Genomic DNA, 54,883 nt, shown 5'->3' on the forward strand with positions numbered 1-54,883 from the left:
GCGTAATATGTGGCGCGGGTCCATCTGAATGGATGGACCCTACACGGAGCCTTGAACACAGAAATTCAGACAACCCCTCAGACGTTGGGCCCTGCGCGAGCAGATGTCCATCCGCGAGATAGCTAGGCGTACAGGCCTGTCTCGCAACACAGTAAAGAAGTACCTGCGAGCCGGCGAAGAAATGCCGCGCTATGCCAAGCGGACGAGCTCAAGCAAGCTCGATCCCTATGCCGAGAAGCTCGCGACCTGGCTCGCGATCGAGGCCACCAAATCGCGGAAACAGCGGCGCAATCTGCGGCAGATCCACACAAGGAGAACATCAAGCACTTATCCACACCGTGACGCCTTCAGGCTCACAAAGCGGGTGGGTCAGTATTCAATGGAAATTCAGGGTCAGAGGTCGATGGAATTCAACAACAACGCCCTTCCGACACCACTTGCTCCGCCTGCCGCTTCCTCTGCCATCGGTAAGAAGGCTGCTGCGGCCATCAGCACCCTAGCTGAAGGGCGGCGAAGCTGCTGATGCGACGCTGGACGAGGCCTGATGCCGGAAATCTTGCCGAATTTCTGGAATCCAGAAACTTTCAGACCTATATGACTGAGGTGAGCACGTAGGAGAACTCAGCTCTTTCGTGTTGGCTTGCGTGCATGGCCAATGGGTTTGTCCATGTCCTTGAAAAACTCTGATGGTTGGACGCCGAGGCCTTCAATGATTTTGAGGATATTGATGAGCGCGAGATTGTGCTCGCCGCGCTCAATGCCGCCCATATAGCTGCGATCTATCCCGCAAGCATCCCCAAACGCCTCTTGCGAGTAGCCAAGGTCTTTCCTACGGCGGCGAACGGCTTCTCCGAAAGCCACTAACTCCGAGGCTTTCTGTTTGTCCGATGAACCAGTTTTGACCATCCGCCAATGGTCTTGCCCTCCTGCATAAAGCTCCACGGGATAAGATTGCGCGGGATATGGTTACCATTTGAGCAGAAGAGTTTCAAGGAGCGTCGGGGCGCCTTGGGAGCGTGCTGTCGCTTTGTGATCCCCAGAGGCACGTGAGGCTCCACGTCCGGCGTTCACTCGCACCTTCCGCGACCTTTCAGTTCAATCAATACCTAAGGAGAACCTAATGACCAACTTCGTCCACTGCCGCGGCTGCGGCCACCAGATCCACGAAACAGCCCCGACGTGCCCCAAATGCGGCGCGCCTCAAGCTGTCGCATCGCAGCTTGCATCCACCACCCATGCGCCATTGGCTGGAGCTCCTGGCCCCTACGGCTCCATCCCTTGGTTCCGCCAGCGCTGGGCCTTGGTCTGCATGTTCCTGGTCTTCGCTCCAGCGGCCGTGGTCGTCGCCTGGAGCGGCGAGATCTACTACTTGGCGGGCACCACCATCAAGACCTTCCCGAAGAGCGCCAAGATCATCATGACGGTGATCACCGCACTGCTGCTGATCGCCTTGGCGGGCGATGACGAGGCCTTCCAAGGCTTCGCCGGCATGACGCTCATCGGCGGCGCCATCGGCTTGTCGATCCGTAAGTGAGCCGAGCGGTCAACCACTTCTTTCCTTTCCACACCCCATGAAAACCATCATCAAGGCGCTTCTCGCGCCGTGCATGTTCGTGGCCGCCGCATTCCTGCTGGCCGGCTGCGGCCCCTCGACCCTGGACTTCCGCAACGCCGAGGTCGTCAACGGCAAGATCTTCCGGGCTGGTGCCGACAAGCCGTACTCTGGGCACCTCACGAACGTGCCCGCCCGTACAGCGATCATGGGCCGCAAGGACTATGCGGCGTACCACCAGACCCTCTCCAACGTCTACACGTCGCTGGGCATCCAGGCGGACATCTACACCGGTGCTGCTCTCTGCGAAGTTGACGCCGAGCAAGGTTTTCTGGATGGCAAGGCAGTCTGCCGCGCCACTGTGGACCAACTGCTGTCCGACGAGATGAGTTTTGACAAGGGAGCTTTGGATGGACGCATCAAGACCTACTTTCCTCGCAACGGCGGCAAGCTCGCAGCAGAAGCGCAGTTCGACAACGGCGTCCTGGATGGCGACATGACGATGTACGGGCCCGAGTCGGGGCGCAAGATCCTGCAGGTGAGCTTCAAGCAGGGGAGGGTGGACGGCAAACAGGAAATCGTCGACGACGAGACCGGCAAGCTGGTCTTCCGCGCCACGTACTCCAAGGGCTTGGTCGACGGCGAGCTCGTACGCTATTCACGCGGAACCGACCGGCTGGAATATCGCGTCAGGATGGTCGACGGGATCAAGGACGGCATCGAGGAAAACTACGACGCCTTCTCCGGCAAGCTCAGGGATCGCAGCGGATGGAAGATGGGCAAGCTGCACGGTGACGTTGTCGCTGCGACCCAGGACAGCGACAGGAACACGACGGACGAGCTCAAGGTCGTGGCCAGGTACGACAACGGCGTGGAGGTGCCGTTGGCGCCGACAGCGACGTCGACAGTGACGGTGCCGCCGCCAGGCGCTGCATCCAATGCGCAGGGCTGCGTGGATACGCAGATCGTCGCCTTCCGCGTTCAGCACGGTGAGGATGAAGTGATTACCGCCGATCAACTCGGTGAATGGGAGGCCGAATGCCGCGGCGGTAAGCGCCCGGGCTGAAGCAGCCTTTTCTCCTCGATCCTCCAACCCTCCTCAAGCCGCCTTCGGGCGGCTTTTTCGTTTCCGGGCCCCGTATCGCCCGGCCGTTTGGCCGGGCGCTATGCCGCCTGCTCATCTGAGCAGTGTGGCCAGACCCTTCCCATACACCAGATTGCCCGCACCGCTCGGGCAAAGACTTGGAGTCTTCCATGGAACTCATCACCCCTGAGCTGCGCCAACGGTTGTTGGCCAACGGCGAAGTCTCGCGCGACAACCCTCGCTTCGATCCGCATCCCGTGGTCAAGTGGTTCAACCCCTGCGGTGCCGCCACCTGGCTCATCACCGAGCTGGACCCCAATGATGAAGACACCGCCTATGGGCTCGGCGATCTTGGCACGGGCACCCCTGAACTTGGCCACGTGTCGGTGCACGAACTGATGTCGATCCGGTTGATGCGCGGCACCCTGGGCATCGAGCGTGACCTGCATTGGAAGGCGAACAAGCCTCTGAGCGCGTACGCGCGCCTGGCGCGGCTCGCAGGCCGCATCGTCGACTGAGATTTCCCTGCCCCAGAACAGCCCGGTACGACCTCGCGGTCGGCCGGGCTTTTTGCCGTCTGTGTTGCGGCTTCACTTCCACCCACTTGCTTCAAAGGATCTTTCCCCTTGTCTTACGTTCAATGTCCCCAATGCGGCTCGGACCGCATCGAAACCCGAGACGTCGCCCAGCGCACCGGCGGCACCCTGGGCGGTCTCGCCGGCGCGGCCGGCGGCATTGCGGGTGCGCTGCGCGGCGGCCGCGCCGGCTTCACCCTCGGCATGGCCGCAGGTCCCATCGGCGGAAGCGTCGGCACGGTGATTGGTGTCGTCCTCGGCGGCCTGGGCGGCGGTGCCCTCGGCACCGAGGTCGGCGCTATCTTCGGCCGTGTTGTCGACGACCGTGTCCTGAACAACTGCCGCTGCATGAGCTGTGGTCACAGCTTCAGCGGCCGACGCGGTGCGTCCGAGCCTTCGTTCTCGCCATCGCCCCCGATGTCTTCGGGACCGTCCGGATCAGCGGCCGGCATGGGACCCGAGCATGCGGGCGTCGATGACGATCACGATCCGGACTTCGATCCCCTCTGATCCGCTGCGCCCCGCGCATCCATGCCGTCTTCACCGCAGCATTGGCCATTGCCTTCTTCTTGAGCCTTCGGCTCGCGTTCTCTTCTCCCGCACACACGCACGTGCCCCGGCGACGCTCATGCGACTGCATCCGCAGAGGCCTCGTCGCGCGCGTCTTCCACCCAAGCAATCCCTATGGCACATCTCATCGAAACAATGGCCTTCACCGGCGACACTCCCTGGCACCTGCTCGGCCACCGGCTCCCGCCCAAGCAACCGATCGACGTCTGGGCCCGCAGCGCCGGCATGGACTGGACCATCCGAGAAACCCCCGTGCGCTACATGAGCGAAGATCCGGAGGCAGTCCCGTCGCTCCAGACCCTGGAGTCCTTCCAGGAGCACAAGGTGCTCTACCGCAGCGACACCCACGCCCCCTTGTCCGTCGTGAGCAGCCGCTACCAGGTCGTGCAGCCCCGGGCGGTGCTCGAGTTCTATCGCGACCTCACCGAGATCGGCGGCTACGAGATGGAAACCGCCGGTGTGCTCAAGGCCGGACGCAAGTTCTGGGCACTGGCGCGCACCGGCAAGCAGGCCGTCCTCAAGGGCTCGGACGTCGTCGACGGCTACCTGCTGCTTGCCACCTCCTGCGACGGCACCCTCGCCACTACCGTCACCCCGACCACCGTCCGGGTGGTCTGCAACAACACCCTGTCCATCGCGCTGGACGGCACCAGCCATGCCATCCGCGTGCCTCATAACACCCGCTTCGATGCCGACGCCATCAAGCAGAAGCTGGGAATCGCCGTCTCCCAGTGGGAGCACTTCATGCACCGCATGAAGCAGCTGTCCGAATGCAAGGTCAAGGGGAAGGAATCGCTGGACTACTTCCTGCACGTGCTGTGCGGGCCGAACGCCAAGGAGTCCATCCGCAAGCAGGGCAACACCGGACAGCCAGGCCTGCCGCATGACCGTGCCCTGAAGACAGTGCAAGCCCTCTACGAGGGCAGGGGACGAGGCGCCGAACTCGCAGCCGCCAAGGGCACGGCCTGGGGCCTGCTCAGCGCAGTGACCGAGTTCGTCGACCACGAACGTCGGGCTCGCAGCCGTGAATACCGGCTCGACAGCGCCTGGTTCGGCCAAGGCGCGGCAATCAAGCAACGCGCCCTTGACCACGCACTTCAGCTCACGTCCTGAAGCCCTCTAGCAGGGGCCGTTTTTACCCCCCCGTCCCCCCAAAAAGAAGCCTCTCTCCTTCGCAGGAGAGGGGCTTTTTGCTGGACGGACATCAGAACCTTCCAAGGAGAAAAACATGGTGAATACACGTGCGGAACGTCTGAGAACACCGCGTTCGACGGTGCGACCTGTGCTCCAGGTGGTCGAGCTTCAGGGGACGCAGGAGTCGACCGGTGATCGTGGGCTCGGCCTCCATGAGGCCGGGCTCGGCAACCTCGAAGCCGCTGCGGCCCTCGGCCAGGATCCCTTCAAATCCCAGGTCCGCCTCTGGATGGAGAAGACCGGCCGGCGGGACCTGCTGCACCCCGTGCGACTGGATAACGACAGCAGCGCGTACTGGAGCCGGTTGCTCGAGCCGATCGTGGCGGCCCACTACACGATGCGGACCGGGCGCAAGGTCCGGTGCGTCAACACCACGCGGCGACATCCAGAATATCCCTGGATGTGCGCCACCGTCGTTCGCGAAGTCGTCGCATCCTCCGAGGTCCAACTGCTCGAGTGTTTGTCGGTCGGCATGCAGATGGCCCCGCTGTGGGCCCTGGGTGTTCCCGAGTACATCCGGCTTCGGGTCCTGCATCAACTCGCCGTTACGGGCGAGCAGGCCGCCGACGTGGTTGTGCTGCTGGGCGGTCAGGACCTGCAGGTCTACCGCATCGAACGCAACGAGTTCGAGATCGCGCGGCTCATCCGGCAAGAGCGGGCTTTCTGGCGACATGTGGAGCGCGACCAGGCGCCGCCCGCATCGGAAGGCGACGGATGAGCGCTGCGAGCGCCCTGCGACGTCAGCGTGCCTGCCCGAACGGCCACCAGCGCCGGCGCCGCAGGGTTCTCGCCTCGAGCGGCCGCAGGTCCAGGTTGTCGTAGTTCGTGAGCGGCGCACCGGCGCGTCGGCGCAACTCCGTCTCGAGCTCGTGGGCGATACCGCGTGCGTGGATGTCTCCCTCTAGAGCCTTCCTGCGCCACTCGATGGCCATCGTGCTCAGCACCTCGTCGGGCAGCTCCTGCTGTGTCGTCATGCAGAGATTGTGCCGTCTCGATTCACTTCTAAAGATAGAGCTGCGCGTGCCGGAGGGCACTGTGGCTCTTTCTTCTCTTTCCCGCTCCTTTTCTTCTTCAACAGCCCGCCCCGCGCGGGCTTTTTGACGTCCAACCGATGCATCACCTTCTCTCTCACCCCATCTTCCCGCTCCAGGGCGTCTTCCCTCGACCTCGCGATCTGAACGGCACTGATTTCGCGCTGGTGCCTGTGTCTGACGCGAAAGCCTGACGTGGGCACCATCGTCTACCGCGCTACCAAGGAGCAGGCCATCCATGACGAACTGGCCAGCGTCAGCGCTTCGTCCACGGTGCTGGCGCACCGCGTGATCGGCAACCGGTTGTGGTTCCTGGCCCAGACCCGCACCGGCGGCAACGCCGGACGCAAGTGGATCGGCCTGACGCTCATCGACTGCCGGCATGGTGAGGCGGCCGTCAAAAGCATGGACGAGACCGTCGGGCCTTGCTACTACGACTGCCCGCTCGCTTTCCTCGAGCATGCGGATGCGCCCATGGGTACGTATGCCGGCGCCTGGCGCGAGAAAGTGCGTGCCTTCCACGCGAACCGTATGGCCAGGCGGGCGGCGATCCGGCCAGGTCTGCGCGTCGCGTACGGCGACCACACCTATGTGCTGCGCCGCAGCCTCGGACGGCGGGGCTGGGACGTCGCGCGTGAGAGCGACGGTCTCGGCTTTCGCCTCAAATCCCGACAACTCGGCCGCGCCACGGTGCTGCCATCTCTGGAGTTTCGACCATGAACAACGATTTCCAGCGGCACGAGGCGGTGCCGCCCTACACCCGTAACCTCGCGGCGACCGACCAGCTCAAATGGTCGGCCGAGTTCGAGGTGCCCGCGATCGGCGCCGACATTCTGATTCGCGTCAACAACATCGGCCGTGCCAAGGTTGTGGGCTACGCCACGCTGGACGGCTACCTCGGCGTGATGTCCGTGCCCCACGAACCACCGCCCTGGTGGGTGCGCCAGAACGGACCGCCCAGCCTCGAGAATTCAGCGCTAGCCTTTGGCGCCGAGATCTCTCCCGTCACGTCGAAGGAGAAGGCGCCATGAGCGGCCTGTCCCTGGTGTTCACGGCGAGCATCGATGTCTTCGAAGAAGAAGCCTTGCGTCGTGCGGCCCGCGCGCAGGCTTCCAAGGAAGGGCTCATCGAAGAGGGCTGGGCGTCCCTGCGCCAAGGTATCGCGAGCGATCTGATCATGCTGCTGGACCCGGGCCCGATCCCGGGCTTCGAGGTCCGGCACTCGGCGTGCGAAGCGAGCGGAGACGGCGCATGAAGCGATCGCTACCTCCGACCAATGTCGAGTTCGTGGTGGACCTGATGGAGTTCAGCGCGCATGGGGCGTTGATCCAGGCCTTCGTACTGCAAGCATTGACGTACTACGCGCAGAAGGTGACTGCAGCGGATCCCGAAGCGCTGGATACCGGAATGGTCAGCGGCCATGCCTGGCACGGCTGTGCCCTCGAGATCAAACGAAAGCTCAAGCAGCGCTTCGATAGCTAGGCCCTTCTGCTCTTTATCGGGCTCCACGAGCCCGAGCCATCCCTTCCATCCCGCAGGCCCGGACTTCTTCTCGAGCCCATGCAGTGGGCAGGCGAGGGCTGTGCGCCGCGGCCTTGACTCTCAAAGGAGAACACCTTGGTCACCACGATCTCACGAGGTGGTCTGGCGCTGCGCGCTGCGCCGACTACACCTGCCGAATCATTTATCTATCACTTCACCCGCATCAGCCGCAATACGAAGACGGGACCGATGGCCGTCACGACGACTAGCGCGAATACATGTCCCCCGAATTGTGGCCTGCGGCGCAACGGCTGCTATGCCGAGGGCGGGCCCTTAGCGATTCACTGGAGAGCCGTCTCGGAAGGCTTGCGCGGCTCGAACTTCGACGAATTGCTGCGAGAGATCGGCACGCTGCGTCGTTGTTCGCTGTGGCGCCACAACCAGGCAGGGGACCTGACACCATCGTCGCCCGGCGTGATTGATGCAGGGTTGCTCCTCAGGCTCGCGAGGGCGAACAGGGGGCTGCGCGGGTTCACCTACACCCACTACCTGCCCACGCCGGCGAACGGCACAGCCATTCGGCAGGCGAATCAACTTGGCTTCACGGTCAACTTGAGTGCACAGACGCTGGCTCAGGCCGACAGCCATGCCAGCCTGGGGATTGCACCTGTCGTCGTCATTCTGCCGCAGGGCACCACCAAGCCAGTGCGCACGCCCGCAGGCCGCCAGGTCGTTGTGTGCCCAGCAAGCCTGGGCAACACTGACTGCCTGAATTGCGGCATCTGTCAGCAGCGTGATCGCGCCGTCATCATGGGCTTCCCAGCCCATGGAGTAGGGGCCAAGCGCGTGGAGGCGATCTTCCTCAAGGAGACGCCCCGGTGAGGAAAGTCGATGAGACGAGAGCCTCAAGCGCACAGTCTCTAGCAGCGGAGGTCTTGTTCGACGAAGAATTCCTCAGCCAGGTGGACCGTGCAATGCTTGCACGCAAGCAAGCTGATCCCTCTCGCTTGGAAGAGGTGCGGCGGGCTGTGGAAGCTGAGAGTCAGCTAGCCAACTTGACGGACGCTTACGGGATTGATCGGCGAAGCGATCATGGGCGCAAAGAAAGAAGTTGAAAGAAAGTCTGGGCACTCCTTCACGAATTCGTTTTGTGAAGGAGTGCCCAGACCGTCAGTTAAGACTTCTTTTTTGGCAGTTCTAGTGTCGTCTTAGAGCGGAAGGACCCATGGCTCAGAAGGCGTTCGAAGTTGCCAGCTTGGCCAAACTTTCGTTAGCAACTACAAAACGGCACAATGCGCTCATGCCAAATATCGCCTCGATTCTCAAAGCCGAAATTTCCCGCGTAGCTCGCAAAGAAGTGCGTGCCGAGATCGAAACGCTGAAGAAAGCATCGGTTGTACATCGGTCGTCCATAGCCGACCTCCGCCGTCAAGTGAGTGCGCTCGAAAAGGAGCTACGCCGCGTCGCGAAGGGCGCGGTACGTCCTTCCGCGGCTCCGGGTTCGGGTGGTGATGCAGGCGAGGTGATGAAGCGCCGCTTCAGTGCTTCCAGGTTGGCAGCACATCGTGCAAAGTTGGGACTATCTGCTGCGATCTACGGACAGTTGGTTGGTGTGTCCGGACAGACGATCTACCACTGGGAGCAAGGCAAGGCGCGTCCGAGGGCCGTGCAACTCCAGGGCCTTGCGGCAGTGCGAGGGCTCGGTGCACGCGAAATTGCGGAACGCCTCACCGCTCAATAGCGCGGCACTTCTGAGGGCGCGGTGGCAGTCTGCGCGGCCAACGCATTCCTCGGCAGATCGCATAGACCGACGTGCCAACATCAATCGCGATCTTCGTGGTAGCGGCGGTACTGCTCGTGCTCCCATTGCCGGTGGCGCCATTCACGGCGTTCCGCGCGACGCTCTTCCCAGCGTTGCGCACGGCGTTCCTCCCAACGCGATCCAGGCTCGTAGTAGACAGGCGCCGGGGCGGAGTAGACCGGCTGTACGGGCTGGTAGTAGGTCGGGGCCGGCCGCGAGTAAACGGGCGCGGGCTCGTAGTACACCGGAGCGGGAGCGGACACCACCACGCCGGGTACGCTGACACCGATGGACCAGCTTGTGCCCGCATTGGCTGATGCGGCGGCAAGAAGGGAGCCCGCAGCAACGAGGTACGAAACACCTAGCTTGATAGCGGGTCGGGGAAAAGTCACTTCATCTCCTGGAGGGCGAGAAATAGCCCTATGTGTACCCAAAGCCGGGTCGCGTGGTGTCGCATACATCGCTGCGGTGAAGAACGCTCCAAGATGTCACACTGCTAACACTGGCTGTATCGGAAGCTCGGCGAAAAGCTCAGCATCACATGTCCCTTCGCGTTGATCGGTGCGTCCGACTTCTTCGAACTGGCGGTGGCCGACGCCATCAGTCTGTTCGGCTTCATTCGTGCGCGGTGCTGGCCACTGTGGTCGGCGTGCTGATCGAGGTTTCGATGTTGCCGAGCGTAAATCCCGCGCTGTTCGTAAGCCCGATGCAGCCTAGTTGTGCCGACGAAGTGCTCTGAAACGGCGCATTGGACTTTCGCGCCTCTCGTGCTGAATCCTTCAAAACCGAGGTCGTATTCCTATAGAAGTTCTTCTCCCAGGATTGGCAGCAGAAACCAGTTCTTAATTCGCAGCCACAGGAAGTTGCCGGGGACATCCTCATGCACGATGTGCTCACCATCCGCATCGTGACTCAGCCACTGCGTGCGGCCGTTTGTGGAAGAGCGCAGCCGATACGCGAACTCGATATGCTCTGCGGCGATCAGGCTGTTGAATTCCTTGACCATCGCAGGACTTTCGACGACGAGCCCAAGTTCTGTATTGATGGAAGCGGATCTGTAATCGAGATTCATCGATCCAACGAAAATTCGCTCGTCGTCCATCAGCGCGACCTTGGCGTGCAGGCGGCTGAGTGATTTGCCGAAGTCGCCGAAGCGTTTGGGTCGTACGGGGCCTTCGGGTGCAATCTCGTAGACCGTCACGCCGATCTTCAATAGATCGGGCCGGTAGCGCTCATAGCCTGCATACGTGAGCGGCTCGTCCGTGGATCCGAGCGAGTTGGTGATGACCACGGCGCGACCACCGCTGGCAACGAAATTCTCCAAAACAGCCATCCCCCGAGGGCCTGGGATGAAATAGGGTGAAAGAATTCTTACGCTGGCTCGCGAGGACGCAACCTCGTTCAACGCGCCCTCCGAGACGCTGCCGCGGTACGCTGCTTCGTGATCCAGCGAGAGCTTTTCGGGACTGTCGGCATACAGGCGCGCCGATGCCTGGTGGAGCTCGAGTTTGCCGGTGATCAACTGTTCACCGACAGGCGAATGGCCGAGGATGTCGGAAGGTCGCAAGGCGACCTCCGGTGCTGCAGTACGGGCTCTTTCGTCGAATCGGCGTTGCGCAACGCTGACAGAGAGCGAAAGCGGCGCGAGGTGAGCGATGGACCATACCTGTGTGCTGTTCCAGAATGCATCGAAGGACTTGGACAGTTCCCGCACGATCGGACCACATGAGAGCAAGTCGACGTCGATGAAGTTGGCCGACGTGTCGCGCATGAAGTATTCGTTGCCGATATTGCGCCCGCCAGAGATCGCAAAACTGTTGTCGGCCACCAGGAGCTTGTTGTGCATGCGATGGTTAACTCGCAACAAGGAAAAAAAGGAGAGCGCCAGTCGCGCTGGAAGCGCCGCTGCACGCGAAGGAAGTGGGTTGAAATGACGCACCTCGACGTTCGGGAACGTCGCCAGTGTGGCAAACAGTTCCTCCTCGCCGCCCGTGTAGAGGTCATCTACGAGCAGGCGAACGCGCACACCCCTCAACGCAGCGTCGCGAAGCTCTCTGAGAAATTGCAGCCCAGCATCGTCGCTACGAATCAGGTAGTACTGCACATCGAGTGATCGCTCGGCACTGCGCACGAGAGCAACACGTGCGTCAAAGGCGAAAGCCGCCTCGGGAAGCAACCGAAAACCCGAAGTCACCGCTGAGCCATTCACATGACGTTCCGCGAGCCTTCCCAGCGTCGTATCGGCGTATTCGGCGATGGCGTGGGAGGCCTGACGATTGCCTGATGGCAAGGGTAGTCCGGCGCAGCCCACGAGAAACGCGGTGGTGAGCATTGCGAGCAGAACGCCCAACCTGCGAAATGCGAAGTACGCGAAAAACTGAATCCAAACGTCTGGGAACATGGGCTCGCAATATAGCCGCCCTGCTCATTCCAGACGCGGATGCGCCGGTAGATTAAACATTTGTAATCCGCCCGAGCGGCGACTGACGGATTGGATTTCTAGACTGATGACAGGGAGATCAACCGACGGCCTACCGAGAGCATCCGGGCCGTCACGGCTTTCTGGCCCGGCATGCACTCACTTGGTCAAAGGAGAGCATCATGTCGCCAAAACGTAGAGGTCCAGCACTCGCCATCGCCATCTGCGCAGTTGTTTTCGCGCCCGCGGCGTACGCGGAACCATCTCACTTCGCACCCACGGAAGCTGGCGTGGTCTACCATCCCGAGCACGCGGGGCCGGCCAGACCACGAGCCCACGTGACCGCTGAACTAGAGGCTGCTCAAAAGCATCCGTTCTGGACATGGTCGAGCCGGTACGGCGCGCCGTGGCCTGTCGCCAAAAGCGGTCCTGGCAAGACGCGCGATGAAGTTCGCAAAGAGACCCTTCCGGCGATGCGAGAAGGCACCATTCCGTCCGGCGAGAGATAGTCAAAGTCGGACGCTCTGAGCAGCGATCGCCAAGGAAGTTTTTCTCGGCAGGCGCATTTCTCCGCTTGTCGCGAGGCGGAGCCTTGACGGTCGCTGTGCAACCGCCTCAAGCAAGACTCACCCTCGTCGGCTCAACCTTTCCCGGCGGGTCGGTATGCCAACTGGGTCTGGTCAACGCGGGCCGAGTCGATCAACTCAGCGCCAGGGAAACGCATGAGACAGCCCGGTTAAATCCCGGGGAAGCGTCAGACCCCAGAGGCGGCGACGACCTTAACCTTGCCCACCATGCCGGCCTGGTAATGACCGGCGATGAGGCACGCGAAATCGAAATCCCCTGACCGATTGAAGGTCCAGGTGATCTCGCCGGTCTTGCCGGGAGCCACATGCGCCATGTAGGGCTCGGAATGCTCCATGCCCGGGAACTTCATCATCAGCGCTGCATGGTTGTCGAGTTCCTTCTTCGTGCCGAGGACGAACTCGTGCATGACCTGTCCCTGGTTCCGAATGGCAATCTTCACGGTCTCGCCCTGCTTGACTTGGATACGGTCGGGCGTGAAGCGCATGTTGTCGGTCATCCTGAATTCCAGCGTTCGCTTAGCCGCACTCGCATCGCCGGCGATGCCCCAGTCTTTCTGCTTCTTGCGCACAGGTCCGCTCGGTGCGCCGTGATCCTCGTCGCCATGAGCGAGGGCGAGACCTGAAAATACCAGAGTGCTTGCGAGCATCAATGTCGTGATCGGTTTCATGAGGTTCCTTGGACTGTGGTTGGGTTTGTCTGGAAAAGGGGCGAGATCCAGCAACATCAATGCGCCAGAATCTTGGAGAGAAAGTCCTGAGCCCGCGGTGTCCGGCTCTCGGGTCGGTCGAAGAATTCGTCGCGCGGGCAGTCTTCGACGATGCGGCCCTGATCCATGAAGATCACCCGATCGCTGACCTGGCGGGCAAAGCCCATCTCGTGGGTGACCACCATCATCGTCATGCCCTCACGCGCCAGCTGCACCATCACGTCGAGCACCTCGCCCACCATCTCGGGGTCCAGTGCCGAAGTCGGCTCGTCGAACAACATGACGATCGGGTCCATCGACAGCGCCCGCGCAATCGCGACACGCTGCTGCTGGCCACCGGAGAGCTGGCCCGGGAACTTGTCCTTGTGGGCCGCAAGGCCCACGCGGTCGAGCATGCGCAGTCCGCGCTCGACCGCTTCGGCACGCGATCGCCCGAGCACCTGAACCTGCGCCAGCGCGAGGTTGTCGGTCACGCTCAGGTGCGGGAACAGTTCGAAATGCTGAAACACCATGCCGACGCGGCTGCGCAGCTTGGGCAAATCGGTCTTCGGATCGGTCACCGCGATGCCGTTGACCATGATGCCGCCGCGCTGGATCGGCTCGAGCGCATTCACCGTCTTGATGAGCGTCGACTTGCCCGAGCCCGAGGGGCCGCAGACCACGACCACCTCGCCCTCTCCGATGCGCGTGCTGCAGTCGGTGAGCACCGCAAACTTGCCGTACCACTTGGAGACGTTGTCAATATCGATCATCGTTTTCATTTTCTGGTTCGTCATCCATTCAGACGGTCGACGCGGTCTTGCGCCGCTGCAACCAGGTGACACACCATGCACCCGCTGTGCACAAGACCAGGTAGACGACCGCGACAAGGATGTAGACCTCGACCACGCGCCCGTCGCGTTGGCCCACCTTGCTCGCCGCGCCGAGAAAGTCGTTCAGGCTGATCACGTAGACGAGCGACGTGTCTTTGAGCAAGGCGATCGTCTGGTTGATCAATGACGGGGTCATGTTGCGGAACGCCTGCGGCAGGATCACATGGCGCAAGGCCTGCCAAGGTGCCATGCCGAGCGACTGCGCCGCCTGCATCTGCCCCGCACGCACGCTGCCGATGCCAGCGCGGATGATCTCGCAGTAGTAGGCCGATTCTGCGAGAACGAAAGCCACCAGCGCGGCGTAGATCGGCCCGACGGAAAGGTTCGGATCGCCCGTGACGGAGCGCAGCACCACGGGCATCAGGAAATAGATCCACAGGATCGTGAGGATCAGGGGAATCGAGCGGAACAGATTCACATACCCTGCCACGAGGGCCGCCACCGGGCGCGGCGCGAAGATCCGCGTGATTGCCAGCAGCGTTCCAAGGCCGATGCCTGCGGCCATTGCGGTGATCACCAGGAACGCCGTCATCTGCAGGCCCTGCATCAGGTAGGGCCAGGCACGCTGCAGGGCCGCCCAATCGAAGTCGTAGCCCATCAAGCAGCTCCCAACAGGCCGGGCACGCGCGCCCGAATCTCGATGCGGCGCATCAGTACGATCACGCCGTAGGTGATCGCCATGTAGATGACCGTTGCGGCAATGAAGGCCTCGAACGGGTGGGCGCTGAATTCACTGAGCTGGCGCGTTTGGCCCGTCAGCTCCATCAGCCCGATGGTAAGCGCCACGGCCGAGTTCTTGAACACGTTCAGGAAATCCGAGGTCAGCGGCGGGATGACGATGCGCAGGGCCTGCGGCAGGATCACGTGCCGGTAGGCCGCCACGGCCCCCAGCCCGAGCGCCATCGCCGCCTGCTTCTGGCTGCGCGGCACCGACTCGATGCCTGCACGCGCCTGCTCGGCGGCCTTCGCCGCCGTGTAGAGCGTGAGCGCCACCAGCACAGTGAGGAACTGGTTCGTGGTCGGGTTCATCTGCTTGAGCGCATTGCCCCAGTCAACCGGCAGCAGCTCCGGCACCACGAAATACCAGAGGAACAGCTGGACCAGCAGCGGTGTGTTGCGAAAGCAGTGGATGTACACCGTGGACAGGTAGCGCGCGGCCCGGTTGGGTAAGGTCCGTGCAACGCCGGCGATCAGGCCGAGGCCCAGCGCCAGCGTCCAGGCCAGCAACGACAACACAACCGTCCACAGCAGCCCGCGCAGCAGCATCAGACCGTACAGGCCCTCGCCCGTGACCGAGGGCTTGAAGAAGATCAACCAATCCCAGGAGTAGTGCATCGTTCAGGACGTTCGGAGAGACGAATCGTGAGGCGGCGTCAGGGCATTCACAGCGGCTGGTCGTTCGGATGGCGCATGAGTTCCTGCATGTCGGGCGACATCGGAAAGTTCACCGTCACATTGCCCTTCACGGCGATGGGCTTGAGGAAGTACTTTTCATACAGCGACGCGAATTCGCCGGAGCGCATCATTCCGGTGATCACACCGTCGACGAGCTTTTTGAAGGCGACGTCGCCCTTGCGCAGCATGCAGCCGTAGGCCTCCTTCTGCTGGGGCACGCCGACCACCTCCCAGTCCGCGGGATTGCGGGCCCGCGCGATGTTGCTGAAGAGAATGATGTCGTCCTGCGTGGCCGCCACGGCCCGCCCGGTCTCGACGGTCAGGAAGTTTTCGTTGATGTCCTTGGCCAGGATGATGTTGATGCCCCACTTGTTCTTCTCGTTGAGCTGCCGCAGCATGCGCTCGGCCGTGGTGCCCGCGCTCACGACGACGTTCTTGCCCACGAGATCAGACCAGTGCTTGATGTTTGAGTTCTTGCGCACCAGCAGCCGCGCGCCCACGACGAAGAAGGTCGTCGAAAACGACACCTGGTTCTGCCGCTCCGCGTTGTTCGTGGTGGAGCTGCACTCCAGATCGACGGTCTGGTTGGCCACCAGCGGAATACGCGTCTGCGGCGTGACTTCCAGGGTCTTGACCTCCAGCTTCGCGAGCTTGAGGTCCTTCTTCACCTGGTCGACCACGCGTTGCGAGATTTCCCATGCGAAGCCCGTCTGCTTGTTGTTGTCATCCAGGTAGTTGAACGGGATGGAGGCGCCACGCGTGGCCACAGTGATGGTGCCGGTGTCCTTGATCTTCTTGAGCGTGCCATCCAGCGGTTGCGCGGTCTGCGCTGCAACGCTGGCGCATAGCGCGATGCTCACGGCTGCGAACAAGGATCGGGGCAGTGCTGAGTGAATGACTGGCTTGAGGTTCATCGCGGGCTCCAGATATCGTGAATCAGAGGTTGAAACTCGTCTCATGGGCGCTCAAGGCGTCCAGCAACTCGTCGAGCAGCGCTTGGGGATCATCCAAGCCAATCGACAAGCGGATGACCGGACCTTCGACGTCGCAGAAATTGCGCTTGGCGATCTCATCCGCAGGGTAGAAGGCCGCGATGCTGCGCACGCCGCCCCAACTCGCGCCGATGGAAAAGAGCTTCAGCTTTGCGAACAGTGCCCGGTAAGCGTCGTAGGAGCTGTCTACGAACTGCAGCGACATCACGCAGCCGGATTGCTTGAAATCGCGCGCCCAGAGCGCATGGTCCGGCGCGCCGGGCAGCGCCGGAAAGAGCATCCGGCGCACCAGGGGATGCACCGCGAGTCGCTCGGCAATCAGCTGCGCGCTGGTGGCCTGGCGCTCCATGCGCACCTGCATCGTGTCCAGGCCCCGGGCGACCAGGAAGCAATCCTCCGGGCTCACCGCCAACCCCATCTGCGATTGGAGCCCGCGCAAGGACCTGTACAGGCCTTCGTCATTGATTGCGACACTGCCCATGAGCACGTCGGAATGACCACCCATGTACTTGGTACAGGCGTGAACGCACAGGTCCACGCCGTGCGCCAAGGCCGCGAAGCCCAGCGGGCTGGCCCAGGTGTTGTCGATGGCAGTCAGCACACCGCGAGCGCGCGCGACGGCAGTGATCGCCGGCACGTCTTCCACCTCCATGGTCACCGTTCCGGGGGACTCCAGCCAGATGAGCCGCGTGTTGGGGCGCACGAGGCGCTCGATGTCCGCGCCAATGCGCGGCGGATAGAACTCGACCTCGATGCCGAGCGCCTGCAGGCGTTCGACGGCGAAGGATTTGGCCAGGCCGTAGGCGGCGTCGGTCATCAGCAGGTGGTCGCCCTTCTTGAGCAGCGCCAGCAGCGCACTGCAGATGGCCGCCTGTCCGGAGGGAAAGACGACGCAATGCGCGGCGCCATCCAGCCCGGCGATGCGCGTCTCGAGGGCGCGCTGTGTCGGCGTGCCCGTGGTGCCATAGCTGAAGCCATCCGGCAGGCGGGTGCGGCGGTTGACGAAATCGTCGAGCGAATCGAAGACGACCGTGGAAGCACGCCACACCGGTGGGACCAGGCTGGCGAACGCGTTGCGCTGGGGAGTGTCGAGGTTGGTAATGGGAGAGTTCACGATAGAGGACGAAGCTGTTCGTCGGAGTTGCGATCAGTTGGCGGGTGCGGATTCGATGAGCTGCAGTGCCTGCTTCATCTGGTCGACGGCCATGTTCTCGAGATCGGTATAGACCTTCATCTCCACCGTCAGGCGAGCGAAGGTTTCTTTGGCCGCGGCAATCTTGGCCGGGTCATTGGTCTTGGGGTTGGCCAGTGCCGCCTCCAGGCGCTTGTACTCGCTGGTGAGAAAAGCCGGCTGTTCACCGACGGCGCGCAGGCCCGCGTTGGTCATCGAGCGGATGCGCAACACCATCTTCACGTCCGACTGCTCCATCTCGCCCTGCGCGCGCTCCAGTGCGAGCCTCGCGGCAAGCGCCTGTTGGCTGTCGGGCTTCTTGGTCGCAGCGATGGATTGAAACTTGGCGATGTCGCCGGAAAAGTCGTGCGCCCACACAGGCGCGGCGCATGCCAGGACGGTCACTGCAAGAGCTGTTTGAAGTTTCATGTCGCTTCTCCGGAAGGTGGCTGAAGACGCCAACTTTAGGACGACGGGGATAATCCGGATCGTGCTCGAAATTCTTTCTCCATAAGTGGTTGTTATATGTTGCTCCGAGAGATCGAGGTGTTCCGTTCCGTGATGTCCGTGGGCTCAGCGAGCAAGGCGGCTGCGCTCCTGGGCGTCACGCAGCCCGCCATCAGCCAGTCGCTGCGCAGGCTTGAAGAAGCGGCTGGATTCCCGCTGTTTCGCCGGCTCCGGGGGCGTCTGCATCCGACGCCTGAAGCGCAAGCCTTGTTGGTCGAGGTCGAACGGGTCTTCGTGGGCCTGAGCAGCATCGAGCACCGCATGCGCAGCCTGAAACGCTTCGGGGTGAACACCCTGCGCATGGCGGTCTATCCGGCCTTCGGCCTGACCTTCGTTCCGCGGGTGCTGTCGCGGTTGGTGGCCGAGCACCGCGACGCCGATGCCCGGCCTCAGATTTCGCTGCAGGTGCTCAGTTCGCGGGAGGTGCACGAGGCCGTGCTGGGACGTCAGGTCGATTTCGGGCTGATGGCCGACGAGATGCCGACGACGGGCCTGGAGCACTCCGAGTTCGCGCGCTTCCCGGGCGTGGTGGTGATGCATGCGAAGCACCGCCTGACCAAGGCCAGGACCATCCAGCCGCATCAACTTGCGGAAGAGCCATTTCTCGCACTCAACCCCGAGGATGCATCACGGCGCCGCCTTGAACGGGCATTGGCGGAGTGCAACGTCGGCTTGAGCGTGCTGGTCGAAACGCCTTACGCGGCGAGCGTGTGCGAGATGGCTTTGAGCGGTATGGGCATCGGCGTCGTTAATCCGGTCACCGCGCTGGAGTACGCCCAGCGCGGCCTGGTCGTTCGCCCGCTGTCCCTGGAGGTCTCCTTCGCGGGCGTGTTGGTGCTGCCTCCGGGACAGCCGCTGTCCGGCCTCGCCTCGCGAGTGCTTCAGCTCATGCGCATCCAGTTGGCCGAAGACCAGAAGGCCCTTGCAAACCTCCTCAAACCCCGCGCCAAAGGCTGACCGCCAGCCTCAGTGACGCTTCGTGCGTGTCCCGCAGCAATGAGGTTTTTGCGCCTCAGCGGCCAAGCCGCTGTAGGCCTTGGCCACGGTCTCGCTGATCGGTGCATCGGCAGGGGCGCACGCCTCGATGGCGCACAACAAGTGCTCCGCGACCGCCCAATTGCGCTGTCGAAGGGCCTCTTGGTAGATGTCCAGCAAACGCTGCTCGAAAAGCTCCGATTTCATAGGGACTCCTTCGCACCAAGCGGCCCCCTCGCTCAACACTGCTAGGTCGATTTTCCTCCGACGTGCGATGCATGAGCGTCGCTTCTGGCATTTCTCAAACGCAAGGCATTGGTGATGACCGACGCCGAGCTCAGGCTCATGGCCAGCGCCGCGATCATCGGCGACAGCAGCCAGCCCGTGAACGGGAACAGCACGCCAGCGGCCAGCGGCACGCCCAGGGCGTTGTAGAGGAAGGCGAAGCCGAGGTTCTGCTTCATGTTGGCGATGGTCTGCTCGGAGATGACGCGCGCTTGCGCAATGCCGCGCAGGTCGCCCTTGACCAGCGTCACCTGGGCGCTGTTCATCGCGACATCGGTGCCGGTGCCCATCGCCACGCCGACGTCGGCCTTGGCGAGCGCGGGGGCGTCATTGATGCCGTCCCCCGCCATCGCGACGATGCGGCCTTCGCGTTGCAGCTTGTCGACCAGCGCGAGCTTGTCGGCGGGCTTGACTTCGCCGTGCACCTCGTCGATGCCCAGCTTCGCTGCGACGGCTCGGGCCGTGGTCAGCCCGTCGCCGGTGGCCATGATGACCCGCATGCCCGAGGCCTTGAGCGCGGCCAGCGCTTCCATGGTGGTCGCCTTGATCGGGTCCGAGACCGCGAGCAGGCCGCCTGCCTGGCCGTCCACCGCCAGGAACATGACACTCGCGCCCTCTGCCCGCATCGCCTCGGCCCGCGGCTTCAGTTCGTCGACCCGCACGTGCAACTGCTCCATCAGCGCCGTGTTGCCGAGCGCCAGCTTTCTGCCTTCGACGATGCCGCTCACGCCGATGCCGCTGCTGGATTCGAAACCATCGGGCGTGGCGAGCGCCAGCTGGCGCTCGCGCGCCGCCCGCACGATGGCGTCGGCCAGCGGGTGTTCGCTGCCCTGGTCGAGGCTGGCCGCCAGTCGCAGCACCTCGTCGTCGGTGAAGCCCGGCGCAGGCACCGCGCGCTCGAACTGCGGCCGGCCTTCCGTCAGGGTGCCGGTCTTGTCGACGATGAGCGCGTCGACCTTGCGGAAGTTCTCGATCGCGGCGGCATCGCGAAACAGCACACCCTGCGTGGCCGCCTTGCCGGTGGCCACCATGATCGACATCGGCGTCGCGAGGCCCAGCGCACAGGGGCAGGCAATGATGAGCACCGCCACGGCATTGATGAGGCCGTAGACCCAGCTGGGCTGCGGCCCGAAGAATCCCCAGGCGAAGAAGGTCAGCACCGCGATGGCGATAACCGTCATGACGAAGTAGCCAGCGACTTGGTCGGCCATCCGCTGCATCGGCGCGCGGGAGCGCTGAGCCTGCGCGACCATCTGCACGATGCTCGCGAGCACGGTCTGCGAGCCGACCTTTTCCGACTGCATGATGAGTGCGCCGTTGGTGTTCATCGTCGCGCCGATGAGCTTGTCGCCCACACGCTTGGTCACGGGCAACGGTTCGCCGGTGAGCATCGATTCATCGATCGCGCTGCTGCCCTCGATCACAACCCCGTCCACGGGCACTTTTTCTCCCGGCCTGACGCGCAGTTTGTCGCCGACGTGCACATGGCCGATGGGGACGTCTTCCTCAGTCCCGTCGGCGCCGATCCGGCGTGCCGTCTTGGGCGCGAGACCCAGCAGCGACTTGATGGCCGCGGAGGTTTGCGAACGCGCCTTGAGCTCGAGGATCTGGCCCAGCAAGGTGAGCGAAATGATCACCGCAGCCGCTTCGAAGTAGACCGACACGCGCCCCATCGACACGAACGACGCGGGGAACACGCCGGGCGCCACCGTGGCCACGACGCTGTAAGCAAAGGCGGCGGCCGTGCCCAGGCCGATCAGGGTCCACATGTTCGGGCTGCGGTTCGCCACCGATTGCACCGCGCGCACAAAGAACGGCCAACCAGCCCACAGCACGATGGGAACAGTGAGCACGAGTTCGATCCAGCTTTGCGTGCCCATCTCGAACCACTGCAGGCGGTGGCCGGCCATGGCAAGCACAGTGACGATGACGGTGAGCGGCAACGTCCAGACGAAGCGCCGCTTGAAGTCCCTCAGCTCGGGGTCTTCACCCTCATCGAGCGTCGGCATCTCGGGCTCCAGCGTCATGCCGCACTTGGGGCAATTGCCTGGATGATCCTGCCGGATCTCCGGGTGCATGGGACAGGTGTAGATCGTGCCCGGGGAGCTGGGCTGCGCGGGGTCCGCAGGCGCTAGAACGAGTGGGGCCGCCGGCTGTGCGCCGCGTTGTGCATACTTTGCCGAGTCGGCCTCGAACTTGGCCTTGCAGCCTGCACTACAAAAATAGACCGCCTCGCCTTCGTGCTGCAAGACATGAAGTGAATGCGCGGTCACCTTCATCCCGCAAACGGGGTCTATCAGAATCGCATCGGGCTCGTGCAACGATTCTCCAGAGGTGGGCGGGTGCGCACCATGATGCCCCTTATGGTGTTCATGCAGGTTGGGCGACGTAGGGTTCATTCGAGTTCTCCAACGAAAAATTGACTGGATGCACCCACACGGGCGTACATGCAGTCCGCACGGGGCAACCACGAGACCATTTCAGCCGATTGAGGCCGATGTCCCATGCGTGGCGGATCAATTCGGCGGGTAGCCCGCTTCCGTCAGGGCCGTTGTCAAAGACGCGCGGTCCTCTGCGCCGTCGACACGCAACGTCTTGGTCGGCAGGTCGACCTCGATCTTCGCCGTGGCGTCCAGGCTTTTGACTGCCTGCGCGATCCGGCTCGCGCAGCCGCCGCAGGACATTGACTGGATGACGAACTCTTGCATGAGAGACTCCTTGATTGAAAGTGATTCCAGTATCAGGCTTGACATCGTGTGAAGGTCAAGCGGACTCTGTCGCCAAATCCTCCAACAATGTGGTCCGTCGCATTCAGGACGCCACCTCCAGGACCATCATCAGGCCGCCGCCTCCGTCTTGCTCAACGTTATTGTTGGTCGTGTGGTGCGGGATGTGACAGTGGACCAGCCACTTGCCAGGTCGAAGCGCTTTCCAGATCACGTCGTAGCGCTGGCCCGGGCCGACGTTGACGGTGTCTGCCTGGAACCGCGCCGACTCCGGCAGCACATAGCCGTCTCTTGCAACGACAGTGAACGGTCCACCGTGGACGTGCATGGGGTGTACGAAGTTGTTGTTGCTCCCCACGAACCTGAGCTTGATCGTTTCGCCGACCTTCATCTTCACCGTGTCGGTGGAGGGAAATGCTTTGCCGTTGATGGTGAAATAGTTCGGCAAGCCGCCTTCCATCAGCATCGCCGGGTAGGTCAGACCTTCGCGCTTGAGCCACTCCTGCAGTTGGATCACGTATTCATGATCCGCCTTGGGTGCCTGCTCGGCGTTCCTGGGATCGATGATCAGGGCCCCATACAAACCGAAGGCCTGCTGGCGGTCCACATGGTCGTGCGAGTGATAGAAAAATGTGCCCGCCTGCTCGGTCGTGAACTCGTAGGTATAGGAGCCACCGGGCGGAATCGGTTCTTGCGTGATCTTGGCCGGACCGTCCATCTCGTTCGGCAGGATCAGCCCATGCCAATGCACGGTGGTGCTCTCTGGCAACCGGTTCGTCACCTTGATGCGCACCCGGTCACCCTCGGTGACGCGAATCCGCGGACCGGGAATCGTCGCGTTGAATGCGTAGCCCTCGACGGTCACGTCCGGCAGGATGTTCCAACGGATGACGCTGGTCTCAAGGTTGAATACCTTGACGCCGTTGTCCATCGTGGGCACAAGGTCCACATCGCCGCGCGCTTGCGAGGCAGCGGTGTGCGCAATCTGGCGCGGATGAATCGCCGACATGTCCCGCATCGCTTGGCCGGGCGTGTCCCAGCCCATGATCATCGACGGCGGCATGATGGCGCCACCCACGTCCCGGTTCGACAGGCGCATGTTCACGAACATTGCGGGCATCGTCATGCCGGCCAGCAGCATGAGCGTGGTGGTCATCGTCACGGCCGCCAGCTGCGGTCGCGTCACATTCGGCCGCATACTGTGGCCGCCGCGGCCTTGCTGCGCATGGCCCGATTTGTCGCGCGACTTGTCCAGCGCAGGCTGGGCGCTCTGTTCGTGGCCGGTGTGCTGGGCTGCAGGGGTGGCCGCCGCGACAGGTGCCGAGCCATGCGCATGCGTTGGGGCATGTCCGGGCGCCGTGGTCACATCGGCTTGCACCTCGACCTTCTTCTCGGGCTGACGCTCGGTCATCAGCCCGTGCTTCATTTTCCGGGACACCATCCACACGTTCACCGGATACGCCACCGCAAACCCGACGGCCACGCCCAACGACATCACGCCCCAGAAGACGAGTTCGGTGGGATCCATCGCTCGCATGTCGCGCCCCATCATCAGCAGCGCCATGACGGGGGCCATGCCCGCCATCATCGCGTTCATGCTGATGAGTTCGGGCATGAACGACTTCTTGACGTTCTCCCAGTAGGTGCCGCCCATCATGTTCTTCATGAAGAGCGACTGGAAGATGAAGAGGCCGAATGCAAAGCCCGCGACGTACTCCACGATCAGATCGATCCACATCGGTAGGCCCAGCACCGCGGTCACGACGGCCGCCAGGATGATCCCCGTCGCATCACCCGCGACGCAGTGGATCGTGGAGCCTACGCCCTGTTTCCATAGCGGCTTGACGAACTCCTCGTGCTCACCGGGGGCCGGCTCCTTGTCCGCCATCACATACAACAGCAGGCCCACGGGACCCAGGTACAGGGTGACGAGGATGAACCCCCACTTCATCACCACGGGTTCCGGGTTGTTACTCAACTGGTCCCAGGCAACGTAGGCCGTCGACAGTGCCGCCAGAGCGAACCAGACGGCCAGAAAATAGTCGATGGGTTGAGCGAACATGGTGATCCCGTTGTTTGGGTTCAGGGGCGCACAATGCGCTTGCCTCTACCGGTTACTTGCGCCAAGCGGACCAAGGAAAACCCCGTAGATTGATATAAGCGGCTCTACGAAAGGGCCCCGCTTACCGTTCAGGGGTGCTTTTTCATCCATGCATCCAACTGCGCGATTTCCTTGGTTTGGTCCTTGATGATCTTGCGTGCCATCGCTTTGAGCTCCGGCGATTCTCCGTGCGCGATCTCGAGTTTGGCCATCTCGAGCGCTTGCTGGTGATGCATCTTCATCAGCATGGCGAAGTCCTTGTCGGTATCGCCCGATATTTGCATCTTCTGCATACCGTCCATGCCACTCTTCATCGCCTTCATCATCTCATCGGAGCCGCCCCCCTTTTGCATCTGCGCTGGAGACATGCCCATCGGCGCTGGCGCCGCTGAAGTGGAGGGTTGGGTTTGAGCACCCGTGGTCAGCGTAAAGCCCGCGAGCGCGCAGGCGCTCGCCAGAGTCTTGAAAGTCAGGGAGTTCATGGTTTTTCCTTGGTGGGTGTGAAATCAATGTGCCATTTCAAGGCAAGCAACCGCGCAGGCACGACAGGCCGTGGCGCAGGACTGGCAATGCGGCGCCTTGTGCTTGGCACATTCCTCTGCACAGGCTTCGCAGATGTCAGCGCACAGTTCGCAGATTTCCTTCTTGTGCTCGCTGCCGCGAGCGATCGCGGCAGCGGCCAGCTGGCAGATCGCCGCGCAATCCATGTCCAGCGCGATGCATCGCGCCATCATCTTGACGTTGTCCTCCTTCAAGCAGGCGATCGCACAGTGATTGCATGCGATGGCGCACTGGTTGCACGCCTCGATACAGGCAGAGTCGGTTTCATGTGACATGACTTACTCCTTCGTTTAGCGGCCGGCGGCTGGCGACCGGGGAAGAGGGACGACGCAACCGTCCCGAGTTGCGCGACCCGACGGATCGCGTGTGAGTGAAAAACCTTGGGTAGCCGGTGGATGGCGCGGCCTCGATGTGAACGGCGATGCGAATGTCGGCCCTGCGAAAACCGTGAACCTGATCGCAGCGTGCCGAAGACCCGAGCAGGTGTCTGTCGGACGACAACCCGGTCACGGCTGCGACCTGCCGACAGCCTCATGGCTTGCCGCGCCGGGACTTCCTGGATGCATTCGAGCGAGATGCTTTTCGACTTCTGTCGTGGCTCGACCTGCTCTTGTGATGTTTGCGACGCTGCCAGTACACGATTGCCCCGAAAACAATCACACCCAAGATCCAGGCAATGAACATGGTGCTCACTACATTCGCGGAGACCCAGCGGCCTGTCACGTACATGCGTCACCCCACTTAGCTTGCCAGCCGATCCGGCGCGAGCCTGGCTGCAGCAGGAGCGTGAAGTGAATGCGCTGGATCGGCTGCACGATGATTTCAAGCAGCTCGCCGATGAGGCTTAGCGCAGGCCCGCGATGTAGTCAGAAACTGCCTTGATCTCGCGATCATTGAGCTTCGCCGCTACGCCGCTCATCGGCACGCTGTTGAGTCGCCCCCCATCACGAAAAGCGGTCAGCTGCGCCGCGATGTATTCGGCGTGCTGTCCGCCCAGTCGCGGGTACTGGATCGGGATGCCAGCGCCGTTGGGACTGTGGCAGCCTGCGCAGGCCGGCACACTGCGGTCCCCAATGCCTCCGCGGTAGATCTTCTCGCCCAACGCCACAAGATCCTTCTCCTTCGCAAATCCGGGCTTAACGGGCTTGGAGCCGAGGAACCAGGCGACGTCGCGCATTTCCTGCTCGGAAAGCATCGCCGCCATGCCAGCCATGACAGGGCTCTTGCGCTTGCCGGACTTGAACTCCTGGAGTTGCTTGAGCAGGTATTCGGGATGCTGCTGAGCCAGTTTGGGATTGGCGGGAACGGCCGAATTCCCGTCGGCGCTGTGGCACGCGGCACATGACTTTGCATTGAAGACGACCTCGCCGTTTGCGATGTCAGCCTTGGCCGGCCTGGCAGGGGCTTTCTCGGTAGCGGCCATAGGCATGGGATCGGCTGCGAAAGAGGAGCCAGAGGCAAGTCCGCCGAGAGCAGCAAGCAAAAGAGGCACGAACAATTTCATGGGGTTTTCAGGTTCTGGGAAGGCTGGCTGCGAGAGGTGGCTGGAGATCGTGTTGGTCGTGTCATCCATGCGTCGCTCGCGCATGCGACAACACGCGAATGGGCGTGCCACACCTGACGACGTTGGTCGAAACGATGTCGCCCAGCTCGAGGGAGGTCTCAGGATCCAGCATCACGATGTGCGCGTGGCGCTGCCCCGTCGAGCGATCGGCCAGGATGGCGAAGCGATTCAGTGCAAGCTCGTTCGGGCTGACCGTCTTTCTGCAGTCCGTACGACCGCTGCGCTGAATCTCGGTCGCGCGGCCAATCTCGACAATTTCGCCTGTACGCCAACCGTTCTGGAAATCGCGATGCTGCTGGTAGAAACCGGCGCAGCCCGACAGACCGATGGAGACTGCCACGCCAAGAATCCCCGTTGCCACAGGACGTGCCATGGCGACGACGGGGTGTTTCATCTTCGTCATATCGGAAGAAACAACCTGCGGCATGTGACTCCAAAATCAGCTAGGACGCATCGCCGCTGTGGCTTGCGCCGTCCAGCTTGCGAAAGTAGAGACCGCTGAACACTGGCACGCAGCGCTCAGGAAACCCTGGGAGATGGATAGCGCGCTCGTGAACTTGCCATTCGTCGCGCAAGACATAGCCCTGCGTCTCGATATCGTTGATAAAGCGCTGGCGGTTGTAGACGTACATCGGTGAGAAGCATCCGTCGCCGATGTTCTGCGTCGTGACGTAGTCTTCGCCGTCGTACAGGGGCAGCTTGTTCAGCAAGATGTGCCGCGGACGATTTTCACCCTCTGCAAGCAGATCGGCAGGGTGCGCATTTTCCAGATAGTGCAGGGCTCCGGCAGAGATCCAGATGTCATTGCCATCCAGCATCTGCTCCAGGGCGGCTGTGTCTGAAAAGCTCAGCGCACCAGCCCCTGCCTGGCTGGCCATCTCCCGGCCGATGGAAGCGATTGCTGGTACTTCGACGACACGCCACGACAAGTCGTGCGGCATCTCCAAATAGCGGCGGTAGGCGTAGTAGTGGACACCGACCGATCCGCCGATGTCGAGCACCTTGGTGGCACTGTCTCTGAATGCACGATCGAGCCACCACATCACCGGATAGTCATAGGCAAAGACCTTCTTCGTTCGGATGTCCACGTACTCGGCTGCCAGGGCCGCGTGGTCAAACTCCGGACTGGTGGGAAGCCAGCCCCGGGCTTGTGCAAAGTCCTCGAACACGCCAAAGTAGCCGGCGAACCCCATTGCGGAAAAGAACCGTCTGCGCCGCCAGCGTTGCAACGCCGGCCGCGTGAGCGGCCCTTCCAGGATTCGCCGCAGGACTTGTGCCGCATCGGAGTCAGCCATGTTTTTCTCCGTCCGCCTGATGAGCGATGCCGACCAGCTTGCGTGTGGTGTCAGCGGGCCGATTCGATCTTGGTGACAACGATCTTTCCGTCGACCTTTTCCGCCTGGAAGCGGACCTTGGTGCCAGTCTCGACCTTGTCGAGCATGGCGTCGTCCTTGACGCCGAACACCATCGTCATGCCGGGCATATCGAGGTTCTTGAGCGGACCGTGCTTGATCGTGAGCTTCTTGTTGTCCTTGTCCACCTTTCGGATCTCGCCTTCGCTCAGATCCGAGGACGCGGCAGCATCCGAGCCGCCGGCCGCCGGCGCTTTCTCGCTCATGCCCGGCATATCTGCCATGGATTTGGATGATTGCGCGCTGGCCGCGCCGGCAAATGAGAAGGTGGCAACGAATGCTAAGAGTGCGATGCGAATGTTCGACATGAAAATCTCCTTGGATATGAATGAGTTTGGAGTTCCGCCGCGTCCAGATAGAAGCCTGCGGCGGACGTTTCGCGCTTACTTCCCGGTCTTGGTGACGTTCACGGCGCCCTTCATTCCGGCGTCGTAGTGACCCGGCTGCAGGCACGCAAAGTCGACCTTGCCAGCTTTTGTGAATTGCCAGACGATCTCGCCGCTTTTGCCTGGGGCCAGCGTCACCATGTTCGGATCGGAGTGCTCCATCTCCGGGTTCTTCTTCATGACTTCGTAGTGCTCCTTGAGCTCCTTTTCAGTGCCAAGCACGAGTTCGTGCTTGATCTGGCCGGAATTCTTGATCACGAAGCGCACGGTCTCGCCTTGCTTGACGCTGATGTCAGCGGGCGTGAAGCGCATGCTGTCCGCCATGTCGACGTTGATGGTGCGCGAAGCCTTGGCAGCGACGCCGGGCTTGCCGATCGCCTCATCGGCGTCATGGCCGTGACCGCCTGCATGGGTGCCCGAGGCCGAAGCGGCGGCGGCGGTCAGGGCGACCAGCGCTGCGAGAGCGGTGTTGCGAAAGGTGTGTTTCATGTGTTTCCTTTGAGAGTTGAGGTTGGAGGGGAACTGAGAAAAATTCAGTGGCCGGAATGGCCGCTGGCGGGCTTGCGAATCTGAACTTCGATGTTCTTGGCGGGCATGTTCTGTGGGCGCATCGCGGCCGCACCAGCGCCGCGCTGGCGCGAGGTCTCGGGTGCCGGGCCGTCCAGCTCATAGGCCACGGTGCCCTTGGGATGCTTGAACCAGCCAGGGTTGGAGTAATCACCGGCTTTCTGGTTCTTGCGCACCTTGACCACGCTGAACATGCCGCCCATCTCGACCGAACCGAAAGGCCCTTCGCCCGTCATCATTCGCGCGGTGTTGTCGGGGATCGGCATTTCCATCTCTGCCATGTCGGCCATGCCGCGCTCGCCCATCACCATGTAGTCGGGGACCAGACTCGAGATCTGCTTGGCCACGTCCTTGTGGTCCAGTCCGATCATGGTGGGCACGTCGTGGCCCATGGCGTTCATCGTGTGATGGCTCTTATGGCAGTGGAAGGCCCAGTCGCCTTCTTCGTCCGCCAGGAACTCGATCTGGCGCATCTGACCCACCGCCACGTCGGTGGTCACCTCGTACTGGCGCGAAGACTTGGGCGTCGGTCCGCCATCGGTGCCCGTGACCAGGAACTCGTGCCCGTGCAGATGCATCGGATGGTTCGTCATCGTCAGGTTGCCGATGCGGATGCGCACCTTGTCGTTGAGCCGCACGTTGAGCGAGTCGATGCCGGGGAAGATCCGGCTGTTCCAGGACCACAGGTTGAAGTCCAGCATCGTCATGATCTTGGGCGTGGCGCTGCCGGGCTCGACGTCGTAGGCGTTGAGCAGGAACACGAAGTCGCGGTCAACCTTCTCGATCAGCGGATGCTCGGCCTTCGGATGCGTCACCCAGAAGCCCATCATTCCCATGGCCATCTGCGTCATCTCGTCGGCATGCGGGTGGTACATGAAGGTGCCGGGCCGGCGCGCGACGAACTCGTAGACGAAAGTCTTGCCGGGGCGGATGGGCGGCTGATTCAAGCCCACCACCCCGTCCATACCGTTGGGCAGCCGCTGACCATGCCAGTGGATGCTCGTGTGCTCAGGCAGCTTGTTGGTCACGAAGATACGCACGCGGTCGCCTTCCACGACTTCAATGGTGGGTCCGGGCGACTGGCCGTTATAGCCCCACAAGTTGGCCTTGAAGCCGGGCGCCATCTCGCGCACCACGGGCTCAGCCACCAGGTGAAACTCCTTGACGCCGTTGTTCATGCGCCAGGGCAAGGTCCAGCCATTGAGGGTGACCACCGGGTTGTAAGGACGTCCGCTCGAAGGCATCAACGGCGGCATGGTGTTGGGTGTCGTCTGGAGCACGGGCTCAGGCAAGGCGGCCATAGCCACCTTGCTTACGCTGGCCGCGGCAACGGCCCCGGTGATGGCACCGGCGCCGGTGATGAAGTTGCGTCTGCTGGTCATGTCGTTCAATTCGTAGATGGGGTCAGTGCGCGGCGGCAGCGGAGGCTTCGCCGCCGCCGGCCATTGAGCCGCCCGCCGCGGTGGGTTTGCCCATCACCGACGCGGCCAGAGCGGCGTCGGCCAGCCAGAACTGTTGCTGGGCGTTGATGGCGTTGGTCACGCTGGAGATCTGGTCGCGTGCCTCAGCGAGCAACTCGAAGACGCCGATCAGCATCCCGTTGTAGCGAAGCACGTTTTCGTCGGCCATGGCCTGACGCAGCGGGACGATCTCGTCGCGGTAGTGGCGCGCGATGTCGTAGGCGGTGCGGTAGGCCGAATACCCTTCGCGCAGTTGTGACGCCGCGCCGCGAACCGTGGCGTCGTACCGGTTCGCTGCGGCCAGCGACTGCGCGTTCAGCATGTCGCGTTGCGCCGACCCCCAGTCGAACAGCGGAAGGCGCATGTCGAGCTCGAAGCCTCGGCGGGTGCTCTTTGTGTTCTCCGCGTTGTCGAACACGGTGTCACGTCGGCCACCCACCTCGACATCGATGAAGGTCGACAGCAGGTTGATGCCCTGCGACTTGCCCGCCACGTCGAGTTGGGCACGCGCGAGTTGGACATCCAGACGCTGCTCGGTCGCGGTGGCTGCGACTTCCTTCGCCTCGCGAGGGGCCTTGGGCAGGTCTGGCAGACGTTCGGGCAAAGTCAACTTCGCGGCCTGCTCATCGTTCAAACCCAGAACTCGAATCAACTCTTCGCGCGCAGCGGTGGTGGCGTGCTGCGCTGCAGCAAGTTGTGTTGTCGCATCGGCGTAGAACACCTGTTGGCGCGCGCGCTGCAGCTTGCTGAAGTTGCCGATGAGTTGCATCCGGCGCGCGAGTTCGGCGCTGGCCTGGGCCGACTTGTTGACCTGCTCGGCGTACTGCAGCGACTGCTGGGCCGCGACGGCGCGGACCCAGGCTTGCTTGACCTGCGTCACTTGGTCGACAACGGTGCTGGTCAGCTGAACCTTGGCCTGGTTCGCCTGGCTCTTCGAAATCGACAGGCGCTGCGGCAGCAGGATGAGGTCGACCAGACCAAAGGACAACAGCCGCTCCAGCTCAAGCTCGCTGTTCAGGCGCGTACGGGCGAAGGAGAGGATTGGGTTGGGCAGCCGGCTGGTTTGGTTCGCCGCGGCGATGTCGCCCCAGCTTTGGGCGATCAGCGCCTGGACGGACGGGCTGTTGGCCAGCGCGAGCTGCACCGCGTCGCTCTGCGACAGTGGCTTGGCAAGCAGATCCTGCGTCAACGCAGCGCGGCGGTCGCGCTGGTCCTGGGTTCTGCTGAGCTCGAGCTTGCCGCCTGTGAACTGCTGGGCATTGGTGTTTGTTTCCTTCAGGGCGTCGTCGATACCGACCGAGGCGCACCCGGCCAGGAAGGCGGCCGCCACGGCGACGGCCGTCAAACGCAAGGCGCGCTTCATGGCTTCTCCTTCTTAGCGGGCATGGGCATCGAGTGGCCTGGCTGCGCGGCAGGTGCAGCGGCTGCGCCCTTGGGCGATTCGGACTCTGCCGACCCGGTGCCCGATGCTTCCTTGGCGTAGGCCTGCCAGCCGCCACGGCGGTAGACCGTCTCGTTGGCTTCCTTCCAGGGGATGGACTTTTCGTCAGCAAAGGGGTGATAGCCCTCGAGCGCGGACTTGTAGCTCAGGACCGGCGGCGGTGCCGCAGTCGCGGCTGTGCTGCCAGGCGCAGGGCCCGGCGTGGGCGCAGTCTGGGCCACGGCGGCCAGCGCCGCTATGGCGGGGAAAACAGCCAGCCAACGGGCCAGCGATGAATGGAACATGGAGTCCTCGCAAGTTCATGAACGGAGTGCGTCAGAGCTGCCCGAAAAGGCATGACGCAGGCGATGCATGAGCGTTCGCGGCGGCCCGTGACGCGGGTCACGGACGCACGAACGCGTTAGGCGCGAGGAGGTTTGTCGAGAACGCGTGGCGCGAGCGTGGCCACCGTGATGGCCGGCTCCGCCAGGTCGGCGCGGGGAAGATCGTGGAAGACGGCCACTTCCAACGTACTGGTCAGCGCCGTGGCATGGCACGCGCCGCAGGTTCCGCACTTGTGCATCGCGTCAGGTTCCGCGCTTGCAGCCTTGGCAGTGTTGTCTTTCGCAGGCGGTTTGGCCGCCTGTGACGCCTCGTGGTGATGATCGCCGCGCCCGTCCGCATGCGGATGTTGGGCGTGGTCGTGCATCCCGGACCGCTCGACGGACATTTCTGTCATCGCACCGGCGTGTCCAGGTCCGCAAAAGACCATGGCGGCCGCCGCGTACCCCTGGAAGGGTACGGCAAACATCATGATCCAAAGGACGAACAGGCGAACCCGGTGCATACGGCGAATTCTAGATCGAGCGATGTGTCAGGTGGCCTGTACGTGTATCCAGTCCTGCGCGTAGCCCTCAGGGCTGTGCCTGTGCGCGAGCCTTGCTCGCGTCACCCTTGGGCACTGGCAGGGGCGCACCGAGCCTTGCAGCGGCATCCCAGTTGGGCTGCTTCTGCGCGGCTTCCAGTTCGGCCACCACTTCGGCGCGCGACTTGGAGGCTCCGACCTTCGGCGTGCTCATCGATCCCCAACGCAGCAAGCTGGCCCCGGCAGGGGTTTTCTGCGCGTCCGCAAGTTCAGCCGATACCTGGGCCTGGGATTTGGCAGGCCCGGCTTCGACGGGGTGATAGACCACGCCGGCTTCGTTGGGCGCGAAGTGGGACGGACCTTCCGCGTAGGCCGCAAATGGCGCGACGAATGCAGCACCTGCACCAACGGCAAATGCGAGCGAGAGGATTTGACGGTTCTTCATGATGGGTCTCCTTCAATGAATTGCTCGACTTCGCGAGCTGCACTGAACACGTCGGCATCGACCACCGAGCCGGCGATGCCAGTCAACTGGCTGGCATGCAGTCACTCTAGGAAGCCAGTCCGCCAATCACCCGCCATCTGGATTACAAAGAAGTAATGCACGCATGCGTCCTCGCGCCGTAGCATCTGACGATGCGAATACTGGTCATCGAAGACGAACACAAACTGGGCGACTACCTTGTCAAGGGCCTGACCGAGAGCGGCTTCGTGGTCGACCTCGCGCGCACGGGCATCGAGGGGCGCAGTCTCGCGCTCGATGGGGACTACGACCTCCTGGTGCTGGACGTGATGCTGCCGGGCATCGATGGTTTCGCCGTTCTTGAGGCCTTGCGCAAATCCAAGTCAATGCCCGTGCTGATGTTGACTGCGCGCGACGAAGTAACCGATCGGGTGCGCGGACTTCAAAGCGGCGCGGACGACTATCTCGCCAAGCCCTTCGCCTTCTCCGAACTGCTTGCACGGATCCAGGCGCTGCTTCGGCGCGGCAAGCTCCATGAGGTTTCCAACTACACGCTCAAAGACCTGAACCTCGATGTAGTGGCACGCAAGGCGACGCGCAACGGGCACCGCCTGGAGCTGACCGCCAAGGAGTTCGCACTGCTGACGCTGCTCATGCGCCGCCAGGGCAACGTGCTGTCGCGCACCCAGTTGGCTGAACAGGTGTGGGACATGAATTTCGACAGCGACACCAACCTGGTGGAAGTGGCGATCCGGCGGCTGCGCAGCAAGATCGACGATCCTTTCGAAGAGAAGCTGCTGCACACGGTGCGCGGCATGGGGTACGTGCTGGAGAGCCGGCAGGGCAGCGGATCATGAGCACCGCCGAAACCATCCGAGAGCCTGCTGCTTCAGCCCCCCCTGCGCTCGCCAAACCAGCGGCAACCAATACGGTTTCCAATTCCGAAGGCACTGGCTCCATTCAGGCCGCACTGTCTCGCTGGTTTGCGGCGCAGGCATTGATCGGCCTCAGCCTCGTTTGCGTGGCGATCTACGCCGTCACGGCGTGGAGCTTTCAGGTCAAGCAGGCCAGCGAGTTCGAGCGCCAGTCCGAGTTGATCAAGCACCTGATTCAGGAGTCGCGCGACGATACGGGGCGCGATGGGCTACGCCACAAGCTGGATGATTTCTTTTCGACCCACGCGGAGATCAGTCTTGTGCTGCGTCGCGGCAACGAAGTTATCTACTCGAGCACGCCCGTACGGGCGTCCGCGCGCTGGTTGTGGAAGCCGACAGAGGAGCACCAGACGCAACCGGGCGATGCCGCCATGCAGTTGCAGCTCGGAATCGACGTCCAGGAGGATTCCCGGATCCTTGCCCGGCTCGCATGGACGCTGGTCGGTGCCGTCGTGCTGGGCTCGTTGCTGATTGCTTTGACCGGTGCGTTGCTGGTGCATCGGGGCCTGAAACCCTTGAAGAAGCTGATTCAACAGACGGCCGCCACGGGGCCCGCGCACCCGGGGCTGCGCATCGATCCCTCCCCGTACGCCTCCGAAATCACCCCTTGGGTCGCACAGTTCAACGCAGTGCTCGATCGGGCGGAACAGGCCTACCAGCAGTTGGAGTCGTTCAATGCGGACGTTGCGCACGAGCTGCGCACACCGCTGGCCAATCTGATCGGGATGGTGGAGGTCGAGTTGGCGCGGCCAAGGTCGATCGAAGAGTTGCGCGACGTCTTGTTGTCGGCGCTGGAAGAAGCAAGGCGCGTCTCGGCGATCGTGATCGACATGCTATTCCTGTCCCAAGCGGACCGCGGCGCTGTCGCCCGGCGCTCCGCGCCGGTCAGCCTGGCCGACCAGGTGCGCACGGTACTGGATTTTCACGAGGCTACGCTCGAAGACGTGGGACTGAAGGTGCATGTCAGCGGCGATGCGCGCATTGGCGTCGACGCCGGTCTGGTGCGTAGAGCGCTGTCGAACCTGCTGAGCAACGCAAGCCGGTATGCGGCGCCGGGCTCGACCATCGCGGTCGTGATCGACACACAGCCTGACGGCGTCTGGGTCAAGGTCGCCAACCGTGGCGAGCCGGTCGCCGCCGACGTGCTACCCAATCTTTTCAAACGTTTCTTCCGGGCGGAGCGTTCCCGCACCGACTCGTCAGAGCACCATGGGCTGGGCTTGGCGATCGTCGCCGCGATCGCGCGAATGCATGGAGGCCAGACCCGCGCCACCTCCCGATCGGGCGTCACTGAGATCAGCTTTTCCATGGCGGTGTCGGAAAGCTGATCCGCGGCCGACCTGGTCGGCGCGCCGAGATTGCACACCAGCTGCAGCAGGGACCGTGTTTCAATCGGCGCTATCGCGGACTGCGCATTGCTCTTTTTCTCCTATGACTATCGGTCTTGAAGTTCTTATCGGCCACTGGAAGACCGATTCGTTGAGCACCTACAACTCGTGGTTTCTGTGGGATAAGAGGCTGAAAAACTTCCGATCCATCCGCCGCGGTCTAGCCCAGGTGGTCAAGGACATCGATGCAGGGACTTTCGGCAGCGCGTTTCGCGGCTCGTCGCTCGAAACGGTCGTGGGGTCGGTGGCAGAGCAGCGCCAGATCTTCAAGGGGGCCGACCACGCGTTTCTCTGGAAGCCCAAGCTGCGCATTCCCGACATCTATGAGAACGCCGTCAACCAGCGTGCCTTCGCTCGACTGCTGCACGCCTGCGACTGCTGTGACAGCGCCGAGGAGGTGGTCGAAGCCATCCGGCGGATCGACGCGCATCAGATCAAGGGCCTCGGGCCGGCCGTGGCGAATCTTCTGTACTTCGTCCATCCCACGATCGTGATGCCATTCAATACGGCGATCGTGAAGGGCTACAACGCCGTCACGGGCAGCAACGTCAAGCTTGGCAAGTGGGATCACTATCTCTCGATGCGCGAAGGCTGTCTACGCCTGAATGCGCAGCACCGCCGACTGCTGTCCAACGACATGGGCGCCCTGGCCGGCCTGCTCTTCGACATCGGCTCAGGTCGGTACACGGCACCGCCGCGCGACGACGATACAGCGGCCATCCGGGGCTGGGAGGCCGATCTCGAGAAAGTCCGCGAAGAATCGGCCGCCGCACACAAGCGCTGGGTGGCCGAACGCGAGAGCGATGCGAGCCACACGGAAATTCAGGGGTGGCTGCGCGACTTGGGCAAGTCGCTCGGCTACGGCGTCTGGATCGCCTCCAACGACCAAGGCCGCGGCTATGCAGGTGGGCGGCTCGGCGACGGCTGCCTGACGCGGTTGCCTTCGGGCGCCCAGCCCGGCCTGGACTTGGTACGCCTGATCGACGTGATCTGGGTGGAAGCCGACGGCTCCAAGATCGCCGCTGCCTTCGAGGTGGAGCACTCGACCTCCATCTACTCGGGCATCGTGCGAATGCTGGACCTTGCGCTGGGCACCGAGCTTGGCGCCGGGGTGTCGATGTTTCTGGTAGCCCCCGATGCGCGACGCGACGATGTGCGGCTTCAGCTACGCCGTCCGGCGTTCTCGCGCGTGGCCGAGCTCGGCATCCGCTATCTGCCGTACAGCGAACTTGGAACGCATCGCGAAGCGATCGGGCGGTTCGGTTCGGGCTTGAAGCCATTGAGCGAGATCTCTCACTTGCTGTAATCCTGATTGCGGCTTGTGCGGCGTGCCTACTTTCAAGAAGGGGTGGAGAGCATGTCTTCTGCAAAGCCAGACTTCGAGCAATTCGTCCTATGGCTCCATGGGCAACCCCTGGGCATCGCCGATGACGTAAAACGCCTGGCGCACCTGGGCACCTGGTACTCGCCAATTTCGACGCCGTTGCATGCTTTTCGACCCGTCAATTGCATAGAGGGGGCCTTCCTCCCAGAAAGAAGACAGCAGCTACGTAGTGTCCTCGATCAAACAGGACAGAAGTGCGAGCCACAGCCGGCTGTAGTGCGGCACAGGGCATTTTCTTTCCGTCGAATACATGGTGATTCGAATGTGAAGTTCACTCGAACCGATGTTTCTCCGAGGCCTGACTGCATGGAACACGTTCGGGCTGAATCGTCGAGTGGTGGATATCGAATCGCTCCGCAAGAATGCGGGATCCTTCAGCCACGAGACCGTCAAAGTCGCCGGTCGCACTGACCAGATGAACGCTCAAGCTCACCTTGCCGCTAGAGATAGCCCAGACATGCAGCTCGTGAATGGAATCGACCCCGGGCAACGCGCGCAACGCCTTGTCGACCTCCCCAACGTCGACATCATCCGGAGCACCCTCGAGAAGGATATTCATGCTGTCTCTCAGCAGCAGCCATGTCCGCGGCAGCACCCAGAATCCAATTGCGACAGCGATGACCGAATCAATCCAAGTCCACCCCGTCAGCCAGATCACAACGGCCCCCACGATCACTCCCACCGACCCGAGCATGTCGCTCCAGACCTCCAGGTAGGCGCCCTTGACATTAAGACTTCGATCCTTGCCCGACGAAAGCAATCTCATGCTCACGAGGTTCACGACGAGGCCCAATGTTGCGATCATCAGCATCGGGATGGAGTCGACCGTCTGCGGCTCGCGCATCCGTTGCCAAGCTTCATAGAGAATGTAGATTGCAACACCGAAAAGCAGGATCGCGTTGAACGCAGCAGCCAGGATCTCAAACCGGTGATAGCCAAAGGTCCGCTTGGTATCTACTGCGCGTTTACCGATCTGGATAGCGGCGAGCGATATTGCAAGCGCCATCGTGTCCGTGAACATGTGCGCTGCGTCCGAAATTAGCGCGAGGCTTCCGGTGACAAGTCCTCCGATCACCTCCGCGACCATGAACGTTGTCGTGAGGGCAAGTGCGATCCATAGGGATCGCTCGTGACCAGGTCCCGATGCGGCTTGTACGTGCGAGTGAGAGTTTCCGGATGCCATGATCGCCTTCAAAAATTGGGGGTAGGCAGTTGGTCGGGTTCGCGCGAGCTCCCCGTCTTGATCGAGTCGGCCATCGGCCTCGATCGAACTTCCAAGGGGGTACCGCAACGCATCACATTGGTGAAGACGATGTCCCCCGCGGTGACGCGAGATCCGTCGACCACGACGACAACGTGCGAGTGCTTGGACCCGCCGGAGCGGTAGGACAGGCGCGCGAAACTCGACGCCGCAAGCTGTTGCGAACTTGCCGTCTGTCGGCAATCGGTTCGCCCGCCTGCACGCAGTCCAAGCGCTGAGGCCACCTCCGTCACCTCTGCGGTGCGCCAGCCTTCCTGAAAAGCACTGACGTCTTCCAGGAATGTCGAGCATCCGCTCAAGCTTGCGGCACATCCCGTGCCGACCGCGGCCATCGCGATGAGTCGCCTGGCCTGCGAGGCGCATGCCCGATCACCGCCCCTTGCAGGGCAAAGGGCGCGCGGATCGAAGTAGATCGCAACGGCGCCATCAAACGATGGCTTGCGCATACCCTACATCCGTGACGTAGATCCACCCGGCACCGGCCTGGCCAGTACGGGCCGACGCTGCAATGATCTTCACGAACTCGTCGGCATCCTCATCGTTGCAATGAAGCTCGAGCTTGTACTCGTTCACCACTTCATCACCCAGTTCGATCGAATAGCGACGCTCGGCTTCGTGAAGCGGCGTCAATGAGCCCTTCACAACGTAAAGGGTCAGGTTGTGTTGGCGGCCGTGTGCGTCGTCTCCCCAGGCGCTGGCTCCCTTCAACGCAGCAATGACGGCCGCGACCCTGTTGCTGTGGACGTAAGCCTTGATCTCTTTCACGGTGTGTCTCCTTGCGATGTTTCTTGAGTCTTCGCCTTGCGCCTCTCGGCACGCTCCTCCGCCCACTCGTACATCAATGGCAGGATCAGCAATGTCAGCGCGGTCGAAGTGAAGAGCCCTCCCACCACCACCGTGGCAAGCGGTCGTTGCGTCTCGGCACCGACACCGGTCGAGAGCAGCATCGGGATGAGGCCAAGGATTGCGACGGATGCGGTCATCAACACAGGGCGCAGCCGCAGTGCGGCCCCCTGTTGAACCGCCTCCCGAATTGGCAAGCCTTGCCGCCTCAGGTCGTTCAGGAACGTCACCATCACGATGCCGTTGAGCATGGCAACACCGAAGACGGCGATGAAGCCGATGGCCGACGGAACCGACAGGTATTGCCCACTGACAAACAAGCCGACGATGCCGCCGATAATGGCGAACGGGACATTGGCGATGATGAGCGTCGCATGCCGCACAGAGTTGAAGGCGGTGTACAGAAGGATGAAGATCAGACCGATGGTCAATGGAACGATCACCCCAAGCCTCGCCATCGCGCGCTGCTGGTTCTCGAAGGAGCCGCCCCATTCGATCCAGTAGCCGGTTGGCAGTTCGACTTGCGCCTTCAATTGCGTATCCGCCTCCTTCACGAAGCTGTCGACATCGCGGCCTTTGACGTCCATCTGGAGCACCGAATACCGCTGCAGAGATTCACGCCGAATGAAAGAGTACCCTTCATCAAGCTCGATCGATGCGACCTGCGAGAAGGGCACCAGCGCCCCGCCTCCGGTACGGATTGGAATGCTGGCGATGGACGCAGGGCTCACTCGGAATTCGTCAGAGAGACGAACCGCAATTTCAAAACGCTTCGTGCCATCGATCAATGTGGAGACGGCACTGCCACCGATGCCTGATTGCACGACCTCGAGGATTTCGTCTGCGTTGATACCGTAGCGTGCGGCCGCGTCCCGGTTGACCTTGATGATGAGCTGCGGCTTGCCCTTGTTAGCTTCGGCTGACAGGTCCGCAACACCCGGGATTTTCCCGAGCACGCCTTGAATCTTGCCGGTGAGTCTGTCGAGCGTGGCCAGATCCTCGCCGTACAGCTTGAGCGCAAGCGTGGCCCGCACCCCGGAGATCAACTCTTCGACGCGGGATTGAATCGGCTGGGTCGCGCCGAATACGACCGTGGGCACCACTTTCTCGAGCGCCTCCTGCATGTCCGAGGCGAGCTTTCCGTAAGAGATCTTCTCCGGCCACTCCCCGGGCGGCTTGGTGTCCAGGTTCAGCTCCATGTAGTTCACGTCCGTGGTCTCGCCGCCTTCGGCGCGGCCGATGGTCGCAAGCACTGAGCGGATCTGCGGGAATTGCTTGTGCAGTGCCGCACTCACCTCGTTGGACACCCGTATGGACTCGTCCAGCGACGTGGAGGGAATACCGGTCACCCGGAACTGGATCGTTCCTTCCTGGAGTTGGGGCATGAACTCCTTGCCCAGGAATGGGAACAGTGCCAGCGAGGCGAGCAGCAAAACGATCGCTGAACCGACGACCAAGCGCTTGCGCTCAAGTGCCCAGTCCAAGAGTGGAAGATATATCCGCTTGGCGCGACGAACGAGGAAGGTGTCCTTCTCCTCTTTGGGCTTCAGGATCATCGCAGCGAGCACGGGGACCAAAGTCAGCGAAAGCAGGAGCGACCCCGCCATGGCGAACGTGATGGTGTACGCCATCGGCTTGAAGAGCTTTCCTTCAAGCCCGGTGAGTGAAAACAAGGGCAGGAAAACCACGATGATGATCAGGATGGCGAATGCGATCGGGTTGACCACCTCTCGGGCCGCTTCCAGGATGAGGTGAGTCTTCTGAATCGGCTTGCCGGATTCCTTCGCATGCGCCAGAAGTCGGAATGCGTTCTCAACCATCACGACCGCGCCGTCCACCATCATCCCTGTGCCGATCGCCAAGCCGGCAAGCGACATCAGGTTGGCCGAGACGCCGAACTGCTGCATCAGGATGAATGCGATCAGCATTGCCATTGGCAGGGTGATCACCACCACGATCGCCGAGCGAAACTCGCCCAGGAACAGGAAGAGGATCACCGCGACGAGGATTGCGCCTTCGACCAGTGAGCTCTCCGCAGTGTTCAGGGCTTTCTTGACCAGTTCGGTGCGATCGTAGACAGGCTGCAGCGTCACGCCCTTCGGTAGCGCCGCTTGCGCCACGGCCAACTTGGCTTTGACGGCATCCACCACATTCTTCGCGTTCTCGTTGACCCGGGCCAATGCAATGCCCAAGACGGCTTCCTTGCCGTCTCGTGTCACTGCGCCGAATCTGGGTGCGGGAGCCTCTTTGACCTGCGCAACGTTTCGCACATACACAGGCGCGCCGTTGCGCTCGGCGATGACGATCTGCTCGATGTCCTTCGTGGTTCCCACCAACCCGAGGCCCCGCACAAGGAACTGCTCCGCGCCAAGGTTGATCGATTGGCCGCCGACCTGTTTGTTGTTGGCTGTGAGCCGCTCCATCACCTCCTTGAAGCTCACGCTGTACTGAATGAGCTTTCGCGGATCGATCTGAACCTGGAATTGCTTTTGCTCTCCGCCCCAAGAGACGATGTCGTCCACGCCGGGGGCTGTTCGCAGGATCAGTCGCACGGTCCAGTCATGGAGCGTACGAAGATCCATGGTGCTCATCTTCTTGTCTTCGGACTCCACCGTGTACCAGAACACCTGGCCGAGGCCCGAGCTGTTCGGCCCCAGTACCGGTTCGCCATAGCCTTGCGGCAAGCGCCCCTTTGCTTCCTGCAGCTTCTCGCCCACCAGGCGGCGAGCGAAATAGATGTTGACATCGTCCTTGAAGTAGACGCCGACGTAGGACAAGCCGAAGAGCGAGACCGAGCGCACTTCTTCGACGCCCGGCAAGCCGGCCATGGCGCCTTCGATCGGTGTAGTGAGCAGCTTTTCAACGTCCTCCGCGGCCAAGCCTGGAGACTCCGTATAGATGTTGACTTGAACCGGGGTGACGTCGGGGAAGGCATCGACAGGGACGTTGCGAAACGCCTGGACACCGAGTCCGACCAAGACGGCAAAGATGACCAGGACGAGGACCTTGTATCGAAGCGACGCGTCTACGAGTGCGTTGAGCATGTTTTACTTTCGATTCCTCAATGTGCGTCGCCGATTTGCGACTTCAGCACGCGTGCCTTGAGCGCATAGGTTCCCGCACTCACCACTTGCTCGCCGGCCTTTACGCCTGACTTGACAACCGTCCGGGTACCGAGCCTGTCGCCGGGATCGATGGCACGTTGTTCGTAAGCACCGTTCTCAAAGACGAAAACGTTGGGCTGGCCCTGCATGAGAACGATGGCTTGGTCCGGCACGGTCAGCACGTCTGTCTGCGGTGCCGACTGCGGTGAGGGACTTTCAATGGTGGCGGTCGCAAACATCTCAGGCTTGAGGCGACCCTCGCCGTTCTTCACCTCGATGCGCGCCGGGATCGAACGCGTCTCCTTGTCGAGGATGCTTGCAACGTAGGTCACACGTCCTTCGAAGCGCTCGTCCGGATAGGCACCGACGGTGACAGTCGCTTTCGCCCCGACGCGGACTTTCGCCAATTGGGCCTCGGCCAGGTTGGCCTCGATCCACAACGTCGACAGGTCCGCAACGACAAACAAGGCATCGCTGGGCCCGGCCAAACCGCCCACAACGGCCTTTTTCTCGATGATCGTGCCGGCCAACGGCGAAGTCAGCGGGAAGACGGAGGCCACGCCCGCGCTCTGGCCCGATGGGACGCCAAGCAGCCGAAGGTGGTCCTCTGCGGCACGGAGCGTCGCGCTTGCCTTTTCATGCTCCGCCTTGGCCCGCAGGTAATCCTTCTGCGGAATGATCTCTTCTGCCTGCAAGGCAGTGGCGCGCTTGTAGTCCGCGTCAGCCACTCGCTGAGCAGATCGTGCCTGGCTCAACGCAGACGAAGCCTCGCCGACAGCCAAACTGTCCAGGGTCGCGAGCGACTGACCGGTTCGAACGTTGTCACCAAGGCTTGCCGCTACAGTGGCAACACGACCTTCGACGCGAGGCGCAATCCTGGCGATGCGATCCTGGTTCGCGCGAATCGTCGCTGTCACCGTGACGGTATCGGCCAGGGCCTGTGCCTTGAGTTCCTCCAAGACGATGCCGGCGCGATCCGCCTCCTCTTTAGAGAGCTTGAGGCCTTCTTTCTCCGCAGCCTTCTCTTCGGTAGCGGGCTTCTCGGCCGAACCGTTGCTGCCTCCGCAACCGGAAAGTGCAATCACTGCAAAGGCCGCGCAGATCGCTGCGGCGAGCTGGGTCAGAGTGGAACGCTCGGTAGCGCGCTGATCGACCGGGGTGAGATTGAACTTCATGGCGTGACTCCTTCAGGAGGCCAGCCGGCGGCCAGCTCCAGTGCAAGACGGGTGGATTGATAGTCGATGAGCGCGTCGATCAGATCGCGGCGTGCGTCCAGGGCTTGCCTGTTCACCACGATCAACTCGAGAAGCCCGATCTGGCCGGCGCGCTGGGACTTGACCGAAAGCTGCTGGTTATCGAGCAGCGCCGGAAGCACACGCTCCTGGAGCCTGGTGACACGATCCCTCAGGCTCTCCAGCTTGACCCAGAGCACTTGCACCTGCGCTTGCGCGTCTCGAACGCCCGCACTGCGCGAGATCTCGGCTTGGGTGAGCGCGCTGCTTGCCTGTCCGATGCCGGTGGCATTGCGTTTGAACAATGGCAACGGCACTGAGACCGAAACGGTTGTGAGACGTTCGCGTGCACCGGATGCACCTTCTCGTCCCACGCCGACGCCGACGGTGAGATCGGGATAGCGGCTGGCGCTCTCCAACTTCAGCTTGGCCCGTGCCGACTCCTCCCGTGCACGCAACGCCTGGAGGCGCGGCTGGCTATCGACCTGAGACAGCAGGGACTCGAGGCTGTAAGCCGCGGCTGCCGTTGGGCGGAGCTCACCGCTCGCCTGTGGCAGGCTTTCCGAGGGGAGTTGAAGCTTCGCAGCCAGTTCGGCGCGAACGTCGAGCAGTTGCTCCTTCGCCACGGCCAACTGGTTGCGGGCACGCTCAGCCTCGACCGTGGCGACGTTGGAATCCAGCTTGGTGTCTTCACCCGCGATACGTCGCTTTTGCACAGCTGCCGCAGTGCTCTCGAAGAGACCCAGCGCCTGCTCTTCGAGCTCAGTGCGTTGCTGCAAGGCGAGGACGCGGTAGTACAGCTGCGCCACCTCGACGCGAATCTGCCTGCGGGTCTCGGCGATTTCTTCCTGCAGGGCCATCAGCGCCGCGTCGGCAGCTTCGCGGCGAAAGCCTCGCTGGCCTGCGATCTCGAACGTCTGCTGAACGCTGCTCGACCACTCGCGACGCCGTTCAGGCAACGCCCCCTCCTGGGGGACGGTCCGGCGTATGCCATCGAGAGAGACGACTGGATTGTTGTAGAGGAAAGCGTTGGCGTCGGTGCGCGAACCTTCCGCCGAAGCGAGTTCGGCCCGCTTGGCTCTCAAGGCCGGATTGGATTCTTCAGCCAGCCGCCAGACTTCCGTCAGGCTCAATCCCTGAAGGACCGGCCGGGGTTGTGCTGGTTGCGCAGTTTGGGCGGTGGATGTCGCGACTTGCGCGAGGCTGGGCCATGCGGCCAAAGCCAATGCACTGGCAATGACCAGCGTCTTGATTCGCATCGAATTCTCCTAGCGTTGAAAAACAACCAAAGGCGAGATTCGGCGAGCAGTCGTCGTGGGAAAAAAGAAAAGAGAAAACGAGCTCGCCGATCAGAGGGCGAGCGTTCGTGCTGGGCGTTCAAGCCCTATGGGGATTGGCGAACGATAGGTCGGAAGGCTGAGCGCTGGGGGCCATCCTCCGACAGGGGCCAGGAAATGAAGAGACGGAACCGGAGCGATGTAGATAACGCTGGCATGACAACTGATGCAGTCGTCGTTGTCGGCAATCGTCTTCAGCTTCAGGTCTTTGCTTTTTTCACCCGAAGATGCGTTGCCCTGGTGCTCGTGGTGACCAAAATGCGCGGCACCAGCGCCAGCCTCATGCCTGCAGTAACCCGTGGCCGCACCCCACGCGAACTGCAGCGGCAGGATCGCGAGAAGCATGGCTAAGAGAAACGTACGCATGATGGCGAGTGTATCGATCGTGAGAGATTTTTTCGATGGGTCTTCGACCGAAAATCAGGCTAGGGATCGGGTGATCTCGCGGTATCGCGGCTTACGTCGCAGCCTGGCCGCACTTCGCGCAGAAGCGCGCTCCGGGTACCAAGGCTGTGGAGCAGCCTGAGCAGACCCGTGCAGCGGCAGGAGCAGCGCCGCACCGTGCGCAAAAATTCGCGCCAGGAAGGAACGGGGCCCCGCACGACCGGCAAGGCTGCCCGCCGCGCGCACCAGCTCCTCCGTACGGATTACCACTCTCCCGCCCACCGTGATGCCCCGAAGGGCTCGACTGACCATGCCCACGCCGGCCGTGGCCACCGTTTGCCAAGTTGCGAAAGATGTCGCTGAAGAAGCTCATGATGATTTCTTGGAGGGCAAGAGCGCCCATTGCTGTGGAATGAAGTGATTGGAAACCATGAAGTCACTTCAAGGTCAAGTGCGGCGGTGCATTTCCGCGTGCGCGGGATGAACGCGCAACCGCCAGCACGTCCAAACCGGATCTGACCTTTGAGACCATGCAGATCCACATTGGTACGGAACCAAGCTCCGCGAAGGTGCAAGAGCTTTCGGCGCTGATCGACAGTCGCCAACAGGCAAGGGTGCCCGGCACGTTTGTGGCCGCTACTGGCATGGCACACGGCGTCAATGCGAACGCCGGCCCCGTTGAGCAGGCCGAAGCGGCTAGCCGCCGTGGTGGCGGACGCCGCGCCAGAGGACCTGCGCGGCGCAGTCTTCCAGGTTCTTCAATCTGCTTAGCGGCATTGCCATGCTGCCCCCCAGACGTGATCTCTGACCTGCTGTGGGACGGGCTCGGCGCATCCGGTGAGTTCAATGCTGGCGCAGCCTTTTGGTGTTTGCGCTCGCAGGGCTGGCATGGAATTGTCGACAGGCTGTTTGAGCGCTGTCTCGTCATCGAAAGGGCCCCTCACTGCGACTACCGCTTGGTAGTAGTGCTCCCGCGAACCGCATCGACCACGGAAAGCACGGACTCAACGACCGCACCTGGATCCTCCTTCTGGATGTTATGACCCGCGTGAGGCATCAGCACATGACGACTTCTCGATGACCAACTTGCTTCGTCTTGCTGGAGCTCGCGCCAGATACTCTTTACCTGTGCTCCTTGTACTTGCGTGATTTTCATCGCGCGAAGCTCGGGCTCTGTAAACGGCGCCATGGCGGTCAGGACGATAAGTGGACGGTCACCCAAGTTGCGAAACGTTCCAGCCTCCTCAAGTGTGCTGTCGATCACATCGTTTTCCTCGAAAAGCGTCACGAACGACTTCGCAGCGTAGGCTTGGATGGCCTGCGCGTTGCGAGGGGCGTGATGTGAGCCCGGCGGAAGCAGGGCAGGCATGATCGCCCGAAGGGCTCCCGTCCATGCAAGGGATACTGCGGCACGCGACAGAGCGGAGCGCGACTCTGTCGTCACTCCCGCGACGCGCTGTACCTGGTCTGGGTGTGAGGCGTCAACCAGTACCAAACCTGCCACCTCGTCTCCAAAGTATTTGGTGTACCCCATGACGTAAGGGCCTCCCAAGGAGTGCCCTACAAGTACGAGCGGACCCTCCTCTCCGCCGTTGGTCAACGCCGAGTGCAGATCATGGGCTACCCGATTGATGTCGGCGCTCGCGGTGGATGCATCGCTCCACATCAGTCCAGCACGGCTGTAAGAACACGTCCGGGTGCGCTTCGCAACCTGCGGTTGAACGTCGGACCAAGTCAACGAGCCTTCAACGCTCAGTCCAGACTCGAACACAACCGTTGGAGAGCCAACACCTTCGCAGTTCAACTGAATCCTGCGACCGCCCACGTCGACCATTTTTCCAGGTGGAGGGAAATCACGTGCTGCACGGTACTGACTGAGCTGCTCATAGAACGCGCCGCCCCCTACGGCCAGAGCTATAAACGCTGCGATTCCCGCGCCCACACGCATCGTCCAACGATCGCAAAGTTTCAATTGCTCCGCCTCTCCAGAAATAGCTCACCCAGTACAGGAATCCTGAATCAACTGGCCAGACTTGCCTCGCCCCCAAGCATCAGGCCCGCGGCGTGAAATTTCGCAGCAAGCGCCGCGCGCACGCTCTCTTTGGCTGCGTGCTGCCTACTGCTGCGACATACCTCGGCAAACGGCTGCGCATGCGTTGCAGGCCTTGGCGCACGCCTGGCAATGCTCCGCTTCATGCTTCCTACACTCTTCGCCGCACGCGTCACAAATGTCAGCGCACAGCGCACATATCGCTTGGGCGTGCTCGCTGCCACGCGCCATCGCTGCGGAAGCAAACTGGCAGGCCGCCGCGCAATCTATGTCAAGGGCGATGCACTTTTCCATCATCTTGACGTCGTTCTCTTTCAGACAAGCAGACACGCAATGGTTGCATGCGGTAGCGCAACCGTTGCAGGCTTCGATGCAGGCGGTATAGATCTCGTGTGACATAGCCAACTCCTTGAAAGTGAACGCCGGAGGCCCGGCTGGAAATGACGACCGCAAGGACGTCCCGGAAAATTCTCCTGTCGCGTCGTTGAGCCAAGGGCCGCGACGAAACCAGACTACGTCGACCTGACTTCGTTACTTCGGTGTACCGCCTTGGCCAGGATCGCTGTGCGGGCGAGCTTCACGGACGGCTGCCTTTCCTTGACCCGTTGCCTCCGGCTTGCTCGTCTTCTTCACGCCCGAGCCCTCGCCCTCGGCAGTGCTGCCGTCCTTGATCGACTTGGTCCCCATCGGCTTCGCACTTTTCTTCGCTTCGGCCGCCACCTGTGGCTTCGTGTTCGTCTGTGGCACGGCTTCGGACGTGTGGTTCTGCGCGAACGCTGCGCCCGAAAACAGGATGACCGCGCCCAAACCGACGAGCGTTCTCTTGACCGTCGAACGCTTGCGGGGGTGGGTCGTTTTCTCGCTTGACATAAAAATCTCCTGGAGTCGATGCCGGGGTTCCGGCGAATAGGACATGGCAATCACGCCATGTCGAGGGTTAACCTCGATCTCGGCAACTCGCCGCATGGCGCTGTGCCGCGATGAAGCGCAGAGCTCAGCCCGCAGCTTCGATTCGGGTCACAACGAGCTGGCCATTGATCTTGTTTGCCTCGAAGCGAACCTTCTGTCCGTTCTGAAACTTGTCCAGCATGGCCTCGTCGGCCACTCCGAACACCATCGTCATCCCGGGCATATCTAGATTTGTGAGCGGGCCGTGTTTGATCGTGAGCTTTTTGCTTTCCGTGTCTACTTTGCGAATCTCGCCGGTCGAGAGTGCCGAAGCGGCGCCGGGAGCGGAGGCGCTGGATGCCGTCTCGTTCATGCCCGGCATGTCGGCCATCTTCGAACCGATTTGGGCGCTCGCGGCTCCGGCAAAGGAGAGCGCAGCGATGGATAGCAACAATGCAATGCGGATGTTCATATGAGTCCTGTAAGTGAAGCTGGCTGAATGAAACTCTGATCGTTCTCAGGTGGCGGAGCTCTTCATCACGCTAACCGCCCCCTTCATGCCTGCGTCGTAGTGGCCCGGCTGCAGGCACGCAAAGTCGACTTTGCCAGCCTTGGTGAACTGCCAAACGATCTCTCCGCTCTTTCCTGCGGCGAGTGTGATCATGTTGGCGTCGGCATGCTCCATCTCGGGGTTCTTCTTCATGATTTCATAATGGGCCTTGAGGTCCTGCGGCGTGCCGAGCACAAGCTCGTGCTTGAGTTGCCCGGCGTTCTTGACCACGAAGCGCACGGTCTCTCCTTGTTTGACGCTGATGTCGGCGGGTGAGAAGCGCATGCCGTCAGTCATCTCGACGTTGATCGTGCGAGTGTTCTTGGCGGCAACGCCGGGCTTGCCGACGGCGTCATTTGCATCGCCTCCATGGCCGCTCGCATGGTTGCCAGCAGCCAGAGCACCTGTTGCTGCGAAGCAGAAAAGTGCGGCGAGCGCGGTATTGCGAAGAGGGTGCTTCATCTGTCGCTCCTTTGAGCTGTGTTTGGATGAATCGACTCTAGGACGCCGTTTCGGCGTAAGCCGCACGCGCAGATTACAGTTGCGTCATCCGGTTGCCCATGTAGCGGCCGAATGCGAGTGCGCGGGAGCCATCCGAAATTCGGGACGTGGCTCATACAAAGTCCTCCTCTATCAATGCGGAATTGATAGCGATCGCGGCTTGTGCACCTTCGGATGCGGCCACAACAACTTGCAGAACGTCGCGAGAGGCATCTCCAGCAATGTAGAGACCGGGTATCGACGAGGCCTGCTGTCTGTTGTCAATCTCACAGCCTTCGCTCGCATACCCCTCGCACCCCAACTGCGCAGCCAAATCTGTGGATTGGTGGCGGTGCGTGTTGAAAAACAGCGCGCCGCGCCGTAGACGAGCGGATGACTCAAAGACAATGTCGAAAGATGCGCGATATGGCTCGTCGGAGTGAATCTGCAAGCCTGCGATCTTGTCCTCGCGAACAATGATGTTGTGGCGAGCCAGGCGCGAGTGGCAGGCTGCACTCAGGCCACTGGGGCCATCGCTGCAAAGAACAACATCGGCACTCCACTGCTTCATCTCAATGGCGAGCCCGCCTCCCTTGTCGTCACCGCGGCCGTAAACCGCCAGCGCCTGATCGCGCACTTCCCAGCCGTCGCAGTAAGGGCAGAGAAACACGCCCCTGCCGAAGAGCTCTCGGAACCCGGGAGCCGATGGCAACTCGTCGACCACGCCCGATGCCACGAGCAGCTTGCGAGCTTTAAAGAGCTCCCCGTCAACAGTCCGCAGCCAAAACATCCCGTCGACATTGCTGGCATTGCTCACCGTCGCCTCTTGAACGACCACCGATGGATAGGAGCCAAGCTCCGCGCGCGCAATCGAGCGAAAGCGCTGCGGATCCACGCCATCGTGTCCCAGAAAGCCATGCATCGCGTGAGAGGCATGGTTTCGCGGCCGCTCATTGTCCAAGACCAAGACCCGCCGGCGGCAACGACCGAGCACAAGCGCGGCGTTCATACCCGCCGGCCCCGCGCCGACGACGATGGCGTCCCAAACGAAATCGGGGGCGGCTGAAAGTGCCTGCAGGCTTATTCGAACCTCAAGGTCAGAAGCAGACCGTGGTCCAGGAGGGAAAAGGGCCGTCACGTTATTTGCCTTCCTGGCGAATGGTTGTCAATTGCGCGGCAAGCTGCTCGAACTCGTTCGACGAGAACTTGTAGGGCGGATCGTCGGCTGCCACGCTGGAGGCGTCTCGCCACCAGATGCTCGCAAGCGCTGTAGCGACGCCTGCGACGCCCAAGGCCTTCCACATTGCGGGTTTTGTAGTCGATGCCATGGTGTGCTTCCGTCAAAACCACAATCTCACGCCCACCACAAGCTGAGTGTTTTTGACGCGCTCACCTGCCTGCCTCGCATAGCTGGCGGTGTTTCCGAACTTTCTCGACCAGGTGACGCCAACGTAAGGGGCGAACTGCCGGGTAACTTCGTAGCGCAAGCGCACTCCCAGCTCCATGTCGGATAGGCCGGACCCAATGCCTCGTTGTGGATCGTTCTTGCTGTAGAAGTTGGCTTCGAGCTTGGGTTGAAGAATCCATTTCTGAGTCAGGAGCAGCTCGTAGCGCAGTTCAACGCGCGCCGCGAGAGTGCCGCCGGATCCCACATAGGCGGTCGCTTCTGTTTCGAACCAGTACGGTGCGAGGCCTTGCACCCCGAACGCCAACCAACTGCGTGAGCGCCCCCCGCCTCCGTTGTCATGTCGCAAGCCCAGTTGTGTGCTCCAGAACGTGGCCACGGCATGATCCCAAAGTGCCTCAGTGCGAAAGGCGTCGAGTCGACCCCCGCGGCGTTCGCCCTCAGCCTTAAGCCAGAGTTTGTTGTAGTCGCCCCCATACCAAGCTTCGAGGTTGAGGTTCTGACCACGTGCATCTCGACCCTTTGCGTACTCCAACTCGTTGACGAGGATCTGCCCGTAGCGCTCGTCATCAGCCATCTCCATCCCGGGCATCGCCATTTTCGGCATTCCTTCCGCGTAGGCATCAGGATCTCGGGCATCAGGCGGAGGGCTGCCGCCTTGCATCGGCCCCATGCCCGGCATCGAGCTCATGCTCATACTGGGCATGTCCTTCATGTCAGAGCCACCGCCCTTCATACTGGGCATGTCCTTCATGTCAGAGCCACCGCCCTTCATACCGGGCATGTCCTTCATGGCAGAGCCACCGCCCTTCATACCGGGCATGTCTTTGGTGGGACCTTCATTCATTGGTATAGCGGGGGACTGCGCCTTCTCTATGTTGACCTGCTCATCCGAGGACTTCCTTGGCGCAGCCTTAGGCTTGGCTGATGCACGTTCTCCCGGTTTGGAGCCAGACATGTCCATACCGTCCATGCCAGCCATGTCGTCCATGCGTTTCGCACCGCCGCCTTGGGCGATCGAAAGACCGGAAAAGCACAAGGAAATCGATCCAAGTACGACTGCCACGGCGCTGCGCGCACATTTGAGTTGCTTTTGATTCATGACACATGCACCTCACGAAACATGCCTGCTTCCATGTGATACAGCAGATGGCAGTGATAGGCCCAACGCCCGATGGCGTCCGCAGTCACGCGGTACGCGATTCGCTGCGCTGGCTGGACGTTGATCGTGTGTTTGCGGACCAAGAATTCGCCATCCGGGGATTCGAGCTCGCCCCACATCCCGTGCAGATGAATCGGGTGATTCATCATCGTGTCGTTGACAAGCACCAATCGAAGACGCTCCCCGAAGCGGAAATGCACAGGCTTGGATTCGGAAAATTTCTGCCCATCGAAGGACCACATGAACCGCTCCATGTTGCCGGTGAGATGGAGTTCGACATCGCGACCGGGGTCCCGGTTGTCGATCGAACCTCCGATCGTGTGAAGATCTGCATAAGTCAGGACTCGCCTGCCGTTGTCGCGAAGATTGATGCCCGGGTCGTCCAGATTTGTGCGTGGCATGTCGACATGCATGTCCACGCCGGGGCCGTACTCTGTGCGGGCGTGGCGCACACGGGGCGGCTTCATCTGGGACTTTTTTCCATCCCCTGCACCCATTTCGGCCATGCTCGAGTGGTCCATGCCTTGCATGCCTCCAGTCTCTTGCATCTCGCCCATACCTTTGGGTGCGTCCATGGCCCCCATCGATCCCATGGCGCCCATCATGTCGGTCATCGTCAACCAGTGAGGCTTATCCAACTCAGGAACGGGAGCCTGCATGCCGGCGCGAGGCGCAAGCGTGCCGCGAACGAAATTGGTCCGGTCGATCGACTGCGCAAAGAGGGTGTACGCCCTATCGTCGGTTGGCTCGACGAGCACGTCATAAGTTTCAGCAACGGAGATCCGAAATTCATCCACCGTCACCGGATGGACATCCTGACCGTCCGCAGCGATCACGGTCATCTTCAGACCCGGTATGCGGACGTCGAAAATCGTGGTGGCCGAACCATTGATGAACCGAAGCCGTATCTTCTCGCGAGGTTGGAACACGCCGGTCCAGTTGTGATCGGCAGTCTTGCCGTTGATCAGGTATCGCGCGGCGTTGCGCAGTTCAGCAGTGCCGGTCAGATCACCGAGGTCGGTCGGAACCATGCGCATGCGATTCCACATCTTTCGCTTCTCGAGCGCCCCTTGGAGGCCCATCTCGGCGATGTCCCGCTTGAAATCGCCGAGCGTTGGCTGGTTAAAGTTGAAGTAGCCGCTCATGATTTTCAGCTTCCTGAAGAGCTCTTCCGGCACACCGTCCGTCCAGTCAGAGAGCAGCACCACGTGTTCACGGTCGGCTTTGACGCGGGGGCCGTCGCGGGCGTCGATCACGATGGGGCCATACAGCCCCGTTTGCTCCTGGAATCGGGAATGACTGTGATACCAGTAGGTGCCGGTCTGCTTGACCGGAAAGCGATAGACAAAGGTTTCACCGGGCGCAATGCCGTTGAAGCTCAGGCCTGGCACGCCATCCATGTTTGCGGGCAACAATATCCCATGCCAGTGAATCGAACTGGCCACCGGAAGTCGATTGGTCACGCGCAGCGTGATCGTGTCACCGTCGCGCCATCTGAGTGTTGGCGCCGGAATCTGGCCGTTGACCGTCGTCGCGATGCGAGGCAGACCTGTGAGATTGACGGGCGTTTCTGCGATTTCGAGATTGAACTCCGTGCCGCGCAGTTCCGTGCGTTCGGTTTGCTCAACAGCGGCCGCCCAAGTCCGCGAAGAGGACAGCGCCAACCCACCTATCGCACTGGCAGAGCCCAGCCTCACCACAAATTTGCGCCTGTCGACGCCGTTTGGCGGCGGCTTCACGGCAGGACCTCCATCTTCTTTGCGTAGCGCGCGCAAGCGGGTTCGATGAGGCCATTCTTTGGGGCTGATTGAAGCCAACAGAAAGAAAACGTTACTGCGGTGCAGCGGGCTCGACTACCGGCAGAAGGGGTAAGCCCGCACGCGGACTTGCTCTTGAACAGAGTGAATAGATGACGCATGTAATCCTCGAGGTTCGTGGGCGGAAGGGGTCGCGGCCGCACGAGACGGGAGGCGACTACCGGCGATTGCAAGCGCTCGCCCTGACCGCCAGGTCGAAGGCGAGCAGGTGCTTCAGACCCGGGGCGGGCGCTCGAGGAGGGGAGGAAAGAGGCTTGTCGACAGAGTTCGTGGCTCTGCCAGATCCGCTGCCGGAAGATACTGGCTGCGGACGATGGAGGTATCGAGAATCAACGCCACCGCGTGGCAAGCAGCGCAGGTCCCGCATTTGTGTGCGCTGCCTGAATCGTCATCGTGGTGCGCCGCGGCCTCATCGTCCAAGACACTAAAGCGTGCCGTGTCAGGCATTACGGTATTCGAGTGCCGATGCGGATCTGCTTGAGTTACCGTTGCAGCCTCGGAATGCTCGAACTCACAAAAAGCCATAGACGCTGCCGCGTATCCCTGAAAAGGAACGGCCAGTATGAGCGCCCAAAGGAGCAAAGCTCGAAAGCAGGACATGCAGCAGCGACCTCGAGTACCAGATCATGGAGTCGACCAGATATTTAATCTGATGATTGGCAACTAGCGGGTGCCGTCTGTCGGAAAACTTCTGATTCGATCGTCAGATCAGCCGATCTCGGCGTCAGTGTTTGCAGGTTCAGAGCCCGTGCCACCGGCACTGGCATGACGCATGCAAAGCAACGCAGTCGAGCGCACCGTGCTGATGACACAACTGTAATCTTCGTGTGCGGATTGTCACGGCCCCGCGCCCTAGAGTTGATGCATCGGAAAGAGACAAGTCACAGAGCTGTTCATTTCCGGAAATGCCAACCCTCTCATTGCCAAAGGATCGAACATGAAGACTTCCCTCAAGACCTCCCTGACGCTGGCCGCATTGCTCAGCGCGATCGCCGGCCCCGCACTGGCCGGCAACTACGCCGAAGGCGATCCTCGCCCGGTTCCCCTGACGTCGAGCACCAGCCGTGCAGCCGTGGTCGCGGACACGCAGCGTTGGCTGCAGAGTTCGGTGGATCAGGGATACCCGGAGGGCAACCCGCGCGCCGTCGTGAGCGTGTCGTCCAACTCCCGCGCGACGGTCCAGGCGGACACGCTGGCATGGATGCGCTCAGGTCTGGCCGCGGCCACGAACGGCGAAGCGGGCGCAGACACAACGCGCCCCGCCTACCGGCAAGCCGCCGCCGAGTACGCGCGCCTTCGCGGCGAGCAGCCGGAATTCGGCACGCCGGTGCAGCGCCTCACCCAGCAGAGCCAACTGCCGGACGCAGCGGCGACGGTTCGCCGCTGATTCGGGAGGCCAGCCCGATCCTGAGGGCGACGGGCTGCCAGAGGTTCGCGCGTCGACCACCCGCTCTACCCACCGCAAGCCATGCATATAGACACGGCTTGCCCCTTTTCTTGTGCGACGGGCCTAGAATTCGTGGAACCACTTCACAAGCACTGACTCCATCAGCCGCATTCCACGCGTTCTTTCCATGGCCATCACTGCAACCCACCTCACACGGCTCGCCAACGCACCTTGCGTTGGGCGTGTGTTTGTGCTGGTGTTGCCAGGGGCGCAGCGATGAAACGCGGACTCGTGCGCATGGTGGCTCGCGGCCTGATCGGCATGCTGCTGTTCGCGCAGTTAGCGATCGCCGCCTACGCCTGCCCCGCACTGTCCGCAAGTCTGGCGGGTGGTTCGTCCTCCGAGATGCCGATGGCGCAGGATGCTGATGCTGCTGCACCGGAGGACGCCCGCGGCTCCTCCATGCAGGGGTCGCCTTGCGCAGACATGGTCGGCGCGACGGACGCGAGTTCCGGCAACCTGTGTGCCGAGCACTGCAAGTACGGCCAACAA

62 protein-coding genes and 2 pseudogenes (1 of these 64 cut by a window edge) are annotated in these 54,883 nt (G+C 62.0%); 20 read left to right on the plus strand and 44 right to left on the minus strand.

Annotated features, from left to right (window positions below; genetic code table 11):
- Positions 1-103 precede the first annotated feature (103 nt).
- Positions 104-307 (plus strand): annotated as a pseudogene (locus AC07RV_RS23520) (helix-turn-helix domain-containing protein); the annotation flags it as partial.
- Between the two features lie 314 nt (positions 308-621).
- On the opposite strand, the gene AC07RV_RS23525 reads toward AC07RV_RS23520, so the two are convergent.
- Complete coding sequence (locus tag AC07RV_RS23525) at positions 622-942, minus strand: helix-turn-helix domain-containing protein (RefSeq protein WP_408908501.1); 321 nt, start codon at positions 940-942, stop codon at positions 622-624.
- Between the two features lie 178 nt (positions 943-1,120).
- On the opposite strand from AC07RV_RS23525, the gene AC07RV_RS23530 reads away from it, so the two are divergent.
- The 6 genes from AC07RV_RS23530 to AC07RV_RS23555 all read left to right on the plus strand — a co-directional run bounded on the left by AC07RV_RS23530 (position 1,121) and on the right by AC07RV_RS23555 (position 5,693).
- Positions 1,121-1,534: a zinc ribbon domain-containing protein gene (locus AC07RV_RS23530; protein WP_132970508.1), complete on the plus strand. Its 414-nt coding sequence runs from the start codon at positions 1,121-1,123 to the stop codon at positions 1,532-1,534.
- Between the two features lie 37 nt (positions 1,535-1,571).
- Positions 1,572-2,618 (plus strand): toxin-antitoxin system YwqK family antitoxin, encoded by a 1,047-nt coding sequence (locus AC07RV_RS23535; protein ID WP_110644347.1) that lies wholly within the window; start codon positions 1,572-1,574, stop codon positions 2,616-2,618.
- A gap of 188 nt (positions 2,619-2,806) precedes the next feature.
- Complete coding sequence (locus AC07RV_RS23540) at positions 2,807-3,154, plus strand: DUF2958 domain-containing protein (RefSeq protein WP_108137335.1); 348 nt, start codon at positions 2,807-2,809, stop codon at positions 3,152-3,154.
- A 108-nt stretch (positions 3,155-3,262) separates the two neighbouring features.
- Positions 3,263-3,721 carry a hypothetical protein gene (locus AC07RV_RS23545; protein ID WP_181361133.1) on the plus strand — a complete coding sequence of 153 codons (459 nt, stop codon included), beginning with the start codon at positions 3,263-3,265 and terminating at the stop codon, positions 3,719-3,721.
- Between the two features lie 174 nt (positions 3,722-3,895).
- Positions 3,896-4,894: a DUF932 domain-containing protein gene (locus AC07RV_RS23550; RefSeq protein ID WP_108137336.1), complete on the plus strand. Its 999-nt coding sequence runs from the start codon at positions 3,896-3,898 to the stop codon at positions 4,892-4,894.
- A 115-nt stretch (positions 4,895-5,009) separates the two neighbouring features.
- Entirely contained in the window at positions 5,010-5,693 is a 684-nt protein-coding gene (locus AC07RV_RS23555; protein WP_108137337.1) for a YqaJ viral recombinase family nuclease, read from the plus strand.
- Between the two features lie 22 nt (positions 5,694-5,715).
- Here AC07RV_RS23555 and AC07RV_RS23560 read toward each other — a convergent pair whose 3' ends face one another.
- On the minus strand, positions 5,716-5,949 hold the full coding sequence (locus AC07RV_RS23560) for a hypothetical protein (RefSeq protein ID WP_444813580.1): 234 nt from the start codon (positions 5,947-5,949) through the stop codon (positions 5,716-5,718).
- Between the two features lie 252 nt (positions 5,950-6,201).
- Here AC07RV_RS23560 and AC07RV_RS23565 point away from each other — a divergent pair, with 252 nt between their 5' ends.
- The 6 genes from AC07RV_RS23565 to AC07RV_RS23590 all read left to right on the plus strand — a co-directional run bounded on the left by AC07RV_RS23565 (position 6,202) and on the right by AC07RV_RS23590 (position 9,229).
- Complete coding sequence (locus AC07RV_RS23565) at positions 6,202-6,726, plus strand: hypothetical protein (protein WP_108137339.1); 525 nt, start codon at positions 6,202-6,204, stop codon at positions 6,724-6,726.
- Complete coding sequence (locus AC07RV_RS23570) at positions 6,723-7,037, plus strand: hypothetical protein (protein WP_108137340.1); 315 nt, start codon at positions 6,723-6,725, stop codon at positions 7,035-7,037. Before AC07RV_RS23565 ends, AC07RV_RS23570 begins: the two co-directional genes overlap by 4 nt.
- Entirely contained in the window at positions 7,034-7,261 is a 228-nt protein-coding gene (locus AC07RV_RS23575) for a hypothetical protein (protein ID WP_108137341.1), read from the plus strand. The genes AC07RV_RS23570 and AC07RV_RS23575 overlap by 4 nt, the downstream gene beginning before the upstream one ends.
- Positions 7,258-7,488 carry a hypothetical protein gene (locus tag AC07RV_RS23580; RefSeq protein ID WP_108137342.1) on the plus strand — a complete coding sequence of 77 codons (231 nt, stop codon included), beginning with the start codon at positions 7,258-7,260 and terminating at the stop codon, positions 7,486-7,488. The genes AC07RV_RS23575 and AC07RV_RS23580 overlap by 4 nt, the downstream gene beginning before the upstream one ends.
- Before the next feature lie 135 nt (positions 7,489-7,623).
- Entirely contained in the window at positions 7,624-8,370 is a 747-nt protein-coding gene (locus AC07RV_RS23585; RefSeq protein WP_281078682.1) for a DUF7227 family protein, read from the plus strand.
- Positions 8,371-8,788: 418 nt separating this feature from the next.
- A complete protein-coding gene (locus tag AC07RV_RS23590) occupies positions 8,789-9,229 on the plus strand; it encodes a helix-turn-helix domain-containing protein (RefSeq protein ID WP_108137344.1) in 441 nt (146 codons plus the stop codon).
- 80 nt (positions 9,230-9,309) lie between these two features.
- On the opposite strand, the gene AC07RV_RS23595 is transcribed toward AC07RV_RS23590, so the two are convergent.
- Complete coding sequence (locus AC07RV_RS23595) at positions 9,310-9,681, minus strand: hypothetical protein (RefSeq protein WP_108137345.1); 372 nt, start codon at positions 9,679-9,681, stop codon at positions 9,310-9,312.
- A 108-nt stretch (positions 9,682-9,789) separates the two neighbouring features.
- Between AC07RV_RS23595 and AC07RV_RS23600 the strand changes: the two are divergent.
- Positions 9,790-10,028 (plus strand): annotated as a pseudogene (locus AC07RV_RS23600) (hypothetical protein); the annotation flags it as partial.
- 60 nt (positions 10,029-10,088) lie between these two features.
- On the opposite strand, the gene AC07RV_RS23605 reads toward AC07RV_RS23600, so the two are convergent.
- The 8 genes from AC07RV_RS23605 to AC07RV_RS23640 all read right to left on the minus strand — a co-directional run bounded on the left by AC07RV_RS23605 (position 10,089) and on the right by AC07RV_RS23640 (position 17,861).
- Positions 10,089-11,690 (minus strand): phospholipase D family protein, encoded by a 1,602-nt coding sequence (locus AC07RV_RS23605; RefSeq protein ID WP_108137346.1) that lies wholly within the window; start codon positions 11,688-11,690, stop codon positions 10,089-10,091.
- 772 nt (positions 11,691-12,462) lie between these two features.
- Positions 12,463-12,963 carry a cupredoxin domain-containing protein gene (locus AC07RV_RS23610; protein ID WP_108137348.1) on the minus strand — a complete coding sequence of 167 codons (501 nt, stop codon included), beginning with the start codon at positions 12,961-12,963 and terminating at the stop codon, positions 12,463-12,465.
- 56 nt (positions 12,964-13,019) lie between these two features.
- Positions 13,020-13,754, minus strand: coding sequence for an amino acid ABC transporter ATP-binding protein (locus AC07RV_RS23615; RefSeq protein WP_108137349.1), 735 nt, complete (start codon positions 13,752-13,754; stop codon positions 13,020-13,022).
- A 28-nt stretch (positions 13,755-13,782) separates the two neighbouring features.
- Positions 13,783-14,472: an amino acid ABC transporter permease gene (locus tag AC07RV_RS23620; RefSeq protein WP_108137350.1), complete on the minus strand. Its 690-nt coding sequence runs from the start codon at positions 14,470-14,472 to the stop codon at positions 13,783-13,785.
- The gene (locus AC07RV_RS23625; protein WP_108137351.1) at positions 14,472-15,209 is read right to left on the minus strand and encodes an amino acid ABC transporter permease; all 738 of its coding nucleotides are present in this window, start codon (positions 15,207-15,209) and stop codon (positions 14,472-14,474) included. Before AC07RV_RS23625 ends, AC07RV_RS23620 begins: the two co-directional genes overlap by 1 nt.
- A gap of 47 nt (positions 15,210-15,256) precedes the next feature.
- Complete coding sequence (locus AC07RV_RS23630) at positions 15,257-16,183, minus strand: transporter substrate-binding domain-containing protein (protein WP_108137352.1); 927 nt, start codon at positions 16,181-16,183, stop codon at positions 15,257-15,259.
- Positions 16,184-16,205: 22 nt separating this feature from the next.
- Positions 16,206-17,375 (minus strand): trans-sulfuration enzyme family protein, encoded by a 1,170-nt coding sequence (locus AC07RV_RS23635; RefSeq protein ID WP_444813579.1) that lies wholly within the window; start codon positions 17,373-17,375, stop codon positions 16,206-16,208.
- A 33-nt stretch (positions 17,376-17,408) separates the two neighbouring features.
- Positions 17,409-17,861: a hypothetical protein gene (locus tag AC07RV_RS23640; RefSeq protein ID WP_132970509.1), complete on the minus strand. Its 453-nt coding sequence runs from the start codon at positions 17,859-17,861 to the stop codon at positions 17,409-17,411.
- Positions 17,862-17,957: 96 nt separating this feature from the next.
- Between AC07RV_RS23640 and AC07RV_RS23645 the strand changes: the two genes are divergently transcribed.
- Positions 17,958-18,896 carry a LysR substrate-binding domain-containing protein gene (locus AC07RV_RS23645; protein ID WP_108137354.1) on the plus strand — a complete coding sequence of 313 codons (939 nt, stop codon included), beginning with the start codon at positions 17,958-17,960 and terminating at the stop codon, positions 18,894-18,896.
- Positions 18,897-18,905: 9 nt separating this feature from the next.
- On the opposite strand, the gene AC07RV_RS23650 is transcribed toward AC07RV_RS23645, so the two are convergent.
- The 16 genes from AC07RV_RS23650 to AC07RV_RS23725 form a co-directional block, all read right to left on the minus strand.
- Complete coding sequence (locus AC07RV_RS23650) at positions 18,906-19,121, minus strand: hypothetical protein (protein ID WP_108137355.1); 216 nt, start codon at positions 19,119-19,121, stop codon at positions 18,906-18,908.
- Between the two features lie 41 nt (positions 19,122-19,162).
- Entirely contained in the window at positions 19,163-21,598 is a 2,436-nt protein-coding gene (locus AC07RV_RS23655) for a heavy metal translocating P-type ATPase (protein ID WP_108137356.1), read from the minus strand.
- Positions 21,599-21,715: 117 nt separating this feature from the next.
- Complete coding sequence (locus AC07RV_RS23660) at positions 21,716-21,907, minus strand: heavy-metal-associated domain-containing protein (RefSeq protein ID WP_108137357.1); 192 nt, start codon at positions 21,905-21,907, stop codon at positions 21,716-21,718.
- Between the two features lie 103 nt (positions 21,908-22,010).
- Positions 22,011-23,987 (minus strand): multicopper oxidase domain-containing protein, encoded by a 1,977-nt coding sequence (locus AC07RV_RS23665; protein ID WP_108137358.1) that lies wholly within the window; start codon positions 23,985-23,987, stop codon positions 22,011-22,013.
- A gap of 128 nt (positions 23,988-24,115) precedes the next feature.
- The gene (locus AC07RV_RS23670; protein ID WP_108137359.1) at positions 24,116-24,508 is read right to left on the minus strand and encodes a DUF305 domain-containing protein; all 393 of its coding nucleotides are present in this window, start codon (positions 24,506-24,508) and stop codon (positions 24,116-24,118) included.
- A gap of 24 nt (positions 24,509-24,532) precedes the next feature.
- Positions 24,533-24,862 (minus strand): four-helix bundle copper-binding protein, encoded by a 330-nt coding sequence (locus AC07RV_RS23675; protein WP_108137360.1) that lies wholly within the window; start codon positions 24,860-24,862, stop codon positions 24,533-24,535.
- A 569-nt stretch (positions 24,863-25,431) separates the two neighbouring features.
- Positions 25,432-26,091: a c-type cytochrome gene (locus tag AC07RV_RS23680; protein WP_108137361.1), complete on the minus strand. Its 660-nt coding sequence runs from the start codon at positions 26,089-26,091 to the stop codon at positions 25,432-25,434.
- Between the two features lie 61 nt (positions 26,092-26,152).
- The gene (locus AC07RV_RS23685) at positions 26,153-26,545 is read right to left on the minus strand and encodes a hypothetical protein (protein ID WP_132970510.1); all 393 of its coding nucleotides are present in this window, start codon (positions 26,543-26,545) and stop codon (positions 26,153-26,155) included.
- Positions 26,546-26,594: 49 nt separating this feature from the next.
- Positions 26,595-27,446: a methyltransferase, TIGR04325 family gene (locus tag AC07RV_RS23690; RefSeq protein WP_108137363.1), complete on the minus strand. Its 852-nt coding sequence runs from the start codon at positions 27,444-27,446 to the stop codon at positions 26,595-26,597.
- Positions 27,447-27,496: 50 nt separating this feature from the next.
- Positions 27,497-27,871, minus strand: coding sequence for a copper-binding protein (locus tag AC07RV_RS23695; RefSeq protein WP_181361134.1), 375 nt, complete (start codon positions 27,869-27,871; stop codon positions 27,497-27,499).
- Positions 27,872-27,946: 75 nt separating this feature from the next.
- Positions 27,947-28,438: a cupredoxin domain-containing protein gene (locus tag AC07RV_RS23700; RefSeq protein WP_108137365.1), complete on the minus strand. Its 492-nt coding sequence runs from the start codon at positions 28,436-28,438 to the stop codon at positions 27,947-27,949.
- Between the two features lie 44 nt (positions 28,439-28,482).
- On the minus strand, positions 28,483-29,898 hold the full coding sequence (locus AC07RV_RS23705; protein WP_108137366.1) for a multicopper oxidase family protein: 1,416 nt from the start codon (positions 29,896-29,898) through the stop codon (positions 28,483-28,485).
- Between the two features lie 22 nt (positions 29,899-29,920).
- Positions 29,921-31,339, minus strand: coding sequence for a TolC family protein (locus AC07RV_RS23710; RefSeq protein ID WP_108137367.1), 1,419 nt, complete (start codon positions 31,337-31,339; stop codon positions 29,921-29,923).
- Positions 31,336-31,701 (minus strand): hypothetical protein, encoded by a 366-nt coding sequence (locus AC07RV_RS23715; RefSeq protein WP_165941181.1) that lies wholly within the window; start codon positions 31,699-31,701, stop codon positions 31,336-31,338. Before AC07RV_RS23715 ends, AC07RV_RS23710 begins: the two co-directional genes overlap by 4 nt.
- 116 nt (positions 31,702-31,817) lie before the next feature.
- Positions 31,818-32,243 carry a hypothetical protein gene (locus tag AC07RV_RS23720; protein ID WP_281078685.1) on the minus strand — a complete coding sequence of 142 codons (426 nt, stop codon included), beginning with the start codon at positions 32,241-32,243 and terminating at the stop codon, positions 31,818-31,820.
- A 67-nt stretch (positions 32,244-32,310) separates the two neighbouring features.
- Positions 32,311-32,706, minus strand: coding sequence for a hypothetical protein (locus AC07RV_RS23725; protein WP_132970511.1), 396 nt, complete (start codon positions 32,704-32,706; stop codon positions 32,311-32,313).
- Positions 32,707-32,897: 191 nt separating this feature from the next.
- Here AC07RV_RS23725 and AC07RV_RS23730 point away from each other — a divergent pair, with 191 nt between their 5' ends.
- The 3 genes from AC07RV_RS23730 (at position 32,898) to AC07RV_RS23740 (ending at position 36,353) form a co-directional block, all read left to right on the plus strand.
- Positions 32,898-33,581: a heavy metal response regulator transcription factor gene (locus AC07RV_RS23730; RefSeq protein WP_108137369.1), complete on the plus strand. Its 684-nt coding sequence runs from the start codon at positions 32,898-32,900 to the stop codon at positions 33,579-33,581.
- Positions 33,578-34,987, plus strand: a complete 1,410-nt coding sequence (locus AC07RV_RS23735; RefSeq protein WP_108137370.1) for a heavy metal sensor histidine kinase — start codon at positions 33,578-33,580, stop codon at positions 34,985-34,987. The genes AC07RV_RS23730 and AC07RV_RS23735 overlap by 4 nt, the downstream gene beginning before the upstream one ends.
- Positions 34,988-35,090: 103 nt before the next feature.
- Positions 35,091-36,353 carry a type II restriction enzyme NmeDI-related protein gene (locus tag AC07RV_RS23740; protein ID WP_108137371.1) on the plus strand — a complete coding sequence of 421 codons (1,263 nt, stop codon included), beginning with the start codon at positions 35,091-35,093 and terminating at the stop codon, positions 36,351-36,353.
- A gap of 349 nt (positions 36,354-36,702) precedes the next feature.
- Here the strand turns inward: AC07RV_RS23740 and AC07RV_RS23745 are convergent, their stop codons facing one another.
- The 17 genes from AC07RV_RS23745 to AC07RV_RS23825 all read right to left on the minus strand — a co-directional run bounded on the left by AC07RV_RS23745 (position 36,703) and on the right by AC07RV_RS23825 (position 52,866).
- Positions 36,703-37,614, minus strand: coding sequence for a cation diffusion facilitator family transporter (locus tag AC07RV_RS23745; protein ID WP_108137372.1), 912 nt, complete (start codon positions 37,612-37,614; stop codon positions 36,703-36,705).
- Positions 37,615-37,622: 8 nt separating this feature from the next.
- Positions 37,623-38,138 carry a hypothetical protein gene (locus AC07RV_RS23750; RefSeq protein WP_132970512.1) on the minus strand — a complete coding sequence of 172 codons (516 nt, stop codon included), beginning with the start codon at positions 38,136-38,138 and terminating at the stop codon, positions 37,623-37,625.
- Positions 38,119-38,457, minus strand: coding sequence for a P-II family nitrogen regulator (locus AC07RV_RS23755; RefSeq protein ID WP_108137373.1), 339 nt, complete (start codon positions 38,455-38,457; stop codon positions 38,119-38,121). Before AC07RV_RS23755 ends, AC07RV_RS23750 begins: the two co-directional genes overlap by 20 nt.
- Positions 38,454-41,579: an efflux RND transporter permease subunit gene (locus AC07RV_RS23760; protein ID WP_108137374.1), complete on the minus strand. Its 3,126-nt coding sequence runs from the start codon at positions 41,577-41,579 to the stop codon at positions 38,454-38,456. The genes AC07RV_RS23755 and AC07RV_RS23760 overlap by 4 nt, the downstream gene beginning before the upstream one ends.
- Positions 41,580-41,596: 17 nt before the next feature.
- Positions 41,597-42,814: an efflux RND transporter periplasmic adaptor subunit gene (locus AC07RV_RS23765; RefSeq protein ID WP_108137375.1), complete on the minus strand. Its 1,218-nt coding sequence runs from the start codon at positions 42,812-42,814 to the stop codon at positions 41,597-41,599.
- Positions 42,811-44,130, minus strand: coding sequence for a TolC family protein (locus AC07RV_RS23770; RefSeq protein ID WP_108137376.1), 1,320 nt, complete (start codon positions 44,128-44,130; stop codon positions 42,811-42,813). Before AC07RV_RS23770 ends, AC07RV_RS23765 begins: the two co-directional genes overlap by 4 nt.
- Before the next feature lie 90 nt (positions 44,131-44,220).
- Complete coding sequence (locus AC07RV_RS23775) at positions 44,221-44,574, minus strand: hypothetical protein (RefSeq protein ID WP_444813578.1); 354 nt, start codon at positions 44,572-44,574, stop codon at positions 44,221-44,223.
- 91 nt (positions 44,575-44,665) lie between these two features.
- Complete coding sequence (locus AC07RV_RS23780; RefSeq protein WP_365957493.1) at positions 44,666-44,995, minus strand: double zinc ribbon domain-containing protein; 330 nt, start codon at positions 44,993-44,995, stop codon at positions 44,666-44,668.
- Positions 44,996-45,541: 546 nt separating this feature from the next.
- Positions 45,542-46,564 carry an alpha/beta fold hydrolase gene (locus tag AC07RV_RS23785; protein WP_281078686.1) on the minus strand — a complete coding sequence of 341 codons (1,023 nt, stop codon included), beginning with the start codon at positions 46,562-46,564 and terminating at the stop codon, positions 45,542-45,544.
- A gap of 144 nt (positions 46,565-46,708) precedes the next feature.
- Positions 46,709-47,041, minus strand: coding sequence for a four-helix bundle copper-binding protein (locus tag AC07RV_RS23790; protein WP_108137378.1), 333 nt, complete (start codon positions 47,039-47,041; stop codon positions 46,709-46,711).
- Positions 47,042-47,173: 132 nt separating this feature from the next.
- Entirely contained in the window at positions 47,174-47,557 is a 384-nt protein-coding gene (locus AC07RV_RS23795; protein WP_132970514.1) for a hypothetical protein, read from the minus strand.
- 79 nt (positions 47,558-47,636) lie between these two features.
- Positions 47,637-48,002 carry a copper-binding protein gene (locus tag AC07RV_RS23800; protein ID WP_108137380.1) on the minus strand — a complete coding sequence of 122 codons (366 nt, stop codon included), beginning with the start codon at positions 48,000-48,002 and terminating at the stop codon, positions 47,637-47,639.
- A 45-nt stretch (positions 48,003-48,047) separates the two neighbouring features.
- Positions 48,048-48,542 carry a cupredoxin domain-containing protein gene (locus tag AC07RV_RS23805; RefSeq protein ID WP_108137381.1) on the minus strand — a complete coding sequence of 165 codons (495 nt, stop codon included), beginning with the start codon at positions 48,540-48,542 and terminating at the stop codon, positions 48,048-48,050.
- A gap of 151 nt (positions 48,543-48,693) precedes the next feature.
- Positions 48,694-49,644, minus strand: a complete 951-nt coding sequence (locus tag AC07RV_RS23810; RefSeq protein ID WP_492714351.1) for an NAD(P)/FAD-dependent oxidoreductase — start codon at positions 49,642-49,644, stop codon at positions 48,694-48,696.
- A gap of 55 nt (positions 49,645-49,699) precedes the next feature.
- Positions 49,700-49,888 carry a hypothetical protein gene (locus tag AC07RV_RS23815; protein WP_132970515.1) on the minus strand — a complete coding sequence of 63 codons (189 nt, stop codon included), beginning with the start codon at positions 49,886-49,888 and terminating at the stop codon, positions 49,700-49,702.
- 12 nt (positions 49,889-49,900) lie between these two features.
- Positions 49,901-51,067 carry a copper resistance protein B gene (locus tag AC07RV_RS23820; protein ID WP_281078690.1) on the minus strand — a complete coding sequence of 389 codons (1,167 nt, stop codon included), beginning with the start codon at positions 51,065-51,067 and terminating at the stop codon, positions 49,901-49,903.
- The gene (locus AC07RV_RS23825; RefSeq protein ID WP_108137382.1) at positions 51,064-52,866 is read right to left on the minus strand and encodes a copper resistance system multicopper oxidase; all 1,803 of its coding nucleotides are present in this window, start codon (positions 52,864-52,866) and stop codon (positions 51,064-51,066) included. The genes AC07RV_RS23820 and AC07RV_RS23825 overlap by 4 nt, the downstream gene beginning before the upstream one ends.
- A gap of 1,015 nt (positions 52,867-53,881) precedes the next feature.
- Here AC07RV_RS23825 and AC07RV_RS23830 point away from each other — a divergent pair.
- Together AC07RV_RS23830 and AC07RV_RS23835 are read left to right on the plus strand one after the other, a co-directional pair.
- Positions 53,882-54,331, plus strand: a complete 450-nt coding sequence (locus AC07RV_RS23830) for a hypothetical protein (RefSeq protein ID WP_108137383.1) — start codon at positions 53,882-53,884, stop codon at positions 54,329-54,331.
- A gap of 276 nt (positions 54,332-54,607) precedes the next feature.
- A protein-coding gene (locus AC07RV_RS23835; RefSeq protein ID WP_108137384.1) for a hypothetical protein crosses the window boundary here: on the plus strand, positions 54,608-54,883 show its 5' portion. Its footprint extends 174 nt past the window's final position; only the first 276 of its 450 coding nucleotides appear in the window; the start codon lies at positions 54,608-54,610; the stop codon falls past the right edge of the window.

Source organism: Variovorax sp. GW821-FHT09B01 (genome assembly GCF_059418345.1).

Coding starts and splice junctions, on each gene's coding strand:
- AC07RV_RS23530 (WP_132970508.1), top strand. CDS start 1,121: ATGACCAACTTCGTCCACTGCCGCGGCTGCGGCCACCAGATCCACGAA.
- AC07RV_RS23535 (WP_110644347.1), top strand. CDS start 1,572: ATGAAAACCATCATCAAGGCGCTTCTCGCGCCGTGCATGTTCGTGGCC.
- AC07RV_RS23540 (WP_108137335.1), top strand. CDS start 2,807: ATGGAACTCATCACCCCTGAGCTGCGCCAACGGTTGTTGGCCAACGGC.
- AC07RV_RS23550 (WP_108137336.1), top strand. CDS start 3,896: ATGGCACATCTCATCGAAACAATGGCCTTCACCGGCGACACTCCCTGG.
- AC07RV_RS23555 (WP_108137337.1), top strand. CDS start 5,010: ATGGTGAATACACGTGCGGAACGTCTGAGAACACCGCGTTCGACGGTG.
- AC07RV_RS23560 (WP_444813580.1), bottom strand. CDS start 5,949: ATGACGACACAGCAGGAGCTGCCCGACGAGGTGCTGAGCACGATGGCC.
- AC07RV_RS23570 (WP_108137340.1), top strand. CDS start 6,723: ATGAACAACGATTTCCAGCGGCACGAGGCGGTGCCGCCCTACACCCGT.
- AC07RV_RS23575 (WP_108137341.1), top strand. CDS start 7,034: ATGAGCGGCCTGTCCCTGGTGTTCACGGCGAGCATCGATGTCTTCGAA.
- AC07RV_RS23580 (WP_108137342.1), top strand. CDS start 7,258: ATGAAGCGATCGCTACCTCCGACCAATGTCGAGTTCGTGGTGGACCTG.
- AC07RV_RS23590 (WP_108137344.1), top strand. CDS start 8,789: ATGCCAAATATCGCCTCGATTCTCAAAGCCGAAATTTCCCGCGTAGCT.
- AC07RV_RS23605 (WP_108137346.1), bottom strand. CDS start 11,690: ATGTTCCCAGACGTTTGGATTCAGTTTTTCGCGTACTTCGCATTTCGC.
- AC07RV_RS23610 (WP_108137348.1), bottom strand. CDS start 12,963: ATGAAACCGATCACGACATTGATGCTCGCAAGCACTCTGGTATTTTCA.
- AC07RV_RS23615 (WP_108137349.1), bottom strand. CDS start 13,754: ATGATCGATATTGACAACGTCTCCAAGTGGTACGGCAAGTTTGCGGTG.
- AC07RV_RS23620 (WP_108137350.1), bottom strand. CDS start 14,472: ATGGGCTACGACTTCGATTGGGCGGCCCTGCAGCGTGCCTGGCCCTAC.
- AC07RV_RS23625 (WP_108137351.1), bottom strand. CDS start 15,209: ATGCACTACTCCTGGGATTGGTTGATCTTCTTCAAGCCCTCGGTCACG.
- AC07RV_RS23630 (WP_108137352.1), bottom strand. CDS start 16,183: ATGAACCTCAAGCCAGTCATTCACTCAGCACTGCCCCGATCCTTGTTC.
- AC07RV_RS23640 (WP_132970509.1), bottom strand. CDS start 17,861: ATGAAACTTCAAACAGCTCTTGCAGTGACCGTCCTGGCATGCGCCGCG.
- AC07RV_RS23645 (WP_108137354.1), top strand. CDS start 17,958: ATGTTGCTCCGAGAGATCGAGGTGTTCCGTTCCGTGATGTCCGTGGGC.
- AC07RV_RS23650 (WP_108137355.1), bottom strand. CDS start 19,121: ATGAAATCGGAGCTTTTCGAGCAGCGTTTGCTGGACATCTACCAAGAG.
- AC07RV_RS23655 (WP_108137356.1), bottom strand. CDS start 21,598: ATGAACCCTACGTCGCCCAACCTGCATGAACACCATAAGGGGCATCAT.
- AC07RV_RS23660 (WP_108137357.1), bottom strand. CDS start 21,907: ATGCAAGAGTTCGTCATCCAGTCAATGTCCTGCGGCGGCTGCGCGAGC.
- AC07RV_RS23665 (WP_108137358.1), bottom strand. CDS start 23,987: ATGTTCGCTCAACCCATCGACTATTTTCTGGCCGTCTGGTTCGCTCTG.
- AC07RV_RS23670 (WP_108137359.1), bottom strand. CDS start 24,508: ATGAACTCCCTGACTTTCAAGACTCTGGCGAGCGCCTGCGCGCTCGCG.
- AC07RV_RS23675 (WP_108137360.1), bottom strand. CDS start 24,862: ATGTCACATGAAACCGACTCTGCCTGTATCGAGGCGTGCAACCAGTGC.
- AC07RV_RS23680 (WP_108137361.1), bottom strand. CDS start 26,091: ATGAAATTGTTCGTGCCTCTTTTGCTTGCTGCTCTCGGCGGACTTGCC.
- AC07RV_RS23685 (WP_132970510.1), bottom strand. CDS start 26,545: ATGAAACACCCCGTCGTCGCCATGGCACGTCCTGTGGCAACGGGGATT.
- AC07RV_RS23690 (WP_108137363.1), bottom strand. CDS start 27,446: ATGGCTGACTCCGATGCGGCACAAGTCCTGCGGCGAATCCTGGAAGGG.
- AC07RV_RS23695 (WP_181361134.1), bottom strand. CDS start 27,871: ATGTCGAACATTCGCATCGCACTCTTAGCATTCGTTGCCACCTTCTCA.
- AC07RV_RS23700 (WP_108137365.1), bottom strand. CDS start 28,438: ATGAAACACACCTTTCGCAACACCGCTCTCGCAGCGCTGGTCGCCCTG.
- AC07RV_RS23705 (WP_108137366.1), bottom strand. CDS start 29,898: ATGACCAGCAGACGCAACTTCATCACCGGCGCCGGTGCCATCACCGGG.
- AC07RV_RS23710 (WP_108137367.1), bottom strand. CDS start 31,339: ATGAAGCGCGCCTTGCGTTTGACGGCCGTCGCCGTGGCGGCCGCCTTC.
- AC07RV_RS23715 (WP_165941181.1), bottom strand. CDS start 31,701: ATGTTCCATTCATCGCTGGCCCGTTGGCTGGCTGTTTTCCCCGCCATA.
- AC07RV_RS23720 (WP_281078685.1), bottom strand. CDS start 32,243: ATGCACCGGGTTCGCCTGTTCGTCCTTTGGATCATGATGTTTGCCGTA.
- AC07RV_RS23725 (WP_132970511.1), bottom strand. CDS start 32,706: ATGAAGAACCGTCAAATCCTCTCGCTCGCATTTGCCGTTGGTGCAGGT.
- AC07RV_RS23730 (WP_108137369.1), top strand. CDS start 32,898: ATGCGAATACTGGTCATCGAAGACGAACACAAACTGGGCGACTACCTT.
- AC07RV_RS23735 (WP_108137370.1), top strand. CDS start 33,578: ATGAGCACCGCCGAAACCATCCGAGAGCCTGCTGCTTCAGCCCCCCCT.
- AC07RV_RS23740 (WP_108137371.1), top strand. CDS start 35,091: ATGACTATCGGTCTTGAAGTTCTTATCGGCCACTGGAAGACCGATTCG.
- AC07RV_RS23745 (WP_108137372.1), bottom strand. CDS start 37,614: ATGGCATCCGGAAACTCTCACTCGCACGTACAAGCCGCATCGGGACCT.
- AC07RV_RS23750 (WP_132970512.1), bottom strand. CDS start 38,138: ATGCGCAAGCCATCGTTTGATGGCGCCGTTGCGATCTACTTCGATCCG.
- AC07RV_RS23760 (WP_108137374.1), bottom strand. CDS start 41,579: ATGCTCAACGCACTCGTAGACGCGTCGCTTCGATACAAGGTCCTCGTC.
- AC07RV_RS23765 (WP_108137375.1), bottom strand. CDS start 42,814: ATGAAGTTCAATCTCACCCCGGTCGATCAGCGCGCTACCGAGCGTTCC.
- AC07RV_RS23770 (WP_108137376.1), bottom strand. CDS start 44,130: ATGCGAATCAAGACGCTGGTCATTGCCAGTGCATTGGCTTTGGCCGCA.
- AC07RV_RS23775 (WP_444813578.1), bottom strand. CDS start 44,574: ATGCGTACGTTTCTCTTAGCCATGCTTCTCGCGATCCTGCCGCTGCAG.
- AC07RV_RS23780 (WP_365957493.1), bottom strand. CDS start 44,995: ATGGGCGCTCTTGCCCTCCAAGAAATCATCATGAGCTTCTTCAGCGAC.
- AC07RV_RS23790 (WP_108137378.1), bottom strand. CDS start 47,041: ATGTCACACGAGATCTATACCGCCTGCATCGAAGCCTGCAACGGTTGC.
- AC07RV_RS23795 (WP_132970514.1), bottom strand. CDS start 47,557: ATGTCCTATTCGCCGGAACCCCGGCATCGACTCCAGGAGATTTTTATG.
- AC07RV_RS23800 (WP_108137380.1), bottom strand. CDS start 48,002: ATGAACATCCGCATTGCATTGTTGCTATCCATCGCTGCGCTCTCCTTT.
- AC07RV_RS23805 (WP_108137381.1), bottom strand. CDS start 48,542: ATGAAGCACCCTCTTCGCAATACCGCGCTCGCCGCACTTTTCTGCTTC.
- AC07RV_RS23815 (WP_132970515.1), bottom strand. CDS start 49,888: ATGGCATCGACTACAAAACCCGCAATGTGGAAGGCCTTGGGCGTCGCA.
- AC07RV_RS23820 (WP_281078690.1), bottom strand. CDS start 51,067: ATGAATCAAAAGCAACTCAAATGTGCGCGCAGCGCCGTGGCAGTCGTA.
- AC07RV_RS23830 (WP_108137383.1), top strand. CDS start 53,882: ATGAAGACTTCCCTCAAGACCTCCCTGACGCTGGCCGCATTGCTCAGC.